This window comes from Nibribacter ruber (genome assembly GCF_009913235.1).
GTDB classification, from domain to species: domain Bacteria; phylum Bacteroidota; class Bacteroidia; order Cytophagales; family Hymenobacteraceae; genus Nibribacter; species Nibribacter ruber.
Genome location: NZ_CP047897.1, coordinates 2,197,754 through 2,255,424 on the forward strand (window position 1 = coordinate 2,197,754; position 57,671 = coordinate 2,255,424).

The 57,671-nt window shown below is 49.0% G+C and carries 50 protein-coding genes and 1 other RNA gene (2 of these 51 running past the window's edge); 6 read left to right on the top strand and 45 right to left on the bottom strand.

The genetic code is table 11. The features are described 5' to 3' along the window. The 7 genes from GU926_RS09230 to GU926_RS09255 all read right to left on the bottom strand — a co-directional run. On the bottom strand, nt 1–71 hold the 5' portion of the coding sequence (locus tag GU926_RS09230; RefSeq protein ID WP_232058280.1) for an HYR domain-containing protein. It extends 6,733 nt beyond the left edge of the window; 71 of the gene's 6,804 nt are visible here — the first part of the coding sequence; its start codon is at nt 69–71; the stop codon falls past the left edge of the window. Further along, nucleotides 68–259, bottom strand: a complete 192-nt coding sequence (locus GU926_RS18485) for a hypothetical protein (protein ID WP_232058490.1) — start codon at nt 257–259, stop codon at nt 68–70. The genes GU926_RS09230 and GU926_RS18485 overlap by 4 nt, the downstream gene beginning before the upstream one ends. A 1,766-nt stretch (nt 260–2,025) precedes the next feature. Continuing rightward, a complete protein-coding gene (locus GU926_RS09235) occupies nt 2,026–4,104 on the bottom strand; it encodes a T9SS type A sorting domain-containing protein (RefSeq protein ID WP_160691174.1) in 2,079 nt (692 codons plus the stop codon). A gap of 780 nt (nt 4,105–4,884) precedes the next feature. After that, entirely contained in the window at nt 4,885–5,982 is a 1,098-nt protein-coding gene (locus tag GU926_RS09240) for an AI-2E family transporter (RefSeq protein WP_160691176.1), read from the bottom strand. Between the two features lie 921 nt (nt 5,983–6,903). Further along, nucleotides 6,904–7,276, bottom strand: a transfer-messenger RNA (tmRNA) gene (gene ssrA / locus GU926_RS09245). 134 nt (nt 7,277–7,410) lie between these two features. After that, nucleotides 7,411–8,115 carry a YjjG family noncanonical pyrimidine nucleotidase gene (locus GU926_RS09250; protein WP_160691178.1) on the bottom strand — a complete coding sequence of 235 codons (705 nt, stop codon included), beginning with the start codon at nt 8,113–8,115 and terminating at the stop codon, nt 7,411–7,413. 122 nt (nt 8,116–8,237) lie between these two features. Continuing rightward, nucleotides 8,238–8,624, bottom strand: coding sequence for an ArsR/SmtB family transcription factor (locus GU926_RS09255; RefSeq protein ID WP_160691180.1), 387 nt, complete (start codon nt 8,622–8,624; stop codon nt 8,238–8,240). Between the two features lie 160 nt (nt 8,625–8,784). Between GU926_RS09255 and GU926_RS09260 the strand changes: the two genes are divergently transcribed. Then, on the top strand, nt 8,785–9,402 hold the full coding sequence (locus GU926_RS09260; protein WP_160691182.1) for a carboxypeptidase-like regulatory domain-containing protein: 618 nt from the start codon (nt 8,785–8,787) through the stop codon (nt 9,400–9,402). Nucleotides 9,403–9,656: 254 nt separating this feature from the next. Here GU926_RS09260 and GU926_RS09265 read toward each other — a convergent pair whose 3' ends face one another. From GU926_RS09265 to GU926_RS09310, 10 genes are all read right to left on the bottom strand, one after another. After that, complete coding sequence (locus tag GU926_RS09265) at nt 9,657–10,148, bottom strand: YciE/YciF ferroxidase family protein (protein WP_160691184.1); 492 nt, start codon at nt 10,146–10,148, stop codon at nt 9,657–9,659. Between the two features lie 466 nt (nt 10,149–10,614). Then, nucleotides 10,615–12,939, bottom strand: coding sequence for a M1 family metallopeptidase (locus tag GU926_RS09270; protein WP_160691186.1), 2,325 nt, complete (start codon nt 12,937–12,939; stop codon nt 10,615–10,617). A gap of 85 nt (nt 12,940–13,024) precedes the next feature. Then, nucleotides 13,025–13,672: a J domain-containing protein gene (locus GU926_RS09275; RefSeq protein WP_160691188.1), complete on the bottom strand. Its 648-nt coding sequence runs from the start codon at nt 13,670–13,672 to the stop codon at nt 13,025–13,027. 181 nt (nt 13,673–13,853) lie between these two features. Next, the gene (locus GU926_RS09280) at nt 13,854–14,456 is read right to left on the bottom strand and encodes a HupE/UreJ family protein (protein WP_160691190.1); all 603 of its coding nucleotides are present in this window, start codon (nt 14,454–14,456) and stop codon (nt 13,854–13,856) included. A 958-nt stretch (nt 14,457–15,414) separates the two neighbouring features. Further along, a complete protein-coding gene (clpB, locus tag GU926_RS09285; RefSeq protein WP_160691192.1) occupies nt 15,415–18,033 on the bottom strand; it encodes an ATP-dependent chaperone ClpB in 2,619 nt (872 codons plus the stop codon). Nucleotides 18,034–18,176: 143 nt separating this feature from the next. Then, a complete protein-coding gene (locus tag GU926_RS09290; RefSeq protein WP_160691194.1) occupies nt 18,177–18,761 on the bottom strand; it encodes a hypothetical protein in 585 nt (194 codons plus the stop codon). Nucleotides 18,762–18,986: 225 nt separating this feature from the next. Beyond that, the gene (locus GU926_RS09295; protein ID WP_160691196.1) at nt 18,987–19,178 is read right to left on the bottom strand and encodes a hypothetical protein; all 192 of its coding nucleotides are present in this window, start codon (nt 19,176–19,178) and stop codon (nt 18,987–18,989) included. Nucleotides 19,179–19,980: 802 nt separating this feature from the next. Further along, entirely contained in the window at nt 19,981–20,658 is a 678-nt protein-coding gene (gene nfi, locus GU926_RS09300; protein WP_160691198.1) for a deoxyribonuclease V, read from the bottom strand. Between the two features lie 219 nt (nt 20,659–20,877). Further along, complete coding sequence (locus GU926_RS09305; RefSeq protein WP_160691200.1) at nt 20,878–21,597, bottom strand: hypothetical protein; 720 nt, start codon at nt 21,595–21,597, stop codon at nt 20,878–20,880. 44 nt (nt 21,598–21,641) lie between these two features. Continuing rightward, nucleotides 21,642–24,170 carry a PAS domain-containing sensor histidine kinase gene (locus tag GU926_RS09310; protein WP_160691202.1) on the bottom strand — a complete coding sequence of 843 codons (2,529 nt, stop codon included), beginning with the start codon at nt 24,168–24,170 and terminating at the stop codon, nt 21,642–21,644. A 299-nt stretch (nt 24,171–24,469) separates the two neighbouring features. On the opposite strand from GU926_RS09310, the gene GU926_RS09315 reads away from it, so the two are divergent. Continuing rightward, nucleotides 24,470–26,695: an NADP-dependent isocitrate dehydrogenase gene (locus GU926_RS09315; protein WP_160691204.1), complete on the top strand. Its 2,226-nt coding sequence runs from the start codon at nt 24,470–24,472 to the stop codon at nt 26,693–26,695. An 86-nt stretch (nt 26,696–26,781) separates the two neighbouring features. Here the strand turns inward: GU926_RS09315 and yiaA are convergent, their stop codons facing one another. The 11 genes from yiaA to GU926_RS09370 all read right to left on the bottom strand — a co-directional run bounded on the left by yiaA (nt 26,782) and on the right by GU926_RS09370 (nt 35,189). Continuing rightward, entirely contained in the window at nt 26,782–27,201 is a 420-nt protein-coding gene (yiaA, locus tag GU926_RS09320) for an inner membrane protein YiaA (RefSeq protein WP_160691206.1), read from the bottom strand. An 81-nt stretch (nt 27,202–27,282) separates the two neighbouring features. Then, nucleotides 27,283–27,846 carry a Crp/Fnr family transcriptional regulator gene (locus GU926_RS09325; RefSeq protein WP_262886131.1) on the bottom strand — a complete coding sequence of 188 codons (564 nt, stop codon included), beginning with the start codon at nt 27,844–27,846 and terminating at the stop codon, nt 27,283–27,285. 124 nt (nt 27,847–27,970) lie between these two features. Next, on the bottom strand, nt 27,971–28,534 hold the full coding sequence (locus GU926_RS09330) for a hypothetical protein (protein WP_160691208.1): 564 nt from the start codon (nt 28,532–28,534) through the stop codon (nt 27,971–27,973). A 238-nt stretch (nt 28,535–28,772) separates the two neighbouring features. Further along, entirely contained in the window at nt 28,773–30,395 is a 1,623-nt protein-coding gene (locus tag GU926_RS09335; RefSeq protein ID WP_160691210.1) for a serine hydrolase, read from the bottom strand. A 517-nt stretch (nt 30,396–30,912) separates the two neighbouring features. Next, complete coding sequence (locus tag GU926_RS09340) at nt 30,913–31,629, bottom strand: DoxX family protein (protein ID WP_160691212.1); 717 nt, start codon at nt 31,627–31,629, stop codon at nt 30,913–30,915. 54 nt (nt 31,630–31,683) lie between these two features. Next, entirely contained in the window at nt 31,684–31,956 is a 273-nt protein-coding gene (locus tag GU926_RS09345; RefSeq protein ID WP_160691214.1) for a hypothetical protein, read from the bottom strand. 81 nt (nt 31,957–32,037) lie between these two features. Beyond that, the gene (locus tag GU926_RS09350; RefSeq protein ID WP_160691216.1) at nt 32,038–32,328 is read right to left on the bottom strand and encodes a hypothetical protein; all 291 of its coding nucleotides are present in this window, start codon (nt 32,326–32,328) and stop codon (nt 32,038–32,040) included. An 84-nt stretch (nt 32,329–32,412) separates the two neighbouring features. Beyond that, nucleotides 32,413–33,657: a DUF4153 domain-containing protein gene (locus GU926_RS09355; RefSeq protein WP_160691218.1), complete on the bottom strand. Its 1,245-nt coding sequence runs from the start codon at nt 33,655–33,657 to the stop codon at nt 32,413–32,415. A 171-nt stretch (nt 33,658–33,828) separates the two neighbouring features. Beyond that, nucleotides 33,829–34,164: a potassium transporter KefB gene (locus GU926_RS09360; protein WP_232058282.1), complete on the bottom strand. Its 336-nt coding sequence runs from the start codon at nt 34,162–34,164 to the stop codon at nt 33,829–33,831. Between the two features lie 85 nt (nt 34,165–34,249). Next, on the bottom strand, nt 34,250–34,498 hold the full coding sequence (locus GU926_RS09365) for a winged helix-turn-helix domain-containing protein (RefSeq protein WP_394350779.1): 249 nt from the start codon (nt 34,496–34,498) through the stop codon (nt 34,250–34,252). Between the two features lie 67 nt (nt 34,499–34,565). After that, nucleotides 34,566–35,189, bottom strand: coding sequence for a hypothetical protein (locus GU926_RS09370; RefSeq protein ID WP_160691222.1), 624 nt, complete (start codon nt 35,187–35,189; stop codon nt 34,566–34,568). A 144-nt stretch (nt 35,190–35,333) separates the two neighbouring features. Between GU926_RS09370 and GU926_RS09375 the strand changes: the two genes are divergently transcribed. After that, nucleotides 35,334–35,612 (top strand): NADP-dependent isocitrate dehydrogenase, encoded by a 279-nt coding sequence (locus GU926_RS09375; RefSeq protein WP_232058283.1) that lies wholly within the window; start codon nt 35,334–35,336, stop codon nt 35,610–35,612. A 194-nt stretch (nt 35,613–35,806) separates the two neighbouring features. Here GU926_RS09375 and GU926_RS09380 read toward each other — a convergent pair whose 3' ends face one another. The 3 genes from GU926_RS09380 to GU926_RS09390 all read right to left on the bottom strand — a co-directional run bounded on the left by GU926_RS09380 (nt 35,807) and on the right by GU926_RS09390 (nt 39,378). Next, on the bottom strand, nt 35,807–37,414 hold the full coding sequence (locus GU926_RS09380) for a hypothetical protein (RefSeq protein ID WP_160691223.1): 1,608 nt from the start codon (nt 37,412–37,414) through the stop codon (nt 35,807–35,809). Next, nucleotides 37,411–38,433, bottom strand: a complete 1,023-nt coding sequence (locus GU926_RS09385; protein ID WP_160691225.1) for a hypothetical protein — start codon at nt 38,431–38,433, stop codon at nt 37,411–37,413. Before GU926_RS09385 ends, GU926_RS09380 begins: the two co-directional genes overlap by 4 nt. 87 nt (nt 38,434–38,520) lie before the next feature. Continuing rightward, entirely contained in the window at nt 38,521–39,378 is an 858-nt protein-coding gene (locus tag GU926_RS09390; protein ID WP_160691227.1) for a toll/interleukin-1 receptor domain-containing protein, read from the bottom strand. A gap of 233 nt (nt 39,379–39,611) precedes the next feature. Between GU926_RS09390 and GU926_RS09395 the strand changes: the two genes are divergently transcribed. Further along, a complete protein-coding gene (locus GU926_RS09395) occupies nt 39,612–40,526 on the top strand; it encodes an NmrA family NAD(P)-binding protein (RefSeq protein ID WP_160691229.1) in 915 nt (304 codons plus the stop codon). Nucleotides 40,527–40,616: 90 nt separating this feature from the next. On the opposite strand, the gene GU926_RS09400 is transcribed toward GU926_RS09395, so the two are convergent. From GU926_RS09400 to GU926_RS09460, 13 genes are all read right to left on the bottom strand, one after another. Further along, nucleotides 40,617–41,588 carry a hypothetical protein gene (locus GU926_RS09400; protein ID WP_160691231.1) on the bottom strand — a complete coding sequence of 324 codons (972 nt, stop codon included), beginning with the start codon at nt 41,586–41,588 and terminating at the stop codon, nt 40,617–40,619. Between the two features lie 387 nt (nt 41,589–41,975). Beyond that, nucleotides 41,976–42,617, bottom strand: coding sequence for a helix-turn-helix domain-containing protein (locus tag GU926_RS09405; protein WP_160691233.1), 642 nt, complete (start codon nt 42,615–42,617; stop codon nt 41,976–41,978). Nucleotides 42,618–42,865: 248 nt separating this feature from the next. Beyond that, nucleotides 42,866–43,435: a hypothetical protein gene (locus GU926_RS09410; protein WP_160691235.1), complete on the bottom strand. Its 570-nt coding sequence runs from the start codon at nt 43,433–43,435 to the stop codon at nt 42,866–42,868. A 234-nt stretch (nt 43,436–43,669) separates the two neighbouring features. Further along, nucleotides 43,670–44,884 carry an alpha/beta hydrolase-fold protein gene (locus GU926_RS09415; RefSeq protein WP_160691237.1) on the bottom strand — a complete coding sequence of 405 codons (1,215 nt, stop codon included), beginning with the start codon at nt 44,882–44,884 and terminating at the stop codon, nt 43,670–43,672. Nucleotides 44,885–45,104: 220 nt separating this feature from the next. Beyond that, nucleotides 45,105–46,115, bottom strand: coding sequence for an alpha/beta hydrolase (locus GU926_RS09420; protein WP_160691239.1), 1,011 nt, complete (start codon nt 46,113–46,115; stop codon nt 45,105–45,107). 257 nt (nt 46,116–46,372) lie between these two features. After that, nucleotides 46,373–46,966: a hypothetical protein gene (locus GU926_RS09425; protein WP_160691241.1), complete on the bottom strand. Its 594-nt coding sequence runs from the start codon at nt 46,964–46,966 to the stop codon at nt 46,373–46,375. Further along, entirely contained in the window at nt 46,966–47,460 is a 495-nt protein-coding gene (locus GU926_RS09430) for an RNA polymerase sigma factor (RefSeq protein ID WP_160691243.1), read from the bottom strand. Before GU926_RS09430 ends, GU926_RS09425 begins: the two co-directional genes overlap by 1 nt. Nucleotides 47,461–47,658: 198 nt before the next feature. Beyond that, a complete protein-coding gene (locus tag GU926_RS09435; protein WP_232058284.1) occupies nt 47,659–50,625 on the bottom strand; it encodes a M16 family metallopeptidase in 2,967 nt (988 codons plus the stop codon). 247 nt (nt 50,626–50,872) lie between these two features. Next, nucleotides 50,873–51,376, bottom strand: a complete 504-nt coding sequence (locus GU926_RS09440) for a hypothetical protein (RefSeq protein ID WP_160691245.1) — start codon at nt 51,374–51,376, stop codon at nt 50,873–50,875. Nucleotides 51,377–51,437: 61 nt separating this feature from the next. Continuing rightward, complete coding sequence (locus GU926_RS09445) at nt 51,438–53,369, bottom strand: DNA polymerase III subunit gamma/tau (RefSeq protein WP_160691247.1); 1,932 nt, start codon at nt 53,367–53,369, stop codon at nt 51,438–51,440. Between the two features lie 141 nt (nt 53,370–53,510). After that, nucleotides 53,511–54,167: a porin family protein gene (locus tag GU926_RS09450; protein WP_160691249.1), complete on the bottom strand. Its 657-nt coding sequence runs from the start codon at nt 54,165–54,167 to the stop codon at nt 53,511–53,513. A 230-nt stretch (nt 54,168–54,397) separates the two neighbouring features. After that, the gene (locus tag GU926_RS09455) at nt 54,398–54,802 is read right to left on the bottom strand and encodes a hypothetical protein (protein WP_160691251.1); all 405 of its coding nucleotides are present in this window, start codon (nt 54,800–54,802) and stop codon (nt 54,398–54,400) included. 185 nt (nt 54,803–54,987) lie between these two features. Further along, nucleotides 54,988–55,272 (bottom strand): hypothetical protein, encoded by a 285-nt coding sequence (locus tag GU926_RS09460; protein WP_160691253.1) that lies wholly within the window; start codon nt 55,270–55,272, stop codon nt 54,988–54,990. A gap of 422 nt (nt 55,273–55,694) precedes the next feature. On the opposite strand from GU926_RS09460, the gene GU926_RS09465 reads away from it, so the two are divergent. Together GU926_RS09465 and GU926_RS09470 are read left to right on the top strand one after the other, a co-directional pair. Further along, nucleotides 55,695–56,435, top strand: a complete 741-nt coding sequence (locus GU926_RS09465) for a nucleotidyltransferase (protein WP_160691255.1) — start codon at nt 55,695–55,697, stop codon at nt 56,433–56,435. A 148-nt stretch (nt 56,436–56,583) separates the two neighbouring features. Then, nucleotides 56,584–57,411: a metallophosphoesterase family protein gene (locus GU926_RS09470; protein WP_160691257.1), complete on the top strand. Its 828-nt coding sequence runs from the start codon at nt 56,584–56,586 to the stop codon at nt 57,409–57,411. 87 nt (nt 57,412–57,498) lie between these two features. Here the strand turns inward: GU926_RS09470 and GU926_RS09475 are convergent, their stop codons facing one another. Next, nucleotides 57,499–57,671: the end of a class I SAM-dependent methyltransferase gene (locus GU926_RS09475; RefSeq protein WP_160691259.1), read on the bottom strand. 577 nt of this gene lie beyond the right edge of the window; the window shows 173 of its 750 coding nt (coding positions 578–750); the start codon falls outside the window, past its right edge; it ends in the stop codon at nt 57,499–57,501.

Genomic DNA, 57,671 nt, shown 5'->3' on the forward strand with positions numbered 1-57,671 from the left:
GGGGTAACAAGTACAGTTATGATTGCCTTTCCATTTCCTGAATTTACTCCAGCGAGATTAGTAGGGTTCAAGCCAGCATTGTATGAACCTCCGCCAGCACCGTGCGCATATTCATAACCTGATCCAACAAAAGAACCACCCTGACCTCCACTGTAACCGCCTCCGCCGCCAGAGCGGACAGCATTATCATATGCGGCACCGCCACCTCCACCAAATCCGCCCCTACCTGCCGTTGTTCCTGCTCCACCTTGTCCTCCATTAACGTAAGCTATTCCTCCAGTTCCAGTAGAGCCATTTAACCCATTGGTTAATAACCCGCCACCGCCGCTTGCCCCCCTATTACCTAAAAGACAACAGTCAGTCAACCCAGATTGTCCGCCGTTTCCGTTAATACCACCGCCATTATTATGCACAGACCCGCCAGAGGTAGTTATCTGCCCTCCAGACACTAGTGGATTGAAGCTTCCAGAAGTAAAAAAAGCACTAGAAAAACCTCCACCTCCGCCAGCAACTGCTAAAGGAGTATTCCCAATTTGCTTTACAACAAATGTACCGCCGCCGCCGCCGCCGCCAGAATTATCAGAGCTAGTGACGGATGTACCCATCTCTCCAACCAGTATATTCAACACCTCACCTGGCGTTACGGAGAACTCCCCTTTTATACTTGCACCTAAACCGCCTCCATTTCCTCCTTGAGCGCCTAAGGCCTCAATAGAAATCTTTGTAACGCCAGCAGGTACAGTATAGGATTGTAGTCCACCCGTGTAGGTTAGCGTAGTTGTTTGAGCATTGCCCACAAAAGGAGCAGCCAGCATCAAGAGGGCTGCTATCCAAGAGAACAGCGCTTTTATTTTTGACCTTTTAAAGTCTGGCGTTTGCCACCGTAGCTTAGGAGGCGGTGAGTAAAATTGCTTCATAGAAAGGGTTAAGTAGTAGATAGAATGTTTGAGCGAATTAGTAAGAATGACCTCATAGCATACAATTGACTATTCATTCCGTCACCGTGAGAGGTACAGAATGAACCGTCTAATGCATGCTTAACCAAGGCTGATGATTAAGTACTACTAGGGTACAAATGGTAATGGATAGCCTGAGCTATCAGTTGTAATGGTTATGAAAAAGCCCGAAAGAGCTTTAAAGCTGTATTTGCAGGGCTATTCTTAGCAGAATTAGCACTTCTATGATGAAATATTATTACTGTGGTATCTAACAAGCCAAGGGGGATAGCTTAACAATACCTGAGCATCTTGGGGGAGAAAGATGCTTTGACCAGCTTAAAAAATTGTAAAAGGCAGGGCAAATGTAGAAACCTTTATCAGTATTTAACGTAACGGCCCGAATTATTTTACTACAAAAAGCCAAGTAATAATTCAATAAACCCAAAAAACGCCTAGCAAATGCTAGAAAACCTCTTTTTAGATGTTAGAAATACGTAGGTCTATGACGGTATTGGATAATTGGGCTTTCGAGAGAATTCTTATGTAAAAACAAAGGCATAATGAAATTTTCTCGCTCACACACGTAGGAGACGGGTAATCTTCGCGACCTGTTAGCCGAGCCCGGCACCAAGTTCATCAATCATCAATATGTTCTTGTGTTCAACCCTCTTGCCAGCTATACTCTGGTATAGCACATTGATTAGGCAAAATGATCTAAACAGACGCAAAAAATGGAAGTGGTTATCTTAGAAGTTCTAGATGCTAAGGATAGCAGCATTAATGTTAAATGCTAGGTCGCATGAGGGGTAACCACCGTCAACAGAAGAGTCTGCCCCTTTAATTCTATACACCAAGCGCCTTTAAAACTAGAAACGCATATTGATTACCAGCCTTGTTTTTGGCCTCTTTTCCGGAAAAGAGGCCAAAAACGGCATTGTTTTCAGCTTTGCAAAAACTGTTAAGTTCATAGTGACAGCCGTAAACTTATACCCTAATCACCAGTGGCTACCCACAGGCACAAAAAAAAAGCAGCGGCCTTGAGCCGCTGCCTTTCCAAAAGCATCCTATTGTAATTCCTTTTTGTTCCTTATTGTACTACTATTCTCTGTACTGTTTTCTGTCCGGCTACGGTGAGTGACACCATGTAGACACCTTGTTTCAATCCTAGAGACTGTAAAGCTACGGCTACCTCGCCGCTGTTGCCGTTCAATGTTCTAGTGTGCAACACTCTACCGCTCATGTCTACTAGTTGCATGGCTACGTCACCGGCGTTCTGTGGCATCTCGTCAAATCTGATGTTCAGGTTGCCATTGCTTACCGGGTTAGGGTACATAGTCACTCTGAATCCGTTGCCAGCGCCTCTTAAGTTATGCTGTACCGCAATCACTTTAGAGTACTCATGGCTATTGTCTAAATCTACCTGGTTCAGGCGGTAGTACACGGTTCCTTTAGAAGCCTGACGGTCTGTGAAGGTGTAGTCTCTCAAAATGCTGCTGTTTCCAGCTCCTTTCACTTCGCCAATTTTCACGAAGTCTTTGCCGTTGGTGCTGCGCTCTATCTCAAACCGGTCATTGTTGATCTCTGTGGCAGTGGCCCAGCTTAACTCAACTACTCCGTTTCTAGAGACTCCGTCAAATCTGGTCAGTGACACCGGAAGCGGGTTACCAGGAGCACATTCAGAGACAACTACTTGAGCAGTGGCGGTTTCAGTTCCGCAGTCGTTGGTGGCGTTTACGGTGATGGTCTGCGGAACACCCAGTTGGTCTTCTTCAAAGATGGCAGCCACGGTAACAGATCCGTTGGTTTCTTCAATCACAATGAAGCCTTCTGGCAATGTGAACGAGTAGGTCACGCCTTCCTGCACTTCGGCCACGCTAAAGGTGTAGAATTCATCTGACAGGTTACACACGGTGTCTGGTACTACCAAGGCAACTTCTGGTTCTACGCATGGTCCGCCGCCGCACTCTGGCTTAGGAGTAACCGGCATAGTGTCTGTGGCGTTTCCGCAATAGGTTTTCTGAGACTGGTTGTTGCCCGTGTTGCCGTTTCCGTTGTTAGGATTACCGTCTGTGTTGTTCCCATTGCCGTTGTTTCCGTTGCCGTTGCCTGGTTTGTTGTAAGTTGCGCTTACAGAGATGGCACCTGGCAAAGCACCGGCCACTACTACAATCTTGTCTGTTCCCTGGCCAGAAACAATCTGCCAGCCGGCTGGCACTGCCCAAGTAAAGGTGAAGAACTTAGAGTTTCCGCCGTTGCCATTTCCGTTGCCTGGTCCTTGCTTGTCAATGTCTGCCGTGTAGGTTAAACGCTCACCTGGGCAGTATTGGGCTGGGCCTGCAATGTCTACATTGGCGGTGCGTCCTGGGTGTACGGGTTTGGTTCTTACTTTAGTACCGCACTCAGAGTGGTTCACTTTCACTTTCATGGTACCTGGTTTTTCACCTACTTTCACGGTCACGCAGCTAGTGCCTTGGCCAGAGATGATTACCCAGCCAGTTGGTTCTTCACCGGCGTGTGCTCTTGGAACGTCCCACACATAAGAAGTATATTTGGCGTCTGCGGTGATGCAATAGGTTACAATGTCACCTGGGCAAGGGTCATAAGGACCAGTGATGGGAGAAGGCTGCGAAGTGCTGCAGTTAGCACCACCGTTTCCGCCGCCGTTTGTACCGCCACCATTGTTTCCTCCGCCCGTGGTTCCGCCGCCGTTTGTAGTGCCGCCAGTGGCTACACCACATTTGGAAAGATCAAACATCACGGTTCCTGTGGTGGTGGCAGCCTTGGCAGCCACTCTCAGGGTTTTCATGGTAGAGTACTCGTAGGCGCTCAGGTCATAGGTGAAGATGTCTTCTACCCCATTCTTGTAACCGTTAATACCTACGCCCTCAAATTTGATGGAATAGAAAGGGTTGTTGGTGCCGTTCTCTACGGAGTATTTATATTTGGCAGAGGAGTAGGCAATGGCTGAAGAAGTAACCCCGGCGCCGTTTGGCAACTCAAAGGCCACGTTGCTCAGATCATTAGAGCAATTGGTCTTTACCTTGAAAGAAAGACGAACGAAGTCGTTTTCAATTTTCTCTACGCCTAGGAAAGTGAAATCAAAGCACTCGTCAGATGCGGTGCATTGAGCCTGGGCTTGTTGAGTGAATCCAAAAAGTATGAACATTAGGATGCTAGCCCATGAAAGTAGGTATCTTTTCATAGTTACAGGAATTATTGGAAAATGTATATTACAATGGAATTGTCAGGTACTGGGGTTCTCTATTTACAAGAGAGGCGGAGGGAAAACTTACCTTAGTTAAGGAAGATCTGGTAAGTGAGGTCAGTTATGGCTGACTGAATCTGGATAGGAAGTACAATTATTTTCATATTTTAAGTTGCGTTTAGGGTTAATCAGCTGTGTTTATTTACATTTCAGCTTACATACCTCTTTAACGCCCTATCCCACGCCTGGTTACAGACAAATTGCACTTTGACTTTAAATTGCAATTACATTGTTTGAAATATACAATATTTAACTACTATTCTAGGCAAAACACAGTCTTTTGTACCAAAACAGCTATTAAACATATTGCACTTTACCCAGTTTTACGTAGTAAACCATGAAAAAGATCAAGTCACTCCTAAGGATTTTAAATATTGAGAAAGGTTCAGATTCATCATCACCTGAACCCCGTCCGTCAGACTTATCGCAGGTGGTCAAGAAGTAGTTTCCAGAAAACCATGTTCTGCAGAAGCACCATCAGGTTGACTAGGCGAAGGTCCATTTTCATCTACTGACCTTTCGCTGACACCATGAATCCAACACCCTTATCTGATCGGTTTCACAAATATTCCCTCCTGGTAAAATTTGATAAGCCAAGGCATTGCTAGAAGTAGCAAAAAAGATCTAAACAGAAGTGCCTGGCACAGGCCAGGCACTTCATTCCGCAAAAGCAATTCTCTTTTAGAAGGTTTTCTTGTCAGTGAGCACTTTAGGCCCTGAAGAAGCTTGCCCCGGATAGGTTTCCGGGATCTGGTCGCCCAGCAGTTTCCCCCAGGGTTTCAGGTAGTCCAGACGGTCAAAGATGATCTTGAGAACGGCCACAAACGGTATGGAGAGAAACATCCCCGACACTCCCCACAACGCCCCGCCCAGCAATACAGCCAGAATAGAAATCAAGGCATTTATCTGCACCTTAGAAGACACAATACGCGGCACCAGAATGTTATTGTCTATGAATTGAATAAGAGCATAGGCCCCTATGATGCCTAGCTGGGTGGAGTAGCCGTCTTTGGTGACGGTTGCCATGAGAACGGGCAAGGCAATGGCAATGACACCTCCAATGTAGGGAATCATATTCAGGATCGCCCCAATCACTCCTAACAGAATGGCATACGGCACCCCAAGCAGCATCAGGGCCGCAGAATTCATCACGGCCACCACAGATGCTTCTATTAAAATGCCCACAATGTAGCTTTGGATAGCCGTCTTGGTCTCATGCAGGATATCTGCCACGTACCGTGTATTCTTGGAGGAGAACACCTCAAACAAGAAATTAAGAATCAAGGGCTTATAGAGCAGGAACAAAAAGATGTACACCGGTATAAGAAACAGCAGACTGAATATACCCAACACACTGCTCACCGTTCTGCCCACCAAGGCTTTGCCACTGCTGGCCGCATCTTTCAGGAACTGCGTCTGCTTTTGTATGCTTACCCCAAACGTAGTCTCCATGTAGTTCTGCAGATTGGTTAAAATCTGGGTAAACTTGAGTTTCAAGGCCGGCATCATTTCCCCGAACTGCAAGATCTGGGAAGAAAGCAGATACAGGATAATACCCAGCACCGTGAGCGCAAACAAGAGCGTGAGCAAGATAGACAACACCTTGGGCACCTTCAGGCGCATGAGCTTATTGTTCAAGGGGTTGAGCAGGATAGCCAGCAACAGGGAAAAGGCAATGGGCACCAGAATATCTGCCAGCGTAAACAGCACATACACCAAAAGAATAATCCCTAGTAACACTAAAGTGGCTTTCTTGTAAAAAGGCTCTGAGTCTATCATGCAGAAATGTACTGGAATTTAGGCAGAATGTTGTTAGCCCGCAGAAGAGCGTTCAACAAGTCTTCTTATAGCATCAAGAGACTTACATTCAGAAGAGGTAAGGATAGCATGACGGCTCTAAACTAAGGCCGCGCAACAAGCTTAAAAAAGGAAAAAGATAACCGGTTAGTAGAGGATAAGAATGGCTTCTTGCAGGCCGGACTTCACGCGAAGTTGCCAACGCAATTGCATATACCGCAGAAGCCCCGCCATTTGCATGACGGGGCTTCTGCGTTGATAAGTGGAGATGCAGGTTTTAGGCAGGCTCAAAGATTGCATTAAAGAAAAACCAAGATGCTTCAAGAATACAAGCAAGAAGTTAAGTATCTTAGATATGGATATCCAATCAGAGAAACTGCAAAGCTTTGTGATGTAGAAGTATCAAACAATTCAGGGAGTAAAGAACCTGATATAGATGGTAATTATGAGAATCACTAAGAATATCAATCCATACACTGTTCTCATATGGACTACCATCATTTTTTTCTTGACAGTAATTTCTTTTATAGCCGCTTGGGGTGAAGATGAAGGAACCAATTGTAATGACAAGATATGGTATGCTCTAGCACGATTGTATTATATCTTACGCTTTCCAACACATACACTTCTATGGGATTGGATGAATGGTCCCATATTTCTTATTGGGCTACTTATAAATAATTTCATTTACGGCTTATTTATTGAAAGATTAATATACTTCATATTTAGGAGAAGGAAACAAAGCGATAAAATTAGTTTATCCCAAGAAAGCACCGAATAGCTTTATACAAACAAACAACTTAAACGTACAAACATTTTCAGATATTGTTTGTACAACCAATCTCAGAACAAACACAAAAAGCCTGACTATCAATTAGATAATCAGGCTTCAATTTTGGTGATTTGTGGAGATGCAGGGAGTCGAACCCTGGTCCAGACAAGGAAACTTGAGCGCTTTCTACATGTTTAGTCTTGGATTGGTTTTCATGTGATTCCAGGCCCAAGCCTGGCCTATGAAATCACCTTAGATGCTTTAGTTTCATGCAGACCCCGCACCTTGGCCTACACTAGATCGGCATTACGATGCCCTGTGACCAACCCCCACCGAACCGAGGAGCTGCAGGACAATGGCAAAATGCTTAGTACCTAGACTAGGCAGCCATGGCGTAGTTAGACTCGCCAGATAATAGTCGGTCAATTCTGATTTACGGGAAAACTGCCAACTCCCGACATGCTTACACCCAGCTTGCTCAAGCTGTCAATTCCGGTCATCCCCAATGTGTAAAAGAACGTGTCACTCTTATGTATACGCCCGAAGGCCTGCAAAAGTAACCAAATAATAGACAAATACTAGCTTCTTATGGTTCCTCGTTTTTGGCTTGTTTTGATGAAAACAGGCCAAAAACGGCTTTATAGAAAGGTCTTCAGCTCGCTCAGGCAGGCCACCTCAAACGTAGGCCGCAAGGGAATGCGCTTGCGCTCAGGGTTAAAGAACACTTGGTCCAGGCCTGCGTTCATGGCGCCTAAAATATCCGCCTCCAGGTTGTCGCCAATCATGAGGCTCTCGCTAGCCTTTACGCCAGCGCGCTCCAGGGCATGTTGGTAAATGCGGCGGTCTGGCTTGGTACAGTTGACACACTCAGATGTGATGACCTCAGAGAAATACTGCGTCAGGTTAGAGGATTTGAGCTTGATGGCCTGCACGTCTTTAAACCCGTTGGTGATGATGTGCAACACATACTTCTCTTTCAAGTAGCCCAGCACCTCATGCGTGAACGGAAACACGGCAGATTTGGTAGGGCAAATGTCTGTGTAGGCTTCGCTCAGGCCCTCTGGCACGTCTTTCTCGGCCACGCCCAGACCGGTCAGGCATTTGACAAACCGTTTCTCGCGCAGCTCCTGCTGGTTAATCTTGCCCTTATGGAACAAGTCCCAAAGCCTGAGGTTGATGTAACTGTACTTCTTGTAAAAATCTGTGAGGGTAAAATCGCCCAGGCGGTGCAACTCAAAGGCATGGAACAAATGCACCAGGGTCTCTTCTGAGTTTTTCTCAAAATCCCAGAGGGTATGGTCCAGGTCGAAGAAAATATGGCGGTAGGTTTTTACTTTTTTCATGAGCGTACGCGTTGGGCCTTCAAGAACGGAGGCGGGGGTTGCAAAGTTCTTCGTTCTAAGATAAAACCAAGCCACAGAGGCAATGTTTTATTTCCCGTGGCCTTCGGTCTGCTCCCAAAAGACTACAGACCCGTGAAATGCCGCTGCTGCAGGCGGTTAATGGCCAGTTCTCGGTTAGAGTAGAGCGTTAGGTAGACTTCCTGGTCTTTGAGCAGCTGGGCGTCTTTCTCCAGGTAGGCGAACATCTGCTGCAGCAGGTCCAGCATTTCGTCTTTGATGGCGTAAAAGGCCCATTGGTCCTGCTTTCTAAAGGACACCAGACCAGCGTTTTTGAGGTAGATGAGGTGCCGCGAGGTCTTGGTCTGCGTGAAGTCCAGCACCATTTCCATGTCTGCGATGCAGAGCTCCTTGTTGCGCAAAAGCAAGTACAGGATTCTGATGCGCGAAGCATCACTCATAGCCTTGAATACTTGTTCCCCGAAACTGACGTTGAAATGTTTGAGCCTCATGTTCTACTAGCTGCGTAAACAAATTTACGCCCCCTGCGGCACAAAGTACCACAAATAAGGCTATACTTGTAAACGATCTTATTCAATGCAGACTTTCTCTTTCTTTTTTTCTGATTCTCTCAGCCGCAGGTGGCGCTCTGTTTTCACACTCGCCGCGCTCATGTGCTTCTTCTGGGGTTTCACTTCTTCTACGGCACAAGCCCAGGGCGGCAAAAAAGTAATTCAGTTGACGGGCGTAGTAGCCGCCGGCGACAGCCTCTTGGGCATACCGGGCGCCAGCGTGTATGTGCCCAAGGCCGGCCGAGGCACCAACACCAACGAGTACGGCTTTTTCTCCCTGCCGGTACTGGCCGGCGACAGCGTAGTCATCAGCTCCATTGGCTTTTCCAAGCAGTCCATCATCATTCCGGCCAATTTTGAAAAGCAGAGCTATTCTGTAATCATTGAGATGCTGGAAGACCCAACGGTATTACCTGAGATCAGAGTGTTCCCGTACGCCACCTTCCGGGAGTTCACGCAGGCGGTTCTGGCCTTGAAACTACCCTCACAAGACATTGACGAGCAGACCGCCATGAGCGCCCAGATTCTGGCCCAGATGTACAAAAACACGCCCATGGACGCCAATGCCAACCACCAGAACTACATGCAGCTGCAAAACCAGCAGATGTTACGCCGTGGCGGCTACAACCCTGGGGCCACCAACCCGCTCCTCAACCCGTTTGCCTGGTACCAAGTCATCCAGTCCATCAAGCGCGGCGATTTTAAGAAGAAGCAGTAAACCCACAGCTATATAAAGTAAAAAGGCCCAACCATTTACCAGGTTGGGCCTTTTTTTATAAAGTAGTTACAGGAAACCTCTCTTCTGAAAGCTGTGACTGCTGCCCTTTTCCAATTTCCCCACTGAGCAGAGGATGAAAGGTCCATCATCCACTCAATCATAAAATCTCCATCCTCTTACCCTGCAAGGGTTGCCCCAACAAAAAAAGCCCGCCCTATTACAAGGCAGGCTTTTTTTTAATGATATTTCTGATGCTACTCAGCTTTCTGGTTGATATAGCCTTTGGCGAGTTTGTTCAGAAGGGTGTCTGTTTTTTGCTCTTCCTCCAGGGTTTGCCTCAGGAGTTGGGCAGCTTCTGCATGGCCCAGGCGCTCTGCGTAGTGGGCGGCGGTACCGTATCCAGAAATTTCATAGTGTTCCATGCGCTGGGCAGAGGCAATGAGACCAGCGTCTTTTACTTCTGGTTCAGCGTCTTCTTCCACGGTTTCTTCGCCTTCTTCTACCAGGCCTTCCATGGCTTTGCACTTCATGCGGCCCGGGCTGATGCCTACCAGCTCGCATACTTTCTCCAGGCGGGCTTTCTGCTCTTTGGTTTCTTCCAGGTGGTTTTCAAAAGCCTGCCGCAGTTTTGCATCTTCGGTGGCTTTGGCCATCTTAGGAAGTGCCTCTATCAATTGCTTCTCGGCACTGTAAAGGTCTTTCAATTGGTGTTCAAACAGGTCTTCTAGCGTTCTTAATTTAGCCATATCGGTATAGGTTCTTTTAGTTGGTATTGGCCTATACGCGGGTAAATAGGTAGGGTTGAATCTAGGAAAGAAGGTAGGGTTGAATCTAGGAAAGCCTAGAAATGATTTCTCAGAACCTTACAATGAATTTCTTGGAATTGGCTCAATCGCTTATTCAAATAGTATCTATAACATGGCAATTTAAGTCCTTCCCTAAAACACAGACGTTCATGCGCAAGGCAATCGGTTTACCGTTTTTAGGCTATTTCCAAGAAAACAAGCCAAAATCGACAAAGCAGTTATTTTACAAATGCTATAGCACTGAGCACCATAAGTCAAACAGCCTCTTGTCTGAATTTTGAAGCCTGGCTCAGTATTTCAACCAAGCGAATGCAATCGAAAAAAAAGCCCATTCCTGTAAAGAATGGGCTTTCCTGTTTTAAGTCGTTTTTGGCCTAATTTCTAGAAAACAGGCCAAAAACGAAAATTACTGATTGCCCTGCGGGCGCTGCTGTTGCATTTGCTTCTGCAGTGGGTTAGGCGTTACACCTTGTGGCTGCTGCTTGAACAACTCAAAGCGACTTGGTGCCATGCGGGCCGGGTAGGCGTTGTTGCTCATGTCAATGTCAGCGGTCTCCTGGAACGGATCCAGCACGAAGCTCACCACAGGCTTTTCCGTCACGAACACTTTGGTCACTTCCTGCTCATTGTAGCGCCAGATTTCTGCTGGTATGCGTACAATCTGGTTGGTACCGTCAGAGAACGTCATTTGCATCACCACGGGCATTACCAGACCACCGTTGTTGCGCAGACCTACCTCATAAAAGTTCAGGCCTTTCTCCAGGATAGCCTTCTCCTCTGGGCTCAAGGCCTGCACGTATTTCTGGTAAGCAGCCTGGGTTTCTGGCGTTACTGCCAAGGGGTCATAGGTATTGTAGAAGTCCTTCAATTCTGGCTTCACGTCTACCAGCGTTTTAGGAATATCCTGCAGGTTGCGCTGCTGTGACAAGCTCTTGGGCGCGGCATTGATCTCTGTCCTCTGGCGGGCGTTTTCTACCTGCGGATTCTTGGTGTCTACTGAGTACCATTTCACGCCGGTCAACTCCTGCTCTACATAGTCTGTGGTATAGAACCAGCCTCTCCAGAACCAATCCAGGTCGGTGCCAGAAGCATCTTCCATGGTTCTGAAGAAATCTGCCGGCATTGGGTGTTTGAAGGCCCAACGGCGCGCGTATTCTTTAAAGGCGTAGTCAAACAATTTGCGGCCCAACACGGTCTCACGCAAGATGTTCAAAGCCGTGGCTGGTTTGCCGTAGGCGTTGTTTCCTAGCTGCGAAATGGACTCAGAGTTGGTCATGATAGGCTGTTGCATGGCCTTGTCCATTTTCATGTACGTGGTCATGTTGCGGGGCTCGCCGCGGCTAGACGGATAATCCCGCTGCCACTCCTGCTCCGTTAGATACTGCACGAAGGTGTTCAAGCCTTCATCCATCCACGTCCACTGACGCTCATCAGAGTTGATGATCATCGGGAAGAAGTTGTGACCCACCTCATGGATAATCACGGAGATCATGCCGTACTTGGTCCGCTCTGTATAGGAACCGTCTTTCTCTGGACGGCCGCCGTTGAACGAGATCATCGGGTATTCCATCCCACCTACCGCGCCGTGCACCGAGATGGCCACTGGATACGGATAGTCAATGGTGAACTTTGAGTACGTCTTGATGGTATGACCCACTACCTCGGTGGAATACTGGCCCCACAACGGGTTACCTTCTTTGGGGTAGAAGCTCATGGCCATGGTGTTCTTGCCGGCGTAGTTCACGTTCATGGCATCCCAGATGAACTTGCGGCTAGACGCCCAGGCAAAATCACGCACGTCTTTGGCCACAAACGTCCAGGTCTTTTTGCCTTTTGCTTTAGACTTCTCTGCTTTCAAAGCTTCTTCAGGCGTTACAATCAGGACTGGCTTATTGGCTTTCTTGGCCTGTGCCAAGCGGCTGCGCTGCGCTGAGGTAAGTACGTCTTCGTTCTGCAACTCACCGGTAGAAGCCACGATATGGTCAGAAGGAACAGTCAGGCTTACTTTGTAATCCCCGAACGGAAGCGCGAATTCACCCGTGCCCAGGAACTGCTTGTGTTGCCAGCCATTCACGTCATCATACACGGCCATACGAGGGAACCACTGTGCCATCTGGTACTCGTAGTTTCCGTCCTCAGGAAAGAACTCATAGCCGCCGCGGCCGCCCTGCTTCTTCTGGTCATTGATGAGGTTGGTCCAGTCAATGGAGAATTTCACAGACTGCTTCGGCTTTAGGGGCTGAGGCAGGTCAATGCGCATCATGGTAAAGTTGATGGTGTACGGCAAGGCTCTGCCGTTGGCATCTTTCACCGATTTGATTTTGTAACCGCCGTCAAAGGTCTGCTCTGCCAAAGCCTCTGCCGTGCTGAACGGCGCCCGCGCCGGCACCGAGTTGGTGCGCGTAAGGCTGGTCATGGAGTTTTTCTCAAAGATGTTCTGGTCCAACTGCACCCACAGATACGTCAACACGTCTGGCGACAAGTTGGTGTAGGTGATGGTCTCAGATCCGGTCAGGGACTGGTTGTCATCGTTCAGTTCAGCTTTGATGGTATAGTCGGCGCGTTGTTGCCAGTATTCATGCCCGGGCGCGCCAGAGGCAGAGCGGTAGGTGTTGGGAGTGGGCAATTCCTGGGCCAGTTGCCTGAATTTGGACTTATCAATGGTTTCCTGCGCTAATACCGGGGCAAAAGCGCTCAACAGCAGCCCCGAAGCGAGTACGAACTTCTTCATTCTAAATGTTTGTGAGTTTGAGGTAGTGTGAAAGAGCAAATAAGGGATTTATTGGCCAAAAACAAAGAAATACCCGCGTGGCCGGCTATAATTTTGAAGCCGGCAGGTCTTCCCCGAAGTAGTACTTGATGTCCTGGCGCAAATCTTTCATCATCTGCAACACTCTCCACCCGATGGGCATAATGATCACCCCCAGTAGGATAAACCGGTAGTAGTAACTGTAATAAAAGTACCCGGCCCACCCAAACATGACGGGCGTCAACAACACCGCCAAGCCAAACGCTGTTCCCAGACAAAGCACTAGATAGCTCACCAAACGCGCCAGTGGGTACCACCATTTGGCTTTCATGGCCAGCGTGCGCAGAATGTACATCTCATGGTCTTTTTTGGCCTGACGCCGAACCCGCTCCTTCCCTACCTCGGCCCAGGCGGCAAATTCCTTGGGGTCTGCGGGCGGCTCGTACACGTATTGGTATTTCTCCCAGTCCTGCTCGGCCTTGGATTTGGCAGAGGGAGGTGAGGCAACGGGAGGTTTGTAGAAGGCCGCTGGTTGGGAATGGTACCCCTGCAGAAACTCATAGGCCGCCTGCACCCGCAAAAACATCTCATTGGCACCTGGCGCATGGTTTCTGTCTGGGTGGTATTGCAAGACTAGCTGCCGGTAGGCACGCCGCACCTCGGGCATCTGCGCGCCCAAAGGAACCTGCAACACTCTATAGGACTCAGCCAGCATACCACCTTTTATTTATCCGGAAAGAGCTTCCAAATGTGTGTCTGTTCAGAGAAGACCCGCCAGGTGAAGGCACAGGCGCAGCCTTGTTCTAGCATTCCAATGTTCTTGCTTTGCCCGCATCTTTGGCTTGGCAAAACCACCGCTTCGGAAAGGATGAATTCAGCAATTAGCGGCGTGCCGTTTAGAAGATGGCCGTCAGTTCCTGCTCCAGAATAAGCATCAACGCAATGGCTCCCGCGGCGGCGCTCACGCCCAGCACCCAGTCTCTTCTAGCTACGCGAAACCCGCTCACCAGGATGGCGCTTATCACTAAAATCAAGGCCACTATCAGCAACTGGCCCAGCTCAATGCCCACGTTGAACGCAAACAACTCCAGCACAATGTTTTCGCCCTTGCCCAGCAATGATTTGAGGTAGTTGGAGAAGCCCATGCCATGGATCAACCCGAAGGCCACCGCGAAGAAATTCCCCCAGGTCCAGACCGCCGATCCCTTGCGTTTGCCCTTGCCCAGCTGCGTGAAGTTGTGCAGACAAGCCAGCAGAATGGTGATGGGAATCAAGAGCTCAATGAGCGCCGTGTTGAAGGTGATGATTTCCAGGGTAGATAGCGCCAGCGTGATGGAGTGCCCCAGCGTGAAACTGGTAACCAAGGCTAAAATCCTTCGCCACTCCTGCCCGGTGTACAACGCGCACATGGCCAACACAAACACCATGTGGTCATACGCTTGCAGATTGAAGATATGATGGAAGCCTACTTGAAGGTACGTGTAAAAGATGGAAGCCACTGCCTGGAGGGTTGGGTTTGAAACGAAGCTGACAAATTTAGGAAAAGCCGCCGTTCCTGCAAATGCGACCCTTGGTTTTGCCGTTTTTGGCTTGTTTCCTGAGAATTAGGCCAAAAACGATCTTTAGTGGATTGATTTTCATTCTTTGATTATCACTGGTTACTGCAGGAGTTCACCTACATTGAGTACTACGCCCGCCGCTGTTGGTGTTCTCACCAACTACTTAGACTACTTTGTCAATTAAGATGGTTTGGAGGCACGCAGTTGGATTTTCCTCCGTAGCCTCTTCCCTCCGGTGCGGACCACCTGCCTTGTTTCATTTCTTCCGGTAAGCGCTCACGGCCGCGGGGCCCCGTCCTGTCCCTTCGCACTGCTGTTGTTTGTGGGACTTTGTCCCTGCCGCCGCTGGCCGCGGCGCACAAACACCAGAGGCGCTCAGGACCAGGACTGGTTTCGGTTCCATTCTGTTTTCGTTGGATGCTTGGTTAGCTGGTTTCGGGCAATGGCCTTGGCTGTCTGTGCAGAGTCATTCGTGCTGCGCACAGGTTGGTTAATCTGCTTTCCCGCGTCTGGTTCAAGTTTATGACTTGGACCCACCGTGGCGGGCAGTTTTCAACTGCCTATCTTACCTACCACACTCATGCTCTATTGCGCTGTGCGGGATTTGCAATCCCGGACTCTGGGAAAGGGGGATTTGCAATCCCATGAGGCGCCAGCCTCAACCTGCGTATACCGTCCCCCTTTGAAGGGGGTAGGGGGATGACAGGTTTGTTCCAATCAATAAGTGCCTTTGCTCGAGACCTCGTAGCGTCCAGCAGGAATTGCGAGCGTCTGTGCCAAGAACCGTTTTTAGCCTCTTTTCATCAAAACAAGCCAAAAACGATTTACAGCCAAGTATAAACGAAAAGGCGCCAAAGGGAAATTCCCTCCGGCGCCTTTTCTTATGCATCATTCATTCTTATCTGTCAACAGGCAGATCAATGTCAATGTTTACAAACTTAATCTGGTCATGGTCCAGCACCGCTTCTACTACGGCATCTTTTCTAATGTCACCGCCCAGGATGGACTTGGACAGCTCGTTCAAGATGCGGCGTTGCAGCACACGCTTCAATGGGCGGGCCCCAAACTGCGGGTCGTAGCCTTCGTGCCCCAGGAAGTCCAGCACCTCATTGGTGGCTTCCAGCCTGATGCCGGAGTCTTCCAGACGCTCCTGAATGTGACGGAACTGGATGTCCACAATCTTCCGGATTTCTCTGGAGCTCAACGGACGGAACATGATCAGCTCGTCAATGCGGTTCAGGAACTCCGGCCGAAGCGTTTTCTTCAAGACCTCAAATACTTCCTCCTTGGTGCGCTCAATGGTAGGCTCTGGGTTCTTCTCATCCAAATCCTGGAAGTTCTCCTGGATAATGTTGGCCCCAATGTTGGACGTCATGATGATGATAGTGTTCTTGAAGTTGGCCACGCGTCCTTTGTTATCCGTCAGGCGACCGTCATCCAAAACTTGCAGCAGGATGTTGAACACGTCTGGGTGCGCTTTCTCAATCTCGTCCAGCAAAATAACAGAGTATGGTTTCCGGCGCACGGCCTCGGTCAGTTGACCACCTTCGTCATAGCCCACGTAGCCCGGAGGCGCTCCTACCAATCGGCTCACCGCGTGGCGCTCCTGGTACTCACTCATGTCAATGCGCACCATGGCGTTCTCATCGTTGAATAGGAAGTCGGCTAAGGCCTTCGCCAGCTCGGTTTTACCTACCCCGGTAGTACCCAGGAAGATGAACGACCCGATAGGGCGCTTAGGATCCTGCAAACCTGCCCGGCTCCGGCGCACGGCATCAGAAATGGCTGCAATCGCTTCTTCCTGACCGGCTACGCGGTTGCCTAGTTCTTCTTCCAGGTGCAACAGTTTTTCACGGTCGCTTTGCAGCATTTTATTTACCGGCACGCCCGTCCATTTGGCCACTACTTCAGCAATGTCCTCAGAGGTCACTTCTTCTTGCAGCATGTGGGCACCGTCCTGTTGCTGCTGCACTTCTTCCTGCAATTGCTTCAGGCGGGCTTCTGCCTCTTGAATCTTGCCGTAGCGCAGCTCGGCAACACGGCCGTAATCACCGGCGCGTTCCGCATGGTCTGCCTCCAGGCGATATTGCTCAATGGCTTCCTTCTCCTTCTGAATGCCTTCAATCACCTGCTTTTCACTTTGCCACTGGGCACGCAAGTTGTCGCGGGTTTCGCTCAGGTCCGCAATCTCTTTGGAGAGCAGGTTTTCTTTCTCCTTGTCATTCTCCCTCCGGATGGCTTCGCGCTCAATCTCCAGCTGCATGATTTTGCGCTGCACCTCGTCTAACTCTACCGGCAGAGAGTCCATTTCAATGCGCAGTTTAGAAGCAGCCTCATCTACCAGGTCAATGGCCTTGTCTGGCAAGAACCGATCTGTGATGTAGCGGCTGGAGAGTTCCACAGCGGCAATGATGGCGTCATCCTTGATGCGTACGCCATGGTGCAACTCGTATTTTTCTTTGATACCGCGCAGAATGGAGATGGCGTCTGGGATGCTGGGCTCATCTACCGTTACGGCCTGGAAGCGGCGTTCCATGGCCTTGTCCTTCTCAAAGTACTTCTGGTATTCTTTGAGCGTGGTGGCCCCAATGGCATGCAACTCACCTCTCGCCAAGGCTGGCTTGAGCAGGTTGGCGGCGTCCATGGCGCTTTCACCCCCGGCTCCGGCCCCAATCAACGTGTGAATCTCATCAATGAAAAGTACGATGTCCCCTTCTGAGTCCACCACTTCTTTGATAACGGCTTTGAGGCGTTCTTCGAACTCTCCTTTGTATTTGGCACCGGCCACCAGCAGACCCATGTCCAGGCTCATGATGGTTTTGGACTTGAGGTTCTCGGGCACGTCACCGGACACAATGCGCTGAGCCAGGCCTTCCACTATGGCAGTCTTACCCACGCCCGGCTCACCCAGCAGAATAGGGTTGTTTTTGGTACGACGGCTCAGAATCTGCAATACGCGTCTGATTTCCTCGTCACGGCCAATCACGGGGTCAATCTTGCCCAGGCGTGCCTGCTCGTTCAGGTCAATGGCGTATTTCTTGAGGGAGTTGTACTTGGCCTCGGCGTTCTGGTCGGTTACTTTAGAGTCTCCACGCAGTTCTTTGATGGCGGCTTTCAAACCTTTCTCCGTGATGCCGTTGTCTTTCATGAGCGTGGCTACCTTGTCTCGGCCGGCCAGCAAGCCCAAAAGCAAGTGCTCAATGGCCACATACTCATCCCCGAACTCCTTTAAATAGGAAGTCGCCTTCTGCAAGGCCGCAGCGGCATCATTGCTCAGGTAGGGGCTTCCGCCGGTAACCACGGGGTAGGCGGTCACAATCTCGTCCAGACGGTTGCCGAACTGATTGGCATTAATGCCCAGCTTCTTGAGGTAAAAATTGGTGACGTTCTCGTCGGTTTGCAGGATGCCCTTGAGCAGGTGGCCGGTTTCAATGGCCTGCTGCTGGTTGCCCCCCGCAATCTCAGTGGCCTTTTGCACGGCCTCCTGTGATTTGATAGTATAATTATTAAAGTTCATAGCTCTATGTCGTTGTTGAGTAGTCTATTGGTTTTCTACGACGATAAAGCAAATGAGGTACCGAACCGTTTTTGGCCTGTTTTCCGGAAAATATGACAGAAACAATTAAGCCGTATTTAACATAATCAGACAGAATGGCTTGTTTACAGCTTGTCAAACCCTGTAGTGCTAGTAACTGGCGGACTTAGCTTTTGTACCAGCGTCAGCACCATGCGGTAGACATCCTGCAGTTTGACCATGTCCAGAATGGCGTCGTCTTTAGAGAAAGTGAGGAACGGGGTGGCATCTGGCTCGTCATGATCCACGCTTAATTTTAACTCACAGTTAGAATGCTCCAGCAACGTTTCCCGCACCTTGGCATCTGATAGCAGCGCCGCCAGCGCTTGTGGGTCGTTTGCTTTTATCACAAAGGCATCATCCAGGTCTGGCAAGTTCAGCTGGGCGTCTCCCATCCCGAAGAACTTGCCGATCTCGCTCATCCAGTTCTGCTCATGCAGGGCAAACCGAAGCGGCACACTGGTAGGCACCGGTGCCATGAAGGTGGTGGATGAGGAGCCTCCCTCAAACCCGCCGCCCAGGTCTATGTCAATGTCCAGAAACACTTCGGTATCATGGAGCAGCAGCTGCGCCGAGTAGCTGGTGAGGTTTTTATCGCGGGCGATGTCCAGGGTGAGTTGGCGCCAAAGTTCTTCTTCTGAGTTGCTGGAGAATCTGCGTATCGTGTCCATATAAATCGTTTACACTAAGATGTGATCAATCAAACCACCGGCTACAAAAAACCAGCGGCCCTTTGGATAAAGACGTAAGGCCGCTGGTTTAGGTTAGGCATGATTGTGCTTTGACTCACGGCAGGTTTTAGAAGAATACCGGCAAATTCCCGCACAGCGTTAGATGAAAGCAATACCAAAGATTGAATGAGTCCACAGAAAGTACCCCGGTAAAGAGGCGGTGGTTCAAGAGCGTTTTATGTTGGAGAGCAGGAATCTTAGGATGATGAAATTGCCCGCCAGCAGTATTACCAGAAAGAACACTCCAAACAGCACGGCTGTGTTGGAAGGCTGACGGAGCAGCGCTCCTATCTGCGTGTATGACAGGAAGTCTACGGGAATAAGCAGCAGCAGCAAAAGAAGGTACTTGGGTTTCATGGTACGGGTTGGCCTGTGGGTTGAAGGATTAATATTAAGAATTTCACCTTGATTTCAGTTGTAAACAGGAGATTTAATAAAGAGGGCTTTTTGAGACGGTTGATTAAATTATGGTCGGTTTTGACGTCGCTGCTGACTTCCTCCCCAAGGCTTTTATTACTCCTCCTTTCCCATGACGCGGCGAATGTTCCATCTGTGACTTTCTTTTTATATGTAAGCACTTCCGTGGGCTATTCCTGAGCAGGTTCTTTCTTCTGGTGATCTTATGCCACTTATTCGACTCATAATGCTTTTCTGCCGTGCGCTTCCGTGGGCTACTCCTGAGAAGGTTCTTCCTGCCGGTGCCCTTATGCCGGTTTGTTGCATCTCTACCGCAAAGCGCTCGCGGCCGCGGGGCCCAGTCTTCCCGCCTCGCGCTGTACCAGCTTGCCTCTTCTGCGTGGTCGCTCCCTTGCCTAACTGGCTGGCATTGCCTTGTCGTGTCCGCTTTCATTCCAGAGGCGGCAACCTGCTTAGGCGACTCGACGGAAAGACTGGAACGGGTGCGTTTAGTAAAGGCCTTTGTAGGTCGCAATTGGAACTGGTGCCCGTAGCAGAGGCTATTACTAATTAGATTCCCCCTTTGAGGGGGGCGAGGGGGGTGTTTTACATCGGCAGATTTTGGTATAATAACTGATCCTGGTAGGTTCGTAACGTCTTGGCTCCGTAGCACTACGTCGTTCCTCAGAACAACGCTAAAGGACTGTCTCACCGGGCTTGCAATTGGTCTCTACACGCATAAAACCACAGATGATTGGTACGCTTACCGGACTTCGGCTTTAAAGACTTCAGCGTAGTGGTCTGCCAGGCGGGTGGGCTCTGGGAGCTTGTGCTTCAAGGCGGTTTTAAGGGCAATGGCGGTGGCGGTTTCCAAATCCATGAGGTGCCCCGGAGACACGAACACGGGCTTCACCTTGTCTTTGGTTCTGATCACGTTGCCAATCTGCTCTCCCCGGTGCGTGAGCGGCGTGATGCTTCCTTTGACGGGGGCGGGCTCTTCGTATTTGCCAGTGAGCACCTTCTTGGCCACACCCAGGGTGGGTTTGTTCAGGAGCACGCCTAGTTGGCTGGCAATGCCCAACCGACGAGGGTGCGCAATACCGTGCCCGTCTACCATGATTAAATCTGGCTTCTGCTGCAACTGGGCGTAGGCCTTCACCAAATTGGGAGCTTCTCTAAAGGCCAGAAAACCGGGAATATAGGGTAGTTCTACGGGTCCGTAATGGTAGACCTTCTCCATCAGTTCCAGCTCGGGGTACTTCAAAAGCACAAACACAGAAAGGATGTTTTCGCCTATGAAAGAAGAATCGCAGCCGGCTAGCCAGTTCAGTTGGAAGTCAGGCTTCTGCAAGATCACCTGCTCCCGAAGCTCTTCTTGCCTGGCGGTAAGTTCTTTGACCACAAGCGGGTCTGGAGGAGGAAGATGCGAAGGCCAGGCCATGATGAAAGTTCTAGGTCTTGAGTTCTGAGTCTGCTTTTCGTTTTTGGCTTGTTTTCTGGAAATCAGGCCAAAAACGATTGGTACAGCTTACGCAGAAACTACCAGGAGAGATATTCTGGAAGCGCCCTTTTCCAGCCCTACCTGCACCCGCCAACTTATTACAGGTGAGATCTACCCAGCCACTTCACATCCTGAGTCTTACGTCTTATGTCTAGAATCTTAGGCGCTGCAAGGGATCATCAGGTCAATGAACAGCACCCGCCACTGGCCCTCAATCTGCGCGAAATGAAACTTAAACCCAGAGGCGGTGTGCAGGACTGTTTTGGTGACCAGGAGCTGCGTCAGGGCGATGGTCTTTTTCTGGGCGGCGGGGAGTTCTGTGTATTGCACGGCCGTGTTCTTCCTGAAAGCGACGGCATCTGCCACAAAACAGCCTTTCTGGGCGTAGGCATCCTCTCCTTCGCAGGTGACTTTGGGCAGGGTGGCTATGGGCTGCAGATCACAGCTTTTAAAGTATTCTTTGATAGTGAAGAAAGGCAGGTTCTGGTAAAACCGCTTGTACTGCCGTATGTCCTGGACGTGGGTGAACTGGGGCATGGCGCCCGGCGTGTCTATGATGTAGAGGCCGCGTGCCGGATCAATGTACTGGTTAAAGGCCTGGGCATCTTCCTGCTGAATGGTTTTCTCGAAATTCCTGAAAAACACGCCAAAATCGGAGGTGGCGTTGCCGGTGGCAGGCTTTTTCACGGTTTCATCCTGCACAGCGTTGAGGGTGTCCTGCTGCAAGACCGTGGCTTCGGGGCTTGGGCGCATAGAGGAGCCAGGAGTGGTAGCTGGCGTAGTCTCCGTGCCTGACGTGGCGGTTTCTGTAGACGTCTTGGTTTGGCAGCCGGCCAACCCCAGGCTACACAGCAAGAAAGCATAAAGGGTCTTCTTCATAGGAAAGGATACTAGTCTGTTATTGAGAATAAGCCGCACAGCGGCTAAACGGCTCTTTTCAGGTACACTTTGAACGTACTCCCCACGCCCACGGCACTTTGTACTTCAATCTTGCCTTCTGCGTTATCCAGAATTCTCTTCACCATGTAGAGGCCCACCCCAGAACCTTCTACGTGGTCATGAAACCGGCTGAACATGGTGAACAGCTTATGTTGTTGCTTAGGATTAATACCCAATCCGTTGTCCTGCACAATCAAAACCACATAGGCATCTTCTGGCTCACAGCTCACCCTCACTACCGGGCTTCTTTCTGGGTGCCGGTACTTGATGGCGTTGGACAGCAGGTTGTACACCACACTACGCAGGTTCTTTTCCGCGAAGGAGACCTGGGCGTCTTCTCTAAGATTTACCTCCAACCGGGCTCCAGAGGCCAGGATGCTTTGTTGCATGTCTAGCTGCACTTCCTGTACCATGGTTTTCAGGTTGACGGTCTGGGCCGCCTGGTCATGGTCTTTCTGCAGCTTGGTGATTTCAGTGAGGCTGGCTATGGTCTTCTTGAAGCGGTCAATGGAATTCTGCATCATCTTGATGATGGCTTGCACTTCGCTTTCCTGCAGACTTTCCTGGGGCAGTTCTACCTGCAGCTCCTTTAAAAGCATTTCTATGTTGGAAATAGGCGCTTTGAGGTCATGCGAGGCGGTATAGATGAAATTATCCAGGTCTTTGTTGGTGTGGGTAAGTTGTTGGTTGGCTAACCTAAGGTCTTCATTGGTGCCGGCCAGTTCCTGCGCCAGGCCTCTGGCTTCTTCGCTGCTACGCTCCATGCGCTTACGGGCCTCTACCTGCTCTGTGACGTCTGTCACCAAGGTGTAAAAGCCCAGCACCTGGCCGTCTCTCACATCTGGCACATAGTCTGTTTTAATGTGCTTGACAAAGTCTTCGCGGTAGGGCATGGTGGCTTCAAAGCTCAACCGCTCCCCCGCCAACGCCCGGTCCATGTAGCCTTTGGTGGCATTATAGGCTTCCTCTCCTACCACATCCAGCACCTTACGGCCCAGCAAATCTTCAGACTTAATAGGGAACCAGCTTTCATAGGCCTTGTTGGTGAAGCGGTACACACGGTCTCTGTCTAAGTACCCAATGAGCACCGGCAAGGAGTCTGTGATGAGCCTAAGGTTATTGGCGGTTTCTTCTACGGCTTTGCGCGCGATTACCTGCTCTGTCACTTCAATGGCGAAGACCAAGACACCGTCTATCTTACCTTCTTCATTGGTTCTGGCCTGTTGAATGAACCTGAAGTAGCGGTCCTCCCAGAGGCCTTCAGGTGACTTAAAAGGGATAAGAAGTTCTGGTTCTTCATGGGTAATGCCGGTGGCATACACCTCCCTGAAAGTTCTATACACCTTGTTATCCTTAATCTCAGGCAAGGCCTCTAAAATGGGTTTACCCAAAAGTTTCCTGTCTGGGAAAAGACCGGCGTACACCGGGTTCACCAGTTCATACACCAGCTCTGGGCCAGACAGAATACAGATGGCTGAGGGCGCATTCATGAACAACCGCTCCAGCCGTTGGCGCTGGCGTTCTGCCTCGGCTTGCGCTTTCTGTACGTCCCGGGTGCGCCGCTCCACCCTGGCCTCTAGTTCCTGGTTAAGGGCTTTTAATTCCTCGGCGCTTTTTTCTACCTGTTGGCGGGCTTCTACAAAGGGCGTCACATCTAAGGCGAAGATAAACATGCCGTTTATTTTGCCTTGCGCGTCATAGAGCGCTTGGTAAATGAAGTTCCAATAGATGTCTTCCAGTGGTTGGCCTTCATGCCGGGCCAAGGGTATTAGAATTTCCTTGCCTTCAAAGGTTTCGCCGGTGGTTATCACATGCTCCACAATGTCTTCTATGGGCTGGCCCTTCAATTCTGATAGTGCCTCAAACAGCGGCAATCCCAACAGTTTTCGGCCCGGGAACAGGTGTTGGTAGGCGTCATTGATTTCCTTGAACTCCAGGTCTGGTCCTTCCAGAATGGCCATAGCCGCGGGCACCTGGGCAAACAGGCGCTCCAATCTAAGACGCTGCTGCTCTACCTGGGCCAAGGCTATTTTCTCCCGGTCTTCGCTTTCTTGCAGGTCCTTTTTTGCTTTCTCTGCCTCTGTGATGTTTTTGGCCTCATGCAAAATGCGCGTCACTTCTCCCTTCTCATTTAAGATGGGCGTGTTCACCACAGACCAATAACGCTCTATGAACCTCCCCGGCATGGCAGGGTCTGTAATGTCATACCTGATCAATTCCACCTGGCACGGCTGCTTGCTGGTAAGCGCCTGCTCCAAAGAAGCTTTTAACTTACCAGAGGAACCCTCTCTCCCTACTTCTGGATTGTCTGGAAACACCTCAAACACAGACTTTCCTATTGCCTGCTCCCTGGAGATGAAGGTTTCCTGCTCATATGCGTTGGTAACGGCTATTATATGAAAAGAGGTAGACAGAAGAATGTTGAGGTTATTCTGCAATTCAAAAATCTTCTGAAAGGAAAGGCCCTCGCCTGGAGAAGATTCTGTATCAAAGGAAGAAGAGGGTGCGCGCATGTAAGTTCCGGTTGCCGAAGGTTCAAATTGCCTTTACGTAGAAAACAGATTTAAAAATATGTCTTCAGCCCCGCATTCCCTCGTTTTTGGCTTCTTTTCTGAAAAACTGGCCAAAAACGAAACACCAGTGCAGCGTAGGTGGGTGTTATCAAATTTATGCAACGGCTTGGCGGGCGGCGGTCCCTCGCGTATCAATTTTCACTTATATTTGCTGGTCAAACCCTCGCGTATTGGCGGAGCGCCCTATTTAGGCGTACACGGGTAAGCACACAGGGTCTTTACCTTTAACACGAACCACTATGGCAAACACATCAAAAATCATTTATACCATCACAGATGAGGCGCCGGCGCTGGCCACGCAGTCTTTCCTGCCCATTGTAAAGGCGTTCACCAAAGCCGCCAACATTGAGGTAGAAGTAAGAGACATCTCCCTGGCCGCCCGTATTCTGGCTACCTTCCCAGAGAACCTTTCTGCTGACCAAAAGCAGAGCGATGACCTGGCCTACTTAGGCGACGTAGCCAAAACCCCCGAGGCCAACATCATCAAATTGCCGAACATCTCTGCCTCTGTGCCCCAGCTGACGCAGGCCATCAAAGAATTACAGTCCCAAGGCTATAACATTCCAGACTATCCGGCCAACCCGCAAACAGACGCCGAGCAGGAAATCAAAACCCGCTACGGCAAAGTGCTGGGCAGCGCCGTGAACCCAGTCTTGCGTGAAGGCAACTCTGACCGCCGCGTAGCCGATGCCGTGAAGCAGTACGCCCGCAAAAACCCGCACTCCATGGGTGCCTGGTCGTCAGACTCCAAATCACACGTGGCCCACATGGACGGCGGCGATTTCTACGGCACCGAGCAGTCTGTGGTAGTGGACAACGCCACCAGCGTGAAGATTGAATTTGTAGGCGCCAACGGTTCTACCAAGATCCTAAAAGACAATATCTCTCTCAAGGCTGGCGAAGTGATTGACTCCTCCGTGATGAGCAAGAAAGCCCTGCGTGCGTTCTATGAGAAGGAGATTGCAGACGCCAAAGCCTCTGGCATTCTGTTGTCCCTGCACTTGAAAGCCACCATGATGAAGGTCTCTGACCCTATTATGTTCGGGCATGCCGTTACCGTGTTCTTCAAAGACGTTTTTGAGAAACACGCTCAGGTGTTAAAGCAAATCGGCGTGAACCCAGACAACGGCCTAGGCGATTTGTACAGCAAGATCCAAAACCTGCCAGAAGACCAGCGCGCCGCCATTGAAGCCGATATCAAAGCAGTGTATGACAACAGCCCGGCACTGGCCATGGTAGACTCAGACAAAGGCATCACCAACCTGCACTTCCCTAATGACGTGATCATTGACGCATCCATGCCCGCGGCCATTAGAACGTCTGGCAAGATGTGGGGCGCAGACGGCAAGGCGCATGACGCCAAGTTCATGATCCCAGACCGCTCGTATGCCGGCATTTACCAAGAGGTGATTAATTTCTGCAAAGAGAACGGCGCCTTTGACCCTAAAACCATGGGCACCGTGCCTAACATTGGACTCATGGCCCAGAAAGCCGAAGAGTACGGTTCACATGACAAAACCTTCCAGATCACCGAAGCCGGCACCGTGCGCGTGGTAGACGCCAACGGCAACGCCCTCATGGAGCACAAAGTAGAGGAAGGCGATATCTTTAGAATGTGCCAGACCAAAGACCTGCCTATCCAGGACTGGGTGAAACTGGCCGTGACCAGAGCGCGCATCACCGGTGCTCCTGCCATCTTCTGGCTAGACCCGCAGCGTGCCCATGACGCCAACCTCATCAAGAAAGTTGAGAAGTACCTGCAAGACCATGACACCAACGGCCTGGAAGTAAACATCATGTCGCCGGTAGAGGCCATGCGCTACTCATGTACCCGCGCTAAGAACGGTCAAGACACCATCTCGGTAACCGGTAACGTACTGCGTGACTACCTCACCGACTTGTTCCCTATTCTGGAACTGGGCACCAGTGCTAAAATGCTTTCCATTGTGCCATTGCTGGACGGCGGCGGATTGTTTGAAACCGGTGCCGGCGGATCTGCCCCTAAGCACGTACAGCAGTTCCAAGAAGAAAACTACCTGCGTTGGGATTCTCTGGGTGAGTTCCTGGCCCTGGCGGTTTCTCTGGAAGACCTGGCCTACAAAACCAAGAATGACAAAGCAGCCGTATTGGCGGAGGCCTTGAACACGGCCAACGCCGAGTTCCTGGAGAAAGACAAGTCACCAGCCCGTAAAGTAGGTGGCATTGACAACCGCGGCAGCCACTTCTACCTGGCGCTTTACTGGGCCCAGGCCCTGGCAGAGCAGACCAAGAACGAAGAGCTGAAAGCCAAGTTCACGGACCTGGCCAAAGGCCTCACGGAGAACGAAGACAAAATTGTACAGGAGCAGATTGCCGAGCAGGGCAAAGCCATTGACATGGGCGGCTACTTCCACCCAGACCTGTCCAAAGTCTCTGCCGCCATGCGCCCAAGCGCTACCCTGAACACCTATATTGACCAGTTCTAAGAAGGGTTGGTTCTAGCATAAAAAGGCCGCTTGAGAGATGCTCAAGCGGCCTTTTTGGTTTTATGACTTTCTTCTCTGCTTAGCTATTAATACACCTCTGCACTGTTCTTAACCGGCCCTTCCTTTGCCAGACTGTCTCTGGTATTTTTCTGAACCGTGATAGCCGCAAAAAGACTCAGAAGAAACGACATGGCATAAAAACCTTTCTCGCTCAAGAAGAGATCGGCGTTCCAAAGGCCTACGGTGAGCAGCACCAAGGCGGTAATGGTAGAAAACCAGCTAAGCCCGTAGTACATATTAGAAACGGGAATACCATCTACCTGGTCACGTACGCTTTTCTGGAGAGAGATAGCCGAGAACAAACCGTACATAAGAATGGTGAAGTAATAGCCTTTTTCATTCAGCAGCATATTGGCGTTCCATAGCCCTATCACGTAGGCACTGATGCCCGTAAGCAGAACAAAATAAGAGGCCGCGGCAAATACATTGGATGGTTTCTGATTCATCTTTGGTTTTTTGTTAAGTGATGAATCAAAAGTAGGCCACACCCCTCTCCTTTCTTTTGACATTTGTCAAAAAGGAAAATGCTACACCTGGCTGCGTATCCGGCTCAGGGTTTCCTGACTGATGCCCAGGTAAGACGCCGTCTGTCCCAGTGAGATTCTGTGAAGAATGTGCGGAGAGTTTTCCATCAGCTGCTCGTAGCGCTCACGAGCCGTTTTAAACTGCATGGCCATGAACCGTTCTTCCAGCCGTATGTAGTACTGCTCATTGATTATGCGCACCACCCGCTCAAGATCGTTATGGGCATCAAACAGCTGGTTCAACACTTCAAAACTGATGCTCCACAAGGCAGAGTCCTCCAGGGCCTGAATGTTCTCTACCGCTGGTTTCCGGGAAATGAAACTGTAAAAAGAGGTCACGAAATTATCCTCAAAGCTAAACCAATAAGTAATCTCCTTCCCGTCCAGGTTATAGTACCCGCGCAGACAGCCTTTTTCAAGAAAATACAAATTGTTGCAGACCGTTCCCTCCTTCACCAAAAAGGAATTCTTTGAAACCTCTACCCTCGTTAATGCCTTAGAGAGAGCACCCCAGGCTTCTGAAGAGATGGGATGATATTTTGATAGGCAATTATGTAAGGCATTCACTGCGCAGCTCTTTAAATGTAAGCGTGGGACATGGTTTCTTGGTCAAACAGAACATAACAGCCTTTTGTAAGCCCATAGATAACCCGTTAAAGGTACTGCTTAAGCCTGTTGACAGTAATAAACATTAGTCAGTTTCTTGAAATTCTACTTCATTCTTGATTTTATGGATAAATATCTGTCTAAAAGTTGGTGCATATCCTTTGCGGCCGCTGGGCTCAAAATATTCCCTGACATAGGATTCAGATGTCTCATAGTTACGTATGATCTTTTTACCGAAATACCTATCTGTAGTTTGATGGTATGGCAAATCATCAGGATAACTAGTAGCCGGCTTATAGTTATCAGAACTTTTAATCAATAAGATTGCCGCTTGTTTATCATTGTCTGAAATCTGCAAGGTAAACGTGTGGTAATAGTCACCTATCCCAGACATGGATTCATTCCTCAATAATTTAAATTCATCTTCAAGTTTGAATCCCTGCTCCTCAATTAGTTCCCTGGCAGAAGCCTTTGTAAAGAACATATCTTCAAATGCAATAAAGAATCCGGCTGCTGTAACAAGCAGTCCATAACCAATAGTCAAATACCTGGCTGTTTTTGGACAGCCCAGCATTTTAGGAACAAAATAACATAAGCATCCGAGTACCAGCGGGGTTGCAATAAATACAAGAAACAATAAGCTTAACATAAAATCCCGTCCATTTAAATTACTTGAGCAGTTCAACCATTTGTTATCTAAGCTGACCCTAGCAAGCGGATAAAAGCAATCTCAGATTTAGATACCTATACTTACACCAAAGCTGGTAAACCTATACTTGCATAAAGCAAGCTACTTGTTCTCCAGAATAGGCCTCCTGTTACTTCGTTTTTGGCCTATTTTTCAGAAAACAGGCCAAAAACGAAGTGACACATCAACATTCACACTTCTACCGGCTGGTTTGGTCACTTGTGCGGGTGTAGATGAGGTTGCGAACCACTGGGTTGCTGTAGTCTAGGGCCACTACCTTGCCGACTTTGTCGCGCACGAAGCGCAGGAGCACGCCGCCCAGCTGGTAGGTGTCTTTGCTGACGGGCTTGAATTCAAAGCCGGGCGCGGGGGCGGCGTTGGCGCGGCCGAAGAGGCTGTTGCCATCTGGGCCAACGGTCATGTGAAAGACAGAGCCTATCTCGTCGTTCTGGTAGCGGCCCGCCAGGGCCTGCAGCTCAGAGGTGCTGGGAGTGTAAGGTTGGGCGCGGTGGTAGCGGGAGACTTTGCCTTCCATGGATTTCACTTCTACTACATCCGGCAACGGGAAATGTAACTCAAACGCATCCTGTGACATAAACTGCACAAAGGCTCCCAGACGGCGATAACGGTTCTGGCCGGCTGGCACCAGACCGGGGCCGCCTGCTACCCTGAAACGGTCTTTGTCTATGGCCAGGCGCAGGGGCTCACCGGTTTTCTCTGGGAAGTAAAGTCCGGCCCGGCTTTTGGCTTGTTCCAGGGCTTCACCGGTGAGGACAGGCGGCGCACTGGCCACGGCTTTTTCTGTTTCTGGATAGGTCACAAACAGATCCACTACGCGCTCGGCAAGGCCAGAAGCGGGACGGGCATTGGAGTTACACAGCACAGCCACAGAAACACCCTGCTCCGGGAAACGGCCCAACCAAGTATGATAGCCCGCCGCTCCACCCGAATGCCACACTTCTTTTACACCCCGGAAGGTCTCCAGAAACAAGCCCCGGCCATACCCCAGCTTCCGGCCGTTGTTTAGTTGGGCGGGTTCCTGTAGTTTCTGGGAGACAAAGGCGCCCAACTTTCCACTGGAAAGGACATCGTTCCACCGGATCAAGTCTTCTGCAGTGCTCAGGATGGCACCGCCACCGCGGTCATTGCCCAGGTACATGTCTAGTTTCCAGCCGTCTTTTGTTTTCTCATAGCCCAGGGCCTGGTTCTGCACAGGGTTGGCCATGCTGGTCACGTAGACGGTGGAGGTCATACCCAGCGGTACAAACAGACGCGTGCGCAGAAACTCGGCAATGGGCATTTTAGTAGTGCGGGCAATGATTTCAGTGATCAGGACATAGCCGCTGTTGGAGTATGACCATTCCTCGCCGGGTTTAAAGTTGAGGCCCTTCTGCCGAAGGATGACCGTAAGCGTCTCTGGGTCTCCAGTAGCCAGGGGCAACAACCCGGTCCAGTCCCGGATGCCGCTGGTGTGGGTGAGCAAATGGTTTAGCGTGATCTTCTGGCCGTACTTGGGCAGCTCTGGCAGGTAAGCATGAATATCTTCTGACAGGGAAAGTTTTTTCTCCTGAACCAATTGCAGAGCGGCTGCGGCAATAAACTGCTTTCTAACGGACCCAATGTCAAACACTGCATTGGTCTCTAAGGGCGTGCCTTCCCCCAGATCAGCGGTGCCGTAGGCGCGGTTCACCACCACTTTCCCGTTCTGTGAGACCATGCACACGCAACCCGGCGTTTCCTTAGATGCCCAACTAAAAATCTTGTCTACCTCGGGGGTTTTGTCCTGGGCCAAGGCTGGGCTACCTATCCAAAGGAGAATCATCAGGGGTTGAGCAAGAAAGCGGAAAAGCTTTTTGAGGCTCCCTGGTGCAGCCTCTGGCTTATTTTGGCCAGGAGCTGTAAAAATGCGGTTGGTTCTACGTTTCATGTGCGTTACGCTTTTATTTAATGATAATGTGAAGGCAATAAGAATCCTGTTCAGGCACAGCAAGTGCTCCTGAGGCTATTCAAGATGGTTTTAAGGGGATGGATGGTGTCGTTGATCTTCGCGCTGCGCCTCTTTTCATGAAAGGCGAGAGCGAGCAGTGGAGCGATTTACCTGAGGAGAGCAGGCACTTTGTTAAGTTGTTCTTTTCAAATATTTTCTGGCGGTGACATGACCAGATTAATCAACTCATGTTTTCTGATGACCTTTTCAAGATGACAAGAAGCGAGGCCTCAATGAATGGCGTTGGAATCATTTCTATAAGCCCATGCCAACCTTAACCTATTTCGTTTGCCATAGCGGTGTTTATCATAAGTACCATGCCTAGACCTCAGTGACAAGCCGGGGCAACAGGTTATGGACTGCCCGCTTTGTAGTAGGTTTCCAGGCAATCGTCCAGGGGTTGTCCTTCCTGGTGAATGCAGTCGCAGAACGTGTAACAGGCTGCTGGGTTGGCGCTGTCTTCACACTGGGTTTGGCATTCTTTCAAGGTATTGCGGGGCATCAATTCGTTTCCGTACACGGCAAAGAGAACCACCAGCGCAAAGGCTGCCGCCACACCCGCAAAGAACTTCACCGGAAACTTGGTGTCCAGCTCTTTCCAGCCCGGGAACCTGCCAGCCTGGGCTGGTTGGTTAAAGGGAAGAATGTGCTTCCAGGCGGGATAGTACCAGCAGAGGATGTAGAGGTTGGCCAGCACCATCAACGGCGAGGTAAGCCTGGAACCCTCAAACCGTACGGCAAAAGACAGAATGCAGATGTTAAGAATGATGGGAAAGTAAATGACCGCGCCCAGCACCACCGTCCTAGGGATTAGGAGCAGTAGCCCGGCCAGCACCTGCATCACGCCAATCATAGTATAATAGTAGCCCGTATGGTGCAGTGCCTCCAGGTAATTGCCCATGGGGTGATTCACAGAAAGCACCGTGAACCGCTCGCCCATAATCTTCACAATCCCCGGCGGAATAAAACCCACGGCCAGCAAGATTCGGCAGAGAATGGTGAACAACCACAGCCATCTGTTCCGTCGGGCCTGTGCGTGCAATTGGTCTAATCTGGTGGAAAGGCTCATGGGTTTCGGGCTGCGGAGATTGGTTAGCTAAGTAGTTTCTGCTGATGTCTTTCCTTACCACTTGTCCAGCATGTCTCCCAGGTCACTCACGCCCAGGGTGAACATCATAATGACCACGAACAAGATGATTTTCACCACCACCGGAATAGAGAAATCAAACCGGCGCTTGAGCAAGGCGTTGGCCGGCGGAAAGAAGAGCAGCGACAGCAGGAAATAGGCAATGCCCGGCACCGGATGAACCAAAAACAAGTTGAGTACGCCAATCACCATCAGGAGTAGACCTGCCGCCCAGCCTAGGAGGTTCAAAGAATTGGTAGTTGCATTCATGATAGTATGAGTAAGATGAAATCAGGTTAAAAAATGTTGTAAGCAGTAGAAGCGACTTGCCGTAAGAAGTAGGCGCTGCGTTTAGACGTTCCCCAGCATAAGGTCTACCTTGTCAAACAGTTCGCCCACGCCCAGGGCCGCCCAGATGATAAATATTCCTAGGGCAATTTTAAGCCATACTGGTACGGTAAAGCCAATTCTGTGCTTTATGTAATTGGTCACCGGTGAAAAATACACCAGGGAAAGCAGCAGCAGAAATATGCCGAACCCCGGGTCATTGCCCCAAAAGGTATTCACCACGCCTATGGCAAACACCACCAGGCCAAACAGCCCACTGAAAATACTTCCGGTTGTATTGATTGATTTGTTCATGCGTCCTTCGGTTTAAAATTTTGATTATTTCTACGTTTTCAGATACTTAATTCTTGCAGTGCCACCGCGGGCACCTGGCTGGTTTTACTTAAACCCGAACAGCAGCGGGAAGAAGAATACCACCATCACCGTCCAGACAAAATACACCGGCAGGTACAACACAATGGCTCTGCCCACCTCACTGATGGCGGCTTTGCCCGAGGCGGTCTTGAACAGCATGACCGTGACCAGCAGCAGGTGCACCAGCATGAGCAGATTGGCGCCCATCACGGCCACGCGGTTAGGCGTAATGCCCCACTCAGAGATTCTGAAGGAGATGGCAGAAAGCGCAATGCCGTTCACCACCACCGTCACCACAGACAGCAGAAGCAGCACCCACACGCCCCAAGCCGACTTGGAAGAATTGAAACTCTCTGCCACCGAGAAGAAAATCAAGGCCATCACCCCAATCAAGAGCACGTTGAACAAGAGCAGGAACTCGCGGTCATTGTAAGGGTCTTTGCCTGAGTAAAGGATGGCGCCCAGGTACACCACCAGCATCACCAACACCAGCGGGCTGAAAATCTTGGCAATCACGGGAGACACCTTGTTGACTAATTGCGGGTTGGTCTGGGTAAGGAAGGTGGCCACAATGGGCACAGACACGGCGCCAAACACCACCACGTACTCTGTGTAGAACTGCTCAATGTTAAACCCAATCAGGCTAAACAAGCCCAGGGTGATGCCCGTCATGATTCCGCCCGCAATCACCAGCATAGCCGACATCACCGCCAGATCTCCGTTGAAGCGCAGAAAATCCAGGCGTCTTCTGTAATTGCTCAGTTCATTGCCTGTAAAAGACACGCCCAACACCACCCAAAGCAGCAGCGGCAAATGGATGCAGGCCAGAATCAAAGTGTCACTGGTAGTAGAACTGGGCAGCAGGTTAATGTATACCAAGCAAGCCACCATCACGCCCACTATAAAAGCGATCTTGCCACCCCGCAGGTTGTTCTTCCAGCCGAAGTAGGCGGCCAGAAACGGAAACACCAGGAAGCCTATGTTGCGCGGGTAGAAGAACTCTTCATTGAGGTGAAAGATGGCGGGCAGTTTGGCTAGAACGCCGGCTAGCAGACAGGCGAGCGCCACAAACAAAAACTCGCTTTTAGAGCCCCAGGAGATGGCGTCAGATTCATGATGCAGGCGTTCATGCCAGAAGTCTGCCAGGGCGTTGCCGCTCAACTCCGGATACAGCCCGTTGAACTCCTGCTTAAAGCCAGCTTTGTTGGCCCGGTACAGCCTCTCCAACTGCTGCGGGTTTTGTAAATGGGTGAGAATTTCCTCTTTCATGAGTATTGGTGTAAAATCGTTCTAGATGCTTGGTTTTGATAGTCTGGGTTAGCCTCAGGAGCTTTACCCTCTGGGTTGCTAACCATCCGTTTTTGGCCTGTTTTGATGAAAACAGGCCAGAAACGGATGGTTAGCAAAGGCGGCGGAATGGTTCTGGATTTTTTTATGGAGTTAGTTCCACATGGTGCCGGCCAGGCCTAGCACAATTCCCAGCCATAGGCCTACCACAAAAACCACCAGGCTCAGGAGAACGGCCAGCGTTCTGTTAAAGCCCCGGGCGCTTTGGTAGTCCATGAAGGCATAAAAAACGCCACCCATGGCTCCAGCCAGAGGCGTAATGATCAAGGGCCTCACCATCCAATATTTTCCCCAGGCGGGGTTAGGGTTATCCACCCCGAACACAAAAAAGGAGATGGCCAGTAGCGCAATGCAGCCGCCCAACAGCATGGGCTTAAACAAGGATACCGAAGGAGTGGTGGGCATTACAGAAGGTTGTGGAGCGTTCATAACTAGTGTTGTTTATAGGTGATGAATAAGGTTAAAAATTCTTCTTTAAAGTACTTTGAATTACAAAGTTGAGGGACAAAAAAATTTAGCTGCCCTGCCGGTTGCTCAAAATCAATTTCTCCAACGCGTCCAGGTGGCTTTTAAAGGCATCTCGGCCGGTGGTGGTGGCGTGGTAGGTGGTCTGGGGCTTTCGGCCTACAAACTGCTTTTCTACCCGCAGGTATTCGGCCTCTTCCAGCGCGCGCAGGTGGCTGGCCAGGTTGCCGTCTGTGAGCTGAAGCGTTTCTTTGAGCGTGCTAAAGTCCACGCTGTCTTCTACCATCAACACAGACATAATGCCTAGCCGTGCCTTGCTCTCAAAGGCCTTGTTTATATTTTCTAAATAGTTTTTCACCGGTCTGCTAGCGCTCGTATTTAAAGTACACCAACGCACCGTACACAATGTGCAGCACCCCAAACCCGATGGTCCAGGCCAGCAGCCCGTAGCCTACAAAGACACTGGCAACTAGCCCTAAAATGATTTCAAATATACCCAGGTACCTAATGTCACTGATGGTGTATTTGCTGCCATTCAAGAGCGCCAGGCCGTAAAACACCAGCATGGCCGGGGCCACCAGGTACAACAGGCCATGATAGATCAAGATGGCGCAAAACGCCCCGCCGGCCGCCAACGGAATGGCCAGGTTCCAGAGCAGCCGCTTGGACTGTTTGTCCCAGGTGCGTTGGTTGTTTCTGCGCGCATTCCTGACCGTGAAATACGTGGCCCCGCAGAAGCCTATCACCAGCACCGCCAAACCCACGGCCAGCAGAAACAGCACGTTCTCCTGCGTGAGGCTCTGGCCCAGGTCTTGGTAGAAATTGATGTTGCGCTGACTAAAGTACCACTTCACCACGGCCGCACCCGCCAGCGCCGCCAAGCCCGGAAAAACACCGGACAGTCCGCTCAAAGAAATAAAGCGGGAAGAGCGATCCATAATGCTTCGGATCTCATGCAGGGCTTCTAATTGGTCTTGCGGCTGGTTCATGATAAAGTACTTTGCGTTTCAAAGTTACAAATGGTTTACGGATGTGCAATACCCAAGGCTGAACATTTTCTTAAAATTTTATTTGCGTGCTAAGCAGTAGGCTTGCTTCTCCCCTTCTTCTTAGGTGATCATTTATAGTGAGTTATGAAAGGCTGCCGACATGGACAACCGCGGAAGCCAATCTACCGGACGCTTTACTGGGCCCAGGCCCTGGCTAAGCAAACTAAGAACGAGGAACTGAAAACCCGTTTCACGGACCTGGCCAAAGGCTTGACAGAAAACGAAGACAAGATTGTACAGGAGCAGATTGCGGCCCAAGGCAAACCCGTAGACATGGGCGGTTACTTCCACCCAGACACGGACAAAGTTGCCGAAGCCATGCGCCCAAGCGCCACGTTGAACTCTTTCTTAGACCAGTTCTAGGAGAAGGTAATATTTAGAAAAGGAAAGGCCGCTTGGGAGAAATCTCAAGCGGCCTTTCCATTTTCTAAATTTATCTATTAAAGATGGTCGAAGTTTTAACACTAAAACTTCGACCAATAAAGTAGTTAAATTTCCAAATTTACGATTAAGCATTTCGGCCAGCTATTGGAAAAACAATATTATGGCACTAGGTTTTAAATCGAAATTGGGAAATTGTCAATGATTTGCAGAAAATCTTCAACGTGTCTTTCTTGCAAGAGCTTACTGTCTTCTAACTTTGAGAAATCTAATGCATTTACTTCTTCAAACGATGAATATTTGTCAGAAGAGTATTCTTCCCTCTTTAAAGTAGAGGTTAGAATAACTTGTTTGTTTAATTTTATAAATTCTTCTATCATTTTTTCTTCCTTTGTTGTTGAAAGCTCTCCCTCTCTAAAGGAATCAATAATAATAGGGTAATTATGCTTTAGAATGTTATTTAGTGCAACGATTTTGCAAAAATAAAACTCTTGTTCTTCGCTTCCTGAAAATGTTTCGTTTGCCTTAGTAAAGAGCCCATTAACTACCATAGTTCCGTTAGGGTCAATAACTCTATATAAGTTTGATATCTCAGCAATTATTTGCTCTAGAAAGGCCTCTTGTTTTACTTTATTCAATTCAATACCATTATTTATAGACTTTATTTGATTATCAACTTCAGTCAACTCACTTCTAAGGAAAGCAACAGAGTCATTAATCTCTTTAGAATTTCTAATCTCAGATTCAAAGAGGACGTAATTACCAAATTCAGGGTTTGGAGTTTCTAATAACTTGTTAATTTCTTCTTGCTCTTTATAAATAAGCTCATTCAACTCTGAAACAACTTCATCTTTTAATTTAATATTCTCGTTTATGGAGTAAACAATGCTATCACGAACAAATTTATTGCTTACATCAAATTCAAAATCATCATTAGAAAAGACAATATTAGTACTACTACAATCAGAGCATTTTACTTTCCCTTCTTTTAAGTTTCTATTGAGTGAACTTAGTTCTCCTAATAAATACGTCAACTTTACCCTCCTGTTTTCTTCCCTGTTCCTATGCTTTCTTAGTTCAAAAATAGAACTATGCAAATCCTTTAATCTAGTTTTGGTGCGTTCAAAGTCTTCATTATTGGCCAAGCTACTCACAAAAGTTGCTATTTGAGGACTTTTCCTTAGAATTTGAATTTTCTTTCTTTCGATTTTAATTTTATCTTCTAGCTCTATCTTACGCAATTTTAAAGCTTCAATATCAATACTTTCGTCAAACTGAATAGTTGATATCCCTTGATACGAGAATACCATATTAACAAAATCGACTTTATTGTAATTTGATTTTGCAATTATGTTAGATGTATTCCTCTTATCTTGACCTAAGAAAAACAATTCATAAAAAAGACTTAAATCGGATATCTTTAATTGTCCATCTTTTGGGATATATGGAATTTTCATAATATCCTTTGAGAGGAAATGCTTAAATTCTGCGACACTATTGAACAAATAATTTTGATTGTTCACTAAGACCAGTATTGAGTTGTTGTGTCTTAGAAACTCATAGTCAACGCCTTCAAATGAAATATTGGAATAAAAATAATAAAGCCTCGGATTAAAGCCTACTGGCCATATTGAATCATATCCAATCGAATAAACAATACTTTGCATAAGAATTGTTTTTCCTTTATTGTTATCATCGCTAAATATTATGTTTGTTTTATCCTGAAACCTTTCTTCTATGAAAGCCTCAAATCTATTTCCTATTGCTACTTTTTTTAAAATCATTTTAACCCTTCAATAATTAATGATATTAAATACTTTATTGTTAACTCATTTAGATAACTATATTTCGGTTTATAAGAACTAAAGTTTACCACATAAATATCTTCTACATCTTTAGTAAAACTAGAATTTAAATAATTGATGATTCCTTCACAAATTTTCCAAAATTCATAATTGCTCATTTTATTAAATAAGCACCTTGATAAATTTGCATTACATTCCTGAATTAAGTCTTCTCTATCATCACGAGGCAAGTCTTTAACATATTCAAAGAACTCAAAAGGAATGCTTTTGTACTTAAAAACTTCAACCCCAATTATTCTACAAATAACAAAAGTATCAATTTCAAGTATTTTAAGATGACGATTAAAGCTTATTACATCTAATATGTTTGAGATTGTTTGATTTTCGATTAAGGAATTTTTCTTAGAAGATTGAATATCCCGCAACTCCTTAAAAACACTCAAATAAAAATCATCAGTTTTAAGGGATTTGTTCTTAAACTTAGTGATTAATTTTAAATACTCTTGCTCTGCTATATCGTCTTCTACAATCAGGACATTATCTAAAAACGTTTCTATTTCAGAAGAGTAGTCAACTGATATTCCTTTCACTCTGGCAACCTCTTCAATCAGGCCTTTTTTTATTCTATTTTTAGTTTTTGTTTCAAAGTTTGCAAACCCAAAAGCTCTTATTGATTTATTAATCTTATAATCATCCTTAAGTTGACGGCAAAAAAAGATATACTCCTTAAAATTCAACTTTGAAATGGAGTTATCAAAGAGGGTGAAGAAATATTGTCCAATCTTTTTTGGGTTTAGATTAGCTTCATTTTTAGATTGTATATCCCAAATATTATTTCCTTTTTTATCAATTCCACTAACATCATTAAAGCAATCGAATGTGATATATTCAATATCTTTTTTGCTATCGCTTTTTCCAATAAGATATAATAGCGATTTTGTCTCAAAAACAGACGCCTTCTCATTATTTATTTCCGTATTCTTAAAAGTATAACTCATTATTTATAGCCTAAGTTCTTGCATAGTATTTCCCTCTAATATCTAGTATGCAAATCGCGATGGAGGCAAGATTTTGCACATGCGTTGTTACCACGCGTAATTTTTCGTTTTATCAATTGAAGTTATCATTTCTAATATATCAATAAGGTTAATTAATGTATCGTTACCAGTATCAACTCCCATCAAGACTCCTCTAATTTTTATATCAAATTCAATTCCATTTTTACTATCATGCAGTCGAATTAAATGAGGGTCAATTGCATCATTACGGCATAAAATATTCAAATCTTTAGTTGCCTTATTGCTCATTAAATCCAACAATAAAGCATCTTTCATTAGATGTGAAAAACCGGATAAAAACTGCTTTTTAAATCTATCTGTTGCTTTATTGTCACCATTAATTATAATTTGAAGCAATACAGTCTTTTGGTCTTTTGGATACCATGTAACAACATCTATTTCTAGTAAGAAATTTTTTGATATTTTATCTAGGCCCCAATTAATTGCATAGTCAGTTGTATTTTCTCCATTTTTAACTCTTCCCAAATGTTCAGAAGATAGTTTTTGCAATGGCCTCAAAAGAGATTCAAAGCCTTTATCAAAATCTTCTGTAAAATCAGCATATAGTTTCTCTTTTAACAATAAAGGAACTTTGCATTTCTCTAACAAAATAGGAATTACTACAACTTTTTTTTCCTCTAATTCTCTCATCAGACCAGAATTTAGCTCTTTTTTACACCATTCACTCTCAACTGAGTTATTTGAAAGAACAACTAAAAGAAAAGATGAGTCAGTAAGTCCCTGTTGAATTTTATCTATTAAAGAATCTCCAGGTTGCATAGCCCATTTATCTAACCACACATTGATTCTATTCTTTACTAAATTCACAGAAAGTCTTTCTATAAACTCACTATCCTTGCTTGAGTAACTTATGAATACACTCATATTTATTATTTAATCCTTATGTGTTGTAGCTTGTATATAAATGAAGTATTAGTTTGTCTGCACTATGAAGCTAGACAAAAACCAGTTTATCTGGCTTCCTGTGGACTGATTAATAGAATTGGACTACCGAATATACTATATAGTAATCAATTAATAGACAATTACTATATACAGTATACGTTCATAACTTTTTTGCCTGTTCGCAGTTCTTCAGGTCAAACATATAACCTAAGATGACCACTTCCACCTCACCCAACAGCCCAACCATCATCCTCGCAGGAGCCACCGGTCACTTAGGAGGCCTCCTAACCGAAGAGTTGCGCAAAAGAGGCGCGCACGTGCGGGCTTTGGTGCGGGTGGGAACCGAGGCGGGCAAACGTTCTGCCTTGCAAGCCCTAGGCGCCGAAGTGGTAGAAGTGGACTTTCAAAACGCACCGGCTTTGGCCCAAGCCTGCCGGGGTGGGGCGTGTGTGGTAAGTGCGGTATCGGGTTTGCGGGACGTGATGGTAGACACCCAGACCCAGCTTTTGAACGCGTCTGTACAGGCAGGCGTGCCCCGGTTTATTCCCTCAGACTTCTCCATTGATTTCACCCGGCTGGCCTACGGCAAGAACCGCAACCTGGACTTCAGGAAAGAATTTGGTGAGGTGCTGGACCAAGCGCCCATTGCCGGGACCTCGGTCTTGAACGGTATGTTCACAGACTTGCTCACTGGCCAGGCGCCGGTGGTGCTGTTCCCGTTAAAGCGCATCCTGTTCTGGGGCAACGCAGACCAACCCCTGGATTTCACTACCATCGCCAACACCGCAGAATACACCGCCCTGGTGGCCCTGGACGCCAACACGCCCCGCTACCTGCGCATTGCCGGTGACGTGCAATCGCCCAGAAGCCTGCAACGCGTCGCCAGTCAAGCCACAGGTCAACCCTTTAAACTCTTGAGAGCCGGCGGACTGGGCGTCTTGAACGTCCTAATTAAAGTAACCAAGACGCTCATGCGCAATAACCAGGAAGTGTTTCCACCGTGGCAAGGCATGCAGTACCTGCGCGACATGCTCAGCGGAGAAACCAAACTGCCATCACTGGACAATGACCGCTACCCCGGCATGCGCTGGACCAGCGTGCAAGAAGTGTTGGCCTCTAAAAAGTAAAAACCCGTTTTTGGCCTGTTTTCTGTAAAACAAGCCAAAAACGGGTTCGGTAGCTCTGCTGGACAAGACAATCCCCCAAGCCAAAACGGCTTAGCGGTTGGCCACAATCGCGAACTTCTGGTGCTTGGTATCCAATACCAGCGTAGTCCCCAAGAAGAGCTTGTTGCCCGTCATCCCGCCCATCCCCGAAAACCGCATCAAGGTAGTATTGATGAAGCTCATGCCTTCCATGTAGGTGGCTTGCTTGATAGGAATCTGCGTCTGGCCGAACGTGGCCGTTTTGCTGGTGTTGACGGTGAACGCCGTGAGGGTAGTGCCCCAGGAATTCACCTTGGTGGTGTCGGTACGACTTCCCTGGTCTGCCAATTCTTTCCAGGTAGACTGGTTGGTGAGCAACTCATAGGCGCTGGCGCCGGTGTCAAACATCAGCTTGGTTTCTTTGCCGTTGATGGTAGACGGGAGCATGACGCGTCTGTTCTCAAATTCAAAGTCCAGCATGGGCGTAGACGCTGGAATCTCTTTGGGCAGTTGGTCGCCCCAGAAGATGACGCCTTTGCTGTAGTCAATGGCCACCACCTTGTTCTCAATAAAGTCTGAGCCCAGCGTGCCAATCACTTCTACCTGGGTAGTGTCTTCCCAGTTAATGCCGGTGGTCCCGTTGGCCAGCACTTTGATTTCTGAGGCCGTCACCGTAAGGTCTCCCACGTTAAATTTCAGGTCTTCTAAGAACGTACCGTTCTCTTTTTGGTGCAGGCCATAATTGCCGTATTTTTTCTGAAGCGCTTCTACTTTGCTTTGGTAGAAAAGCGAGTACGGTGCGCCGGTATCTAACTGCATGTAGAACTTTTTAGAAGAACCCGGCAGGGTCACCGGCACCAAGAGAAAGGCGTGTGTATCATTGGCATCACCCCGCCATACAAACGGAATGTAGTGGGCCTGGTTGGCCATGTGCAGTTGGTTGGCGGGCGGGGAAAACTTCTTCTTAAAGTAGAAGCAACCTCCTACTGAGCTCAGGATAAACAGGACAACAAAAACGAGGGAGAGTCTTTTCAGCAGTTTCATAGCAAGTGTTTTTTTTCTTGCAATGTTAGGGCAAAGACCGGCGCTTGAACACGCCATTCTTACGTCATATGCCCGCCAAACATGCGCCAAGGCCCTTTTTGCCTATGAATCTGTTAAGACTTTTGGCTGATTTACCTCGCTCGCCTCCGGCGAGTGTGGGCACTGGTAGGCGTCCCGCCGTTTCATAGAAGACAGATTGAGATGTTAGCGGCCAGAGGCCTGCCGTTGCTCACATTCGCCGGAGGCGAGCGAGACGACTTCTTTTGGGGCTACTTGTCTACTAGCAGCCCAAAGGGTTCATTTCTCCTGATTCAGGTGTGGCAATAAACTCTAAAAGGTTCTATAACATACTTGCGTCAACCTAAAAAATGCCCGCATTAAGGTCTTTTACCCGAACAAATAGAACCCTACGGGATAGAGATTTTGGCTGGTTCTCAGCTTAACCGCGCCATATAAAATGGCTACAATGTTAAGCACGTAGAAGAAGAAAAACGTCCCGATGACTAGAAACCCCAGCCTCACCTGGAAGTAATACGCCAGCGCCAACTGCACGCCCAAAGCCAGCAACAAACCCAGGTGCAAGCCCACACACCACAGCACCTGGAAGTTAACCACCCGCGCGCCCAATACTCTGGCCTCTGACCCTTCCGGTTGTTTCTTCCATAACCACAACGGTACCAGAAAGCCCAGGTACGGCAACACCAGAAACGCGAAGGACGAGATGTTCAATTGTTGCAACCACATGTTTAACGCGGCAGGTGACGTTCCTGTAGTTGGAGTGATGAGCTGAGCCAACTCCTGCTCCTGTACCACCGGCAACGGTTCGGCTACTTCTGCCTGACCGGCAAATTCCTCCACAGGTTTGCCTAGCGCTTGGGCCAATGATTTCAAGGTATAACCCCGCGGGATGCTCTTGCCTCCCTCAATCCGTTGAATGGTCCTCAGGCTGATTTGCGAAAGCTCGGCCAGGTCTTCCTGTGACAGGCCTTGGCTCTTTCTATGGGTGGTGATTTTATCAGCTAGGGTCATGGGTTGGGCGCAGAAGCAAACAGCATAAATCTTTCCTTAAAAGTAAGCAATACTGGTTTGCTGTTTTTGCCTTGGCTAGAAATTCTACTACTTAGTTAACCGTTTTTGTCCTGCTTTCCAGAAAACAGGCCAAAAACGCGAGAAGGAGTGACCTACGGTCACTCCTTCTCGCGTTTTTATCAAAATGATGAAAATAGCTAGCGTCTGCTGTCTTCCACTTCCGTCAGAGAAAGCGCCTTCTTAAATTCTTAGCAGGCAGCCGGCACTTCATTTTTCTCAATTTTACTAAAATACATGTACCAGTTCCACTCCCAGGATGCTCCATTGTCTTCAGAAAAGGCCTGGCTCCACACGGGGTTCTCTGCGTCTCTGGCATCCCACCGGAAAACCACCAGTATCTTTTTCCCTTCAAAAGTGTCTTTGGTAAAAAAGTGACCTATCTGGTTGTCAAATGACCCAGACACGCCGGGCTGCAAGACTCCTTGGTTGCTGTCTGCCCAATAGATGGTCCACAACCTGGTGGCCGGGTTAAACAGGCGCAGGGACATGCCTTCAAAGGGTTCGCCAGCAAAGGTTGCCAGGTAATTGTCCACATTCCCCAGGCCGTTCAAGATCCTGTACATTTCTTGCGTAGACTCAAACTCTGTCCAATCTGTACACTTGTTTAAACGCCGGTTCAGCTTTCTGTTTAGAAGTTTCCACTTGCCTTCATAGAAATCAAAATCGTTTTTAGAGGAAGTTGGCGACGCGGTAATTACCAATTCCCCGTTTGCGTCTAAGGCAATTGTTGGAATCTCCAGGATGTCTTGATCTGTCATGTACCTATTATTTGTGATACTTCTTTGAGCAAGCAGTGACGTGTGAAAGGTGCCCTCTCTCAAAAAAGCCTTTATTCTAACGCATTTTCTGGCTATTCCCTACCCACGGTTTCAGCCTTTACCCTTCAGGAACAGCCTTGATTCGTTTTTGGCCTGTTTCCCGGAAATGTGGCCAAAAACGAATCAAAACTGTTCTTTCCCAGAATCAGGGTAAAACAAGACTAAGCTTCTTGTTTACTGGCCTGCTTCCAGCAGCTTCAGTTTGCGTCTGGTGTCTGCCACTTCTTCCAGAGACAGGGCTTTCCTGAAGGATTCCATGGCTTTCTTCTTGTCCCCAACGGCCAGGTAATAATCGCCTATAGAATCATGGAGGTTGCCCACCGTGGGATAGTTGTCCAGGTTCATTTTAAAGAACTGGTAGGCCTTGTCATACCTCTTGTTTTCCAGAGAGATATACCCCAGCGTGTTGACCGTGCCCTGCGCCGGCAATACCGGGTACTGCAACAATGCAGACACCGCCTTGAAGTGGTTTTTAATATAGTCTACCGTGATGGTAGAATCATCTAACTCCTTGTCTAACTCAAACTTTTTGAAGAGATACCGCAGGGCGTCATACTGCGCCGGGAACGGAACCGAGCCGTGGTTGTCCTCTGGGTAATACCTCCAGGCCCAGGCCAGGTTCTTGCTTTTTCTGAGCGTTTCTCTGAATCTAAGATGCCCGCGCACATTATGGTTGTTCTGCGCTTTGTCCTGCACCACCCGCACCGTATCCATTCCCTTGTCCATGGTGTTTGCCACCGCGTAGAAAAGGCTTTTGCCGGCGTAGTCTTTCTGGGCAAGGGTTTGCGCGGCCTGTTGCATGATGCGTTGGTGGTCCCACCAAATGCTAGGATCAATGGCCACGTAAGAAGTAAACAAAGCCGGTTGGTGTACCAGCGCCTGCAAGACCGTGAGGCCGCCCAAAGAATGGCCTACCAGCATGCGGTACGGCTGCGTTGGGTACCGGGTCTCAATGTAAGGCATGAGTTCTTTCTCTAGAAACGCCATGAAATTGGCTCCTCCGCCTGAAGACTTTAAATCATTGGCAGGCTCGCCACTGGCCCAAAACGGATAATGGGTAGGCGTCAGGTCCCGCACCCTGTCTGTGTTTCTGATGCCTACTATGATCATTTCGGGCATCTTGCCCACCACGGTGCTCAGGTAGTCGGCCGTGCCTGCCATGGACGTGAAAAAAGCCTCCCCGTCCAGCAGGTACATCACCGGAAACTTCGCCTTACTCCCCGCGCCCGCAGATTTGGGTACATACACCCAGACTTCACGGTCTTCTTTTAAGATATTGGAATGCAGGGTTTGCTTCGTGCCGATGATGATTTGAGAATCACTTTGTTTGGCCGACTGGCCAAAACACAGCGCCGGCAGCAATACGAACAGGATAAGAAAAGCTCTCATGAGAGGTACAGGGGAAACAGTTGTGGGAGTGTTCATGTAGTTGAAAGTCCTAAGGTACTTGCTTTACCTTGCTCCTTCCCAAACAAAGCCTATATATAATTTAACAGATATTAGCCCGGGGTTCTTCAGAGAAAGCTCCTGCTTCGTTTTTGGTCAATTTTCCAGAAAACAGCCTAAAAACGGGAAGCCTCTCAACTACTTCACCCAAGATTTGGCTCGGCTACTTTTGGAAGCTCTCTTTCATGGCGGTCATCACCAGCGCCTCGTACTCCAATAACGCAGGGGCGCCTGGTGGCAGGCCAATCAAACAATGGATCTGCCCCGCGAAGCACTTATCCCAGACCTTCACTCCGGCTTGTCTCAGCTTAGCCGCATATAAAATGCCGTCGTCCCGCAAAGGATCAAACTCGGCGTTGATGATGACCGCTGGTGGCAGGCCCGACAAATCTTTGGTGAGAATAGGCGAGACTTCGGGATTATTGTACTGGTTGGGCGCATAGGTTTCCACCGCGAAGTAACAGGCGTCTTTGGTCTGGAAATACCCTTTGGCATTCTGCTGGTAAGACACAGACGTCTCCATGTGCTTGGGCCGAAGATCCACCGGCAAGCCGTTCAGGACCTGTAGTTTTATCTTCTTGGCAATGCCTTCCTTCATGGCTTTCTGGGCAATGACCGCCACCAGGTTGGCCCCGGCGCTGTTGCCCATCAACACGATTCTGTTGGGGTCACCACCCAAACTTTTGCCGTGTTGCGCTACCCACTTAAAGGCGTTGTAGCTGTCATTGACCGCCCCCGGAAATCTATGTTCTGGCGCCACTCTGTAATCAACTGCCACCACTACAGCCCCATACGTCTTAGACTCCAGCCAGAGTGAATGCTCCAAACCCGGCAACAACGGCGAAATGAAGCCGCCGCCGTGGTAGTTGATGATGATGGGTGCGTTGGGCGTTTTAGAAGCATTGAACACCAAGACCGGAATGCTGTCTGCCGTAATCTTGATTCTCCTCACGTCTTCTTTGGGATAAGGAATGGCCGGCGGACCGGCAAACTTGATTTGCTCCATAGGCATGGCTCTCAATTGCTCCAGCGATAAATCCTGATACCCAATCATTTTCAGGAAACCTGCTACCTTGGGGTCCAACACCCGCGTATTGCAAGCCTGCGCCAGAAGCTCTGACGTGTTGAAAAGAGACAAGAGGCTAAAACAAGTGAGCAAGAAAAATCTCTTCATGGAGTTTTTCTTTTATAAGTAGCACTCCATCCGGCATTCTTACAAAGCGCAGGAGAATATCAGCCATTTTCTACTGCCCTACATTTTATAGCTTTTAAGATTTAACCCCTTCCGTTTTCGGCCTATTTTCACCAAAACAGGCCAAAAACGAAAGAAGGGACAACCAGCAGCCGTCCCTTTTCCATGGTTATCTTTATATGAAGCTCACTGTTGGTTAAGCGCTGTGAGCAACTTACCTTTTCCGCTTGTCCTCCACCTCATTTCTCAATGTCGGTGAGCAGATGTTCCATATCGGCTAGAATCTTGTTGTAGGACTTGAGCACCCAATAGGCGAAACCTAAAAACACCGTCGCACCCACGGGTACCATCACCGTCCAGAGATACGGAATCTGGCTAAGGTCTTTTCCTTGGATGGACGCAAAAACCGGCAAAGAAGTAAACAGAAGCACCAACCCTAACAGCACATTAATCTTCTGAAGCTTCTGAAACCTGATTCTCTGCCGGGCAAACGTCTGAATGGTTTCAAGATACGTCGCCACTGAGATGTTTACGGCCCTCACCGCGCGCACTGAGGCCAGCGACAGAATGGGCAACACCAACAGCACCACAATGGTCAAGACCGCCAAGACTTGCATCCAGAGGCCTTCTATTTGGGTGAGGTGCACGCTCACGTACCCAGCGGCGGCATAACAGACCAAGGTGCCTATGAATTCAGAATACTTGATTCTGTTCAAGCGGGAGTGGTAGTTCTGGCGCGTTGATTTCTCTAATAATTGAGTGTTCAAGGTTTCTTGTTGCTCTACCCGTTGGCTTAGTTTTCCCCAGGCTTGTTGCATTTCTTCCAGTTCCATTATGCGGTTTGTTTAGTTAGCTGCGTTCTTAATTTCTCTTTGATGCGCGAGATTCTGGTGCCCACGTTGCTGGGCGAAATCCCAATGATGGAGGCAATCTCCTCGTACTTTTTGCCTTCCAGAAAGAGCAGGATGATGCCCCTATCTAGCAGGTTGAGGCTCTGAATCTGGGCGTACAGCCGTTGTATCTGCTCCTCCTCGGTGCGGTCATAATCCTCAGCAAACTGGTCCGCGTCCAGTTCCAACGGAATGGTGCTGACTCTGCGTTTGGTTTGCTTGAGGTGCGAGATGGCGGTGTTCAAAGCCACGCGGTACATCCAGGTGCTCAGCTTAGAATCCTGATTAAAGGACCCAAACGACTTCCAGAGCTGGTACACAATCTCCTGTTGCAGGTCGTTGCGGTCATCTGTAGAATTGGTATACATTGCCGACACCTTAAAGATCAAGCCTTTATTCTCTTTGATGACGGTTGTAAACTGCTCTTGTAGGTCCATCTAAAATCAATCTTCATCCTATTAGTGTAGTTGGGGATGAGAAAATCACAGGCAGAGGAAGAAATATTTTTAAGTTAGGAGGTAACGGCGTTTTTGGCCTCTTTTCGCCAAAACGGCCCAAAAACGAAGAAGGAGAAACCACCGGCCTCTCCTTCTTTAAAGTCTAACTTCTAGTGTCTAGCTACTAACGTCTATCTCCTAATAGCCAAACAGCTCTTTCAAGGTCAACTGCTTCACGGTGCCGTACTTGGCTAGCTCCTTGAAATTGAGTTTGTCTTTGGAACCGATGACCAGAATGGTCTGGTTCTGGCCTTTCACAAACTGCTGTTGGAAGGCTTTGATTTGGTCCAGAGTGAGGGCGTCCAGGCTTTCATAAATATCCTTTCTTATGTCATGATCAATGCCCAGTTTGCGGGCCTGCTCATAGTTCATCAGGATGGCCGTCTTGTTGATGCGCTCCGTGGCAATGCTGTTGCGCACCGAGGCTTTGGCATTGGTGAAATTGGCCTCGGCGAGCGGTAAATCATTCAAGAGTTCCTGCATACCAGCCATGGCCTCGGGCAATTTATCACTCTGCGTGCCTATGTAGGAGAGAATGTAATTGGCGCGGTCTTTCTTGCTGGCGTTGGCAAACCGTGAACTAGCGCTGTACGCCAAGGCCCTGGACTCACGCAACTCCTGAAACACAATCGCGCCCATGCCGCCGTCAAAGTACTCATTGTACAACCTGATGGTAGGCACCAGTTTAGGGTCATAGTTAAGCGACTTGGTCAGGAACAGTAACTCAGCCTGCACCATGTTGTAGTCAGTCCAGTAGACCTGGCGCTTGGTGATGTCCAGTTCTTTGAAGGGCTTTTCGGCGGGCACTGGCTTTAAGTTAGCGGGTACTATGTGACCAGTGTTGAGCGTGGCCGTGATGGCTTGCAGTTCTCTAGGGCCGTAGTACAACACACGGTGCTGATAGCTGGGAATGCTCTTGATCAAGGACACCAGTTCCTGCGGTTTCACTTTCTTCAGTTCCTGCTCAGACAGGATGTTGGTGAACGGGTTCTTAGGACCATACTTGGCGTAGTTGACCATGGCCACGCTGTGGATGATGTTCTTGTTTAGCTTGGCGTCCTGGCGGTCTTTCAAAATGCCGGCCACTAAATCCTTGAGCGCCTGCGGGTCTGGTTGCGGGTTCTTTAAAAGGCTTTCAAAGAGGTTCAGGCCTTTTTCAAAGTTCTCATCCAGGCCCGACAAAGACACATAGATTTGGTCCTGCCCCGAAGACACGTTAAACGAGCATCCAATCTTGAAGAATTCCTTTTGCAATTCCTCGGCAGAGTATTTGTCGGTGCCCAGGTATTGCAGGTAATTCACGGCCAGGCCTAGCTTGAGGTCATTGTTGGTGCCCATGTCCAGGACGTAGTACATATTGAACAAGCCGTTCTCCTTGTTGCGCGTGTAGTACACTGGTATACCAGCCTTCAATTGGCCTTCCTGCAAGTCTTTCTTATAGTCTACAAACTCAGGCTGAAGGTCTGATACCGGCTTGTTGGCCACCGTTTTGTAGTAGTCAGATTGCGCCTCGCGATTAGCGGGCACGGGGGTGATGGCCGGTTTTTCTACCTTCTGCGCGTTAGGGTCTTTGCCGGTGCGCTTGTAGATGAGGGCGTAGTTGTTGCCGTAGTAGCGGTTGGCCACCTCCATCACGTCCTGCTTGGTGATCTTGGCAAATTCGGCGTCCTGCTTCACATAGTCGGCCCAGTCCTGCCGGGCAATGAACGCATCCACGAAGGCCGTGGCGCGGGCCTCGTTGCTTTCATAGGCTTCCATCTTAGAAATCTTGTTCTTGTTGATAATGGCCGGAATCAACCAATCCTCAAACTGCCCTTTCTTCACTAGTTCAATCTGCTGTAACAACAGATCCTTCACCTGGTCCAAGCTCTGTCCCTGACGCGGGTTGCCCGACAGGAAGTGCACGGAGTAGTCATTGTAGATCTCGGCGAAGGAACCTGCGCCCAAGGCTGCCTGCTTTTGGTTGATGTTCAAGTCAATCAAACCCGCCTGCCCGTTGCTCAGAATCTGACTGATCATACGCAACACCAAGGCGTCTTTGGATTTCACGCCCGGAAACCGGAAACCCAGAAACACGCTCTCGGCGTCTGGCCCTACTATTTCTTTCACAACCGGGGCTGTAATAGGCTTTTCCTGCGGAGCGTTGTACACCGGGTCTGCCTTCTTCTGCCACTTGCCAAAGTACTCGTCAATGATTCGGATGGTCTGATCAGGGTCCAGGTCCCCACTCATGGCGATGGCCATGTTGTTGGGTACGTAGTACTTGTCAAAATACTTCTTAATCTCGGTGATGGACGGGTTCTTCAGGTGCTCTACCGTGCCAATGGTGGTTTGCGTGCCATACTGGTGCGTAGGGTACAAAGCCGCAAATGCCGCTTCAAACACCTTGTTATTGTCAGAATCCAAGGAACGGTTTTTCTCCTCGTAGACTGCCTCCAACTCGGTGTGGAACAAACGCGGTACCATCACGCTCAGGCGCTCAGATTCCAGCATGGCCCAACGCTCTAGTTGGTTACTCGGAATGTCTCCGTAATAGATGGTTTGCTCTACCCAGGTGCTGGCGTTGGAGTTCTGCATACCCATGGAAGCCACCAACTTATCATACTCATTGGGCACCGCATAGGTGGCGGCTACGCCAGAGATAGAGTCAATCTGATGGTAAGTTTTCTTGCGGATGGTTGGGTCTTTCTGGGTGCGGTACAATTCATACAGAGCCTCTATCTTGGCCAGTTCCACCTGCTCTTTTTCCCAGTCTTTCGTGCCTAGCTTGGATGAACCCTTGAAGGCCATGTGCTCCAGGTAATGCGCCAAGCCCGTGGCATCTGCCGGGTCATTCTTACTGCCCGCGCGCACCGCTATGTAGGTTTGGATGCGCGGCGCATCTTTGTAGTCCGTCAAGTACACCGTGAGGCCGTTGTCCAGAGTATAGATTCGGGCTTTGAGCGGATCGTTCGGGACGGTGGTATAGGTATACTCCTTGGCTTGGGGCGCAGCAGTCTGGGCTTCGGGCGTGGTGGCTTGGGTTGGCTGGCTGGGAGTGCTGGTTTTACACTGGGTAAACAGCATAGCCCCCATAAGAGAACAGGCAATTAGTCTTTTCTTCACAGGGATAGGATTGAATGAAATTCTACTTAAATAAAGCGAAAACAGGGGAAATTATTGTCTTAGGCAGGGATTGAGTTTGTGTCTTCTCACCTGCTATTGCTAAGTAAAAGGGCTGTGACACCTAGTGAGTCTGGAGACTCACCGCATCCCTAGTCACGAGTCTGGAGACTCGCGCCAGATTTTTTTAGAGTTTAGTACAACAACCAGCGATGGACAATCACCAAGCAAAGCCGTTTTTGGCCTGTTTTCAGGAAACTAGCTTATTTTCAGAAGGCACTTGCAAGCGTTGCGAAAGGAGTTCTAGCGTTTGCAGGGCTTCGTGCTCGTGGCTGGTGCGCAGTTCATAGGCGGGCTCCTCTCCGGTGGAATATAAACCCACCGTATACCATTTCACCAAAGCAGGCTCCTCGCCCGGATGGTCATGGTCTTGCGGAATCATGTTGGTGGTTAAAATTACGCGTTCAAACGCTGGCAACGGCGCCCATTGGCCAAATTTAATCCCGAACATCAACAAATACTCCCGTACCCTGCGTTGCTCAAAATCCAATTGGAAGCCATGGTGCGTGAATTTGAACAGAACACCCATGACTAACAGCAATACGCCCACCGCCAGCATCTGCGTCTGGTTCACTTCCCCGCTCCACCACCATGGGCTGCTGGCCGTCAAAGCACCCACCAACAAAAGCCCATACCCGGCATAGCTAAGCGTCCCGAAGAAAGAATCTGTTTTACGGTCAAAAATGTGGGACATGGGGAGAAGGTAAAGAAAAACCTACACAGTGTTTAGCCATGCAGGTTCAAGGGTAATTTTATTAAAAATCAGTATCCAGGCCTAATCTGGTTTTCAACTCAAGCAGTTCTGGGTACATTTCTGACAGGTAGTTGAAACGGTCTTGCGAGGTGTAGAGCTTGCGGCCGGTGCTTTCTTGCTGGGCTACCTCAATGTTCACCTGCAGGCGGTTGTGGCCCAGGCTCTGCCGAAGGTACATCAGCAGCTCGGGCTTGAAGGAGTTGAACTCGGCAACCTGCACATCGTTCTCCACAGACAGACGAATCTCGGCGCGTTCCACGTCAAAGGCCCAGTCGCGGTTCATGATGGTGTACTCCAGGGTGCGGTCCGTTTGCTTAATGCGGTCTACATGGGCCTGCCACAACTGGCGCAGCTTGTGCTCATTGATGGCAGGCAGAGAACCGGGCACGTAGGCTTCGGTTTCTTCTTCCAACACGTCTATGCTTTGCGCCGCCGAAGCCGCCACTTTCTCTTCTATGTTCTTAAGGCTGGGTAGTTTGGACATCTTGCGTCCTGCCAGCGGCGAGGAAACAGGTGCGCGCAAGGGAGCCGGCGCAGTTACCGGAGCGGCGGGTGCCATCACAGAAGGCACTGGTAACGGCGCTTCTTCTGGATAGGTGTCAAAGATGGGATCCTCGCCGGCGTCCATGTCTGCCGGCGCCGTGTTGTGGTGCGTTTCTGGGCTGTTTTTCTCAAAACTAGCAGAAACCGCAGGAGCCGAGGCAACCGCTACGGGAGCAGAAACTGGGTTTGGAGCAGGAACAGCAGTTGCCGGAGCCGCGGGTGCGGCTACGCCGGAACTTCCATTAGTTTTTTTTTTGACGTCTCCGGTAAGAGAGACGTCTGAGGCCAGTTGCAAGGCTTGCGGCAAATGCGCCAGTTTCATGAGCAACAACTCCACGTGCAGGCGCTGGTTCTTGGCGGCTTTAAAGTTCTGGTCGCAGGTTCCTACCAGGTTCAACCCAGAAATCAAGAAACTCAAGCTGGCTTCCTGCGCCTGTTGGGCGTAGCGGGACTTGATGTTCTCAGAAACCTCCAACAACTGTACCGTCACCTGGTCTTTGCATACCAACAGGCTTCTAAAATGGTCGCCAATGCCCAGGATGAAATTATGCGAGTCAAACCCGTTTTTCAGGATTTCATCATACAGCAACAAGGTGCCGCTCAGGTTCTGGGTAAGCAGATAATCTGTTAGTCTGAAGTAATAGTCATAGTCCAGAATATGAAGGTTCTGCACCGTGGCTTTGTAGGTCAAATGGTTTCCCGAGAAGGTTACCATCTGGTCGAAGATGGAAAGCGCATCGCGCAGGGCGCCGTCTGCCTTTTGTGAGATCAGGTGCAGGGCGTCTTCCTCGGCCTCAATGTTTTCTTTGCCCGCAATGTTGCCCAGATGCTGGACCATGTCTTCAATGCGAATGCGGTTGAAGTCAAAAATCTGACAGCGGGACAGAATGGTAGGGATGATCTTATGACGCTCCGTAGTGGCCAGAATGAAAATGGCATAGGAAGGCGGCTCTTCCAGGGTCTTCAAAAACGCGTTGAAGGCCTGGTTGGAGAGCATGTGCACCTCATCTATGATGTAGATTTTGTACTTGCCCGTCTGCGGCACATAGCGCACCTGCTCCACCAGACTTCTAATATCATCTACTGAGTTGTTGGACGCCGCATCCAGCTCATGGATGTTGAACGAGCTGTTGGTGTTAAAGCTTTTGCAGGAGTCACAGACGTTGCAGGCCTCTGTCTCTGGCGTGATGTTCTCGCAGTTGATGGTCTTGGCCAGAATACGCGCGCACGTGGTCTTACCCACTCCTCTTGGCCCGCAGAACAAGAAGGCCTGCGCCAAATGATTGCTGCTGATTGCGTTCTTTAAGGTAGTGGTAATATGGTGCTGGCCTACTACACTGTCAAAAGTGGTAGGGCGGTATTTTCTAGCCGATACAACAAAATTCTCCATCGCTCTACAAAGTTAATCGATTCTGGTTCGATTCCGAAATGGAAAAAGGGGGCGGCTGCAAGGTTCTTGAATTTGTGCAAGGACAGGTTCGTTTTTGGCTTGTTTTAGAGAAAACAGGCCAAAAACGAAAGAAGAATGCTATTACGGAGTCAATTTATAGTGGACACCCAGAAGCAGGCTGGTAGAATTTGGGTTGTAATTACCTCCTGTATAAATATCATATAGCCCCCTGTTGTGGCGAATCTCTGCACTAACATTCCATAGAGGATGGATTTCTTTAGAATACCCGACACCTCCTGATATTCCATAATCAAACTTTTCCCAAGAATTAGTTTCCTCTCTACGAGCAGAAGTATCCTCTGATCCTGTAACGCTTTCAAATGTTATCTGGGATAAAAGTTTACCCATATAAGGGCCTGCATTCAGGTAAAAACCCGTCCTAAACAAACGCACTCCTACTAACACAGGCAGTGTCAGGTAATGAAAATGCCTACTATCCTTGAACTCTTGTCTGGTTTGAGCCTTATAGACGACGGCTTCTGCCTTATACCCTTTATTCTCATAGAGCGGTTCCGTCTTAAGAAAGAACCAGTTTAGCTGATATTTAGAAGACAAACCTGCCGACCATCTAATAGCACTACTGATGGTAACATTACCATACGGGTATTCATCTCTATCAAAATACACATGACTAGGTCCGCCAATAATGCCTATCTGCACACTGCCGGGCAACACCTGTGCTTGGCTGCAAATAAAGGATCCTGCTACCAGAAGAAGCGTGAAGACTAAATTTTTCATAAAATTCGATAGAATGAAATCCTCAAAGAAAAGCCTCAAACACTAACCTGCAACAGCCTATAATTTACCTGCTCAGGTAAATATGCTTGAATTCTCCAGACACTGTCCCTCCATCGCGTTTTTGCGCAATTTTCAGCAAAACAGGTCAAAAACGAGGTTTCTCCGGCCTAAAGGGACAAGCAACTAGAGAAGCAGAATACTGATTAATGAGGCAAAGGCCACCAGCCCTATTATCTGAACGGCCGCTTCACAAAACTCACCTGCCCCATGGCATCCTTTTCAAACTTGGCCAGGCAGTATTTCTCAAACTGGGCGTCAAAGTTTTGCTGGCCGGGCGCTAAGGTTTCTGGCACGGGCTGGCCTTGCAGAAAGAAATAAACCTTGGTGTTGCCGTATTTGGTGTGGGGCATGAACTCGCCGTACTGCTGCATCTGGTCCCAGAGCGTGTCTTCTACGGTCACGGCGTAAATGCGCTGAATAGGGCCGGTGTTGTTCTCGTTTCTATAAAAGGCTACCTCCATGAACTCGCCAGAGAGGTCATCAATGCTAGGCTGGGTAAAGGCATCTTTCACAAACCAGACCACCAAAAGGGCGCCCAGGGCTATCAATAGGTACTTAACTTTCTTTCCGGACATGGTGCTTGCGCTAAATAGAGATGGCGGCGGCTAGCGCCACTGCCTAAATGTAGGGCAAAGGTAAGAAACCTATTTCATCTGGCCGGCCTGGTCACTTCTCTCCTAACGCAAAAAGTCCTCTGGCAGGGGCTACCGGTTGTACCAGTTGGCTCCTGCCAGAGGACTATCTTAGAAAGTAGAAGGATTTATTTTACCTGTACAGGTGACTTGTCTGAAGAATTCTTCACCAGGGCCAGCACGTCTCCTTCCGGCGTGAGTTTGAACGCCGCGTAGCCTGCCATCTTCTCTTTCATGAGCGTGGCCGCCAGCTTGGCTTCAAAATCCTTTTCAATTTCGGCGCAGAGCGTTTCCTGCATGGCCATGTTGTTGCTGTATTGGTAGACCACCTCGCTGATCTTGGCAATGCGCGCCTGGTTGAGCTCCTTTACTTTAATATACTCCAACTCATTCAGTTTCAGATACTGCATCATTCTTCTAGACACCACATCTGACGTTTTACCAACCTCTGGATTACCTTGAGAAAAGGCGAGGCTTGCTTCTGTTGAGGCACTCAACAAGAAGACTCCAAGCAGAACAACCAAGATTTTTTTCATACGCACATCTCTTTATAGAACAATAGTAATAAATATTTGCCTTAAAACATAGAACTAAAGCAATTTATTCTTTCATACTTCTAATAACACATTAAGGTTCTGCTATATCCTTATCTATGAATAAATAAATAGAGAGCACCTGGACCGGCGCAGAGACAAACATTTTCCGTAGGATTAAGTACACGCATTACCACCGGGCAAGAGTGCAGGGCCCTCCCCGCGCCTTTAGATAGCCTTTGGTGGCTCAGAAGCTTTTACCTAAAGGCTTATCCTTTTACTTTTCAGACCTTTAGAAAATTATGGAACTAGATGACATGGCCCCCGAAGTGGCCAAAGAATTTTACCCGCAGGCTCTACAGATGCTGCACGAGAGCGGCTTACCCTTTTTGATGGGTGGCGGCTTCGCCCTTAGGCAGTATACCGGCATGCAGCGCGACATGAAAGACATGGACGTTTTCTGCAAGGCCGGAGACTGCCCGCGCCTGCTCAAGATTTTCTCTGATGAAGGGTTCAAGACCGAACTGGTAGATGCGCGCTGGCTGGCCAAGGCGTTCAAGGACGGCAAATACGTAGACTTTATCTTCAACAACCCCGCCAGCAACATGCCCGTCAATGACGGCTGGTTCAGGAGAGCCCCAGAAGGCACCGAGTTTGGCGTGCCCGTCAAATACATCTCTGCCGAAGACCTCTTCAAATGCAAGATTTACGTGCAGAACCGCGAGCGTTACGACGGATCAGACCTGAATCATTTGATTTTAAGACACGGCGATAAAATGGACTGGGAACGCATCCTGCAGACGCTGGAGCAACACTGGCAGCTCCTGCTCATGCAACTGCTCTCCTTCCAGTTTGTATACCCGTCAGAGCGAGACATCATTCCCAGAGATCTTTTTGATGAGTTACTGCTACGAGCCAAGGAACAGTTTGACATGCCACCGCCTACAGAAAGAGTGTGCCGCGGCCTGCTCATTGACCAGACCCAATATGCGCCAGCCGTCACGGAGTGGGGCTTTAAGGCCATGACCATCATGACTATTTAACTGGATAGTAGATGTTAGATACTAGACTTTGAGCAAGCAATACAGAAGGTAAAGCAGTTTTTCATTATCAGCTAATCTACGCACGTATTCTATAACTCAAATAGGGTATCTAACATCTAATGTCCAGCGTCTAAAATCTACTTTAGAAATGGAGCAATCACCTATTATCCCCCAGCAAGAAACACCGCAACCGTCACAACCCTTGGCCCAGCAACCGCAGCCAGTGCCAGCGCCTACCGAACAGCCCCAGCGCCCCACCCGCATTGCCGCCGTGGGCGACATTCACGTGCGCGAGACAGACAAAGGCAAATGGGTGGAGTTCTTCAGGGCGGCTTCCAGCCAGGCAGACGTGCTCCTGCTCTGCGGCGATCTCACTGACCACGGCTACGCCCGCGAGGCCGAAGTGCTGGCCGAAGAAATGCGTGCCTGCACCATTCCGGTGGTGTGCGTGCTGGGCAACCATGACCATGATAAAAACGAGCAGGACGAGATCAGGAAGTGCCTCATCAAAGACAACGTGCATTTTCTGGACGGTGAGGCCGTAGTGATCAAGAACGTGGGCTTTGCGGGCGTAAAAGGATTTGGCGGCGGCTTTGACCAGCACATGCTCTCCATGTTTGGCGAGACCCAGAACAAAGCCTTTGTGCAGGAAGCCGTAGACGAAGCCTTGAAACTGGAGGCCGGCCTCTCCAGACTAGACACCGAGTACCCTGAAGTGAAGAAGATTGCCCTGCTGCATTACTCTCCCATTCGGGCCACAGTAGAAGGCGAGCCTGAGGCCATTCATCCGTTCCTGGGCTGCTCCCGCCTGGCCGAACCTTTGAACCGGCAGAACGTGCTGGCCTGTTTTCACGGACACGCGCACGTGGGTACGCTGGAAGGCGCCACCTCACACGGCGTAAAAGTATTCAACGTAGCCAAGCCCATCCTTCAGAAAGCCGGTTTTGCCATGCCGTTCTTCCTGTTTGACGTGTAGCCTGCTGCTAATCCTATCCTAAAGCGTCCGTTTTTGGCCTGTTTCCCGGGAAAAAAGCCAAAAACGGACGCTCCTTTTTTTGCCTTCTTACTTGACAATTCTCCCTATCCTACTGAAGACCGGGAAACGCACGGACAACTCCGCCTTCTCTCCCCACGCTTTTCTGATGTCTGCCATGCAGGCATCCACGGGATTTCCTTTGTGTTTCTGGATATATGCCTGTACGCTGGACCAGGTGTTTAAGTAACCTTCTAAATCTG

Excerpts from the sequence above, each read along its gene's own strand:
- GU926_RS09290 (WP_160691194.1), bottom strand. The coding sequence starts at position 18,761 with ATGGACACGATACGCAGATTCTCCAGCAACTCAGAAGAAGAACTTTGG.
- GU926_RS09415 (WP_160691237.1), bottom strand. The coding sequence starts at position 44,884 with ATGAGAGCTTTTCTTATCCTGTTCGTATTGCTGCCGGCGCTGTGTTTT.
- GU926_RS09330 (WP_160691208.1), bottom strand. The coding sequence starts at position 28,534 with ATGTTAAGCTTATTGTTTCTTGTATTTATTGCAACCCCGCTGGTACTC.
- GU926_RS09400 (WP_160691231.1), bottom strand. The coding sequence starts at position 41,588 with ATGAAACTGCTGAAAAGACTCTCCCTCGTTTTTGTTGTCCTGTTTATC.
- GU926_RS09240 (WP_160691176.1), bottom strand. The coding sequence starts at position 5,982 with ATGATAGACTCAGAGCCTTTTTACAAGAAAGCCACTTTAGTGTTACTA.
- yiaA (WP_160691206.1), bottom strand. The coding sequence starts at position 27,201 with ATGAATCAGAAACCATCCAATGTATTTGCCGCGGCCTCTTATTTTGTT.
- GU926_RS09355 (WP_160691218.1), bottom strand. The coding sequence starts at position 33,657 with ATGAAAGAGGAAATTCTCACCCATTTACAAAACCCGCAGCAGTTGGAG.
- GU926_RS09350 (WP_160691216.1), bottom strand. The coding sequence starts at position 32,328 with ATGAACAAATCAATCAATACAACCGGAAGTATTTTCAGTGGGCTGTTT.
- GU926_RS09305 (WP_160691200.1), bottom strand. The coding sequence starts at position 21,597 with ATGAAGAAGACCCTTTATGCTTTCTTGCTGTGTAGCCTGGGGTTGGCC.
- GU926_RS09420 (WP_160691239.1), bottom strand. The coding sequence starts at position 46,115 with ATGAAGAGATTTTTCTTGCTCACTTGTTTTAGCCTCTTGTCTCTTTTC.
- GU926_RS18485 (WP_232058490.1), bottom strand. The coding sequence starts at position 259 with ATGGAGGACAAGGTGGAGCAGGAACAACGGCAGGTAGGGGCGGATTTG.
- GU926_RS09275 (WP_160691188.1), bottom strand. The coding sequence starts at position 13,672 with ATGCTGGCTGAGTCCTATAGAGTGTTGCAGGTTCCTTTGGGCGCGCAG.
- GU926_RS09235 (WP_160691174.1), bottom strand. The coding sequence starts at position 4,104 with ATGTTCATACTTTTTGGATTCACTCAACAAGCCCAGGCTCAATGCACC.
- GU926_RS09455 (WP_160691251.1), bottom strand. The coding sequence starts at position 54,802 with ATGTCCGGAAAGAAAGTTAAGTACCTATTGATAGCCCTGGGCGCCCTT.
- GU926_RS09390 (WP_160691227.1), bottom strand. The coding sequence starts at position 39,378 with ATGAGTGTATTCATAAGTTACTCAAGCAAGGATAGTGAGTTTATAGAA.
- GU926_RS09445 (WP_160691247.1), bottom strand. The coding sequence starts at position 53,369 with ATGGAGAATTTTGTTGTATCGGCTAGAAAATACCGCCCTACCACTTTT.
- GU926_RS09310 (WP_160691202.1), bottom strand. The coding sequence starts at position 24,170 with ATGCGCGCACCCTCTTCTTCCTTTGATACAGAATCTTCTCCAGGCGAG.
- GU926_RS09380 (WP_160691223.1), bottom strand. The coding sequence starts at position 37,414 with ATGATTTTAAAAAAAGTAGCAATAGGAAATAGATTTGAGGCTTTCATA.
- nfi (WP_160691198.1), bottom strand. The coding sequence starts at position 20,658 with ATGGCCTGGCCTTCGCATCTTCCTCCTCCAGACCCGCTTGTGGTCAAA.
- GU926_RS09375 (WP_232058283.1), top strand. The coding sequence starts at position 35,334 with ATGAAAGGCTGCCGACATGGACAACCGCGGAAGCCAATCTACCGGACG.
- GU926_RS09470 (WP_160691257.1), top strand. The coding sequence starts at position 56,584 with ATGGAGCAATCACCTATTATCCCCCAGCAAGAAACACCGCAACCGTCA.
- GU926_RS09360 (WP_232058282.1), bottom strand. The coding sequence starts at position 34,164 with ATGAACGCTCCACAACCTTCTGTAATGCCCACCACTCCTTCGGTATCC.
- GU926_RS09255 (WP_160691180.1), bottom strand. The coding sequence starts at position 8,624 with ATGAGGCTCAAACATTTCAACGTCAGTTTCGGGGAACAAGTATTCAAG.
- GU926_RS09395 (WP_160691229.1), top strand. The coding sequence starts at position 39,612 with ATGACCACTTCCACCTCACCCAACAGCCCAACCATCATCCTCGCAGGA.
- GU926_RS09270 (WP_160691186.1), bottom strand. The coding sequence starts at position 12,939 with ATGAAGAAGTTCGTACTCGCTTCGGGGCTGCTGTTGAGCGCTTTTGCC.
- GU926_RS09365 (WP_394350779.1), bottom strand. The coding sequence starts at position 34,498 with ATGTCTGTGTTGATGGTAGAAGACAGCGTGGACTTTAGCACGCTCAAA.
- GU926_RS09450 (WP_160691249.1), bottom strand. The coding sequence starts at position 54,167 with ATGAAAAATTTAGTCTTCACGCTTCTTCTGGTAGCAGGATCCTTTATT.
- GU926_RS09460 (WP_160691253.1), bottom strand. The coding sequence starts at position 55,272 with ATGATGCAGTATCTGAAACTGAATGAGTTGGAGTATATTAAAGTAAAG.
- GU926_RS09260 (WP_160691182.1), top strand. The coding sequence starts at position 8,785 with ATGTGCTTCTTCTGGGGTTTCACTTCTTCTACGGCACAAGCCCAGGGC.
- GU926_RS09440 (WP_160691245.1), bottom strand. The coding sequence starts at position 51,376 with ATGTCCCACATTTTTGACCGTAAAACAGATTCTTTCTTCGGGACGCTT.
- GU926_RS09250 (WP_160691178.1), bottom strand. The coding sequence starts at position 8,115 with ATGAAAAAAGTAAAAACCTACCGCCATATTTTCTTCGACCTGGACCAT.
- GU926_RS09340 (WP_160691212.1), bottom strand. The coding sequence starts at position 31,629 with ATGAGCCTTTCCACCAGATTAGACCAATTGCACGCACAGGCCCGACGG.
- GU926_RS09335 (WP_160691210.1), bottom strand. The coding sequence starts at position 30,395 with ATGATTCTCCTTTGGATAGGTAGCCCAGCCTTGGCCCAGGACAAAACC.
- GU926_RS09410 (WP_160691235.1), bottom strand. The coding sequence starts at position 43,435 with ATGACAGATCAAGACATCCTGGAGATTCCAACAATTGCCTTAGACGCA.
- GU926_RS09465 (WP_160691255.1), top strand. The coding sequence starts at position 55,695 with ATGGAACTAGATGACATGGCCCCCGAAGTGGCCAAAGAATTTTACCCG.
- GU926_RS09425 (WP_160691241.1), bottom strand. The coding sequence starts at position 46,966 with ATGGAACTGGAAGAAATGCAACAAGCCTGGGGAAAACTAAGCCAACGG.
- GU926_RS09345 (WP_160691214.1), bottom strand. The coding sequence starts at position 31,956 with ATGAATGCAACTACCAATTCTTTGAACCTCCTAGGCTGGGCGGCAGGT.
- GU926_RS09430 (WP_160691243.1), bottom strand. The coding sequence starts at position 47,460 with ATGGACCTACAAGAGCAGTTTACAACCGTCATCAAAGAGAATAAAGGC.
- GU926_RS09405 (WP_160691233.1), bottom strand. The coding sequence starts at position 42,617 with ATGACCCTAGCTGATAAAATCACCACCCATAGAAAGAGCCAAGGCCTG.
- clpB (WP_160691192.1), bottom strand. The coding sequence starts at position 18,033 with ATGAACTTTAATAATTATACTATCAAATCACAGGAGGCCGTGCAAAAG.
- GU926_RS09370 (WP_160691222.1), bottom strand. The coding sequence starts at position 35,189 with ATGAACCAGCCGCAAGACCAATTAGAAGCCCTGCATGAGATCCGAAGC.
- GU926_RS09315 (WP_160691204.1), top strand. The coding sequence starts at position 24,470 with ATGGCAAACACATCAAAAATCATTTATACCATCACAGATGAGGCGCCG.
- GU926_RS09385 (WP_160691225.1), bottom strand. The coding sequence starts at position 38,433 with ATGAGTTATACTTTTAAGAATACGGAAATAAATAATGAGAAGGCGTCT.
- GU926_RS09295 (WP_160691196.1), bottom strand. The coding sequence starts at position 19,178 with ATGAAACCCAAGTACCTTCTTTTGCTGCTGCTGCTTATTCCCGTAGAC.
- GU926_RS09265 (WP_160691184.1), bottom strand. The coding sequence starts at position 10,148 with ATGGCTAAATTAAGAACGCTAGAAGACCTGTTTGAACACCAATTGAAA.